This is a genomic window from Alkalimonas sp., from assembly GCF_020831925.1.
Lineage (GTDB): Bacteria > Pseudomonadota > Gammaproteobacteria > Enterobacterales > Alteromonadaceae > Alkalimonas.
In genome coordinates this window covers 1-57,628 of sequence record NZ_JAFIFQ010000021.1, presented here as the reverse complement: position 1 = coordinate 57,628, position 57,628 = coordinate 1, and the positions used below count along the sequence as shown (strand labels likewise).

Sequence of the window (57,628 nt, the reverse complement as noted above, 5' to 3'; positions counted from 1 at the left end):
TACGAACATTCATGGTGGCTTGGTCTCAGTGATGTTTGGCGATTGATCTGATCACCGAACGCCATGAATGTTCCTTATCATGTCATCTTTTTGTTTTAGCTAACAATTTCGTGGGGATACCTCAGGGTCAGAACAAAATTTCCAGCACGATGACCTATCGCCATCGTTTGCTGAATCCATGTAGCCTGCTTAAACCTTCGGGCCGAAACAATTTAGACTGGTTCCCTTAACCGCTGTACCATTTCACCAATGGCCAGCGTACAGATTTGTCTAAGCATTCTTAATTCACCGGCCATACCACGATGCCATGGCAGACTTTGCACTTGATGCAGTAATTTTTCCGCTTGTACAGGTACCTTGGCCAGTAACTGCTGCAGTTCACGTTTGGCCAGATTGCCGGGGATATTTAATGCATTCGCAAAAGCCATAACATCGGCTTGGGTTAGCTCGCCAAAGGTGGTGGCATTCCCCATAGGCTGCGATAGCTTTTCATGCATATGGTTGCCAACCTGGGCGTAGATCATTGTTGACAAAAAATCATAGTGCGGCGTAAGCACCACATCACCGGACGTTATAAAGAACGACAGGTTCTTCAAATGCGCATCCCCATTGCCCACCAGCGCATTAAATACCGCCCACTTGAATAGAGTAAGCCGTGTAACGCCTACCATTCGGGTACTCTCTGCCAATGTTTGAAGGGATGTAGCATTGCTGTTGCTGTATTTCATGCTGTGGGCTAAGTTCAGCAACTGGCAGCCATCGAGTACGTGCAAACGCTGCTGGTTGGGGTACTGGCCTTTGCGATCGAAACGCTCAACCAGATACACCGGTTCAGGCAGGTACTGAATATCCACCTGCGGCACCTTAAGGCCGCAGGCAGCAGCTAACTTCATCACAAACCACTCATTTCTTGGCGTGTGAAAGTAGAGCTCTGGCGATGTATGCTCCGGTTTCAGAATGTGTGTTGATGGAAAAAAGCCTGAGGGCTCATACAATTGCTGATTATGATAAATAACCAGCATTTTATGCTGAGCTCCAGCCAGTGACATCCTTTTGTGCTCGGATCGATTGAGTGGCGTCTTTGGCAATGCCCGAATACGGGCACTTACTTCTTCTGTAGTCAGTGACTCAACACTACCTGCGGCTGGTGCCTGCCCTTGCGGCAATAAGGTTATGGCACCCGCAGACTAAGCACCCGCAGCTTCAAGTAAGCCAAATGCATCACTCACCGGCAACCTGGTATCTTTGGCTAGCAAGGTCCTGGCCGCTTCCTCTGGCAACAGGTTGTCAAAAAACCACTGTACTGGCCGGATAGAAGCACCATCGATCAGCCTGGAAGTAGATAACGGTATAGCCGGAGATAACGCATAACTTTCTTCGCTGGCAAGCCAGTCCGCATGATACTGAAAAGCCCAGATGTTATTTTCTTCTGTTAGCTGACCAACCAGAATCGTATCAACAAAAACATCAAGCTTTCTACTCATGCACCAGCGTCCTGAAGCAGGGTAGCCAGTTGCTGCTGCTGTGTTTTCGTTAAGTGAACACGCTCGATCGGCAAATCGATGTGAATGCGAATACCAAGCATGTCCAGCACCCGCAATACCCGCCCCAGTTCAACAGTGGCCTTTCCATTCTCAAAATCACTCAGAAAAGTTGTGCCATTGGCTGACAAGGAAGCAGCGGCAACCTGATCCAACCTCTGAGCCTTTCTGACCAAGCGGACCAGTTGCCCTAGCTGCTTACTATCTTTAACGGCTACTTGCATAACCACCTCAAATAAATGCTATCGCGGTTATATTATAGATGCAGCCGAAGAATTCAATGAAATTGATGCGAACGCAGTTATTTACGCTAAAGTCAGCAACTAGAACGCTCATTGCATGCTTTCACGGTTAAATGAACCTTCATAATATCGGGGATTAATATCCGTAACCTTCAGGGTCAGATCCCTAATATCGGGGGGTCAGAACAAAATGTCTTGCAGCTCCGTTAGACGACAAAACGGGCTGACAAGCTGCGCTTGAAACGCAACACGATATTGTGTACATTTACTACACAACATGATGTGAGGATATCGTTATGGTATGCACCCCCCTTGTAGCAAGCAACAAAAAGCGCACCAATCTCTCCATCGACAGTCAACTATTACAAGATGCAAAACAGTTAGGCATTAATGTGTCGCAATCTGCCGAAGCTGGGCTTGCAAAAGCCGTTAAACTGAAAAAACAGCAGCTCTGGCTGCAAGATAATAGTCAGGCGATTGACAGCTCAAATTATTTTGTTGCCAAGCATGGCTTACCGCTTGCAAAATACCGGCTGTTCTGATGGCCCGTTTCGATGTCTATCGCTCAAGCGACTCTGGCTTTTTACTTGATGTGCAAACCGATTTATTGGCAGGTCTGAATACCCGCGTGGTGGTGCCATTACTTCCTATTGACACTGCCCCCAAGGCAGCCAAACGGTTAAACCCTATTTTTGACATTGACAATCAATCGTATCTGATGGCAACACAGTTTATGGCAGCCATACCGGAAGCCGAGTTAAAGCAGAAAGTATCCTGTTTGATTGCACAGCAACAAGAAGTATCTGAAGCGCTGGATATGCTGTTTGTTGGTTTCTAAACCTTTGGTCCAGATCCCTAACACTCGATAGGCAAATTTCGCAACCTTTGGGGTGAGATCCCAAACCTTCCCATTCTTTTGCTATCACCCTGATTAAAAAAGCCAGTCGCTGCTGCTCATCAAAGGTCGGCATTATAAAATGATTCCATTGGCTGCAATTCTATGAATAGGGAATGGCTGCAGGTTTGGAGCACTCAACAATACATCCACTTTCTGCAGGCCAATTCGTTGCATAATCTTGACTTCCAGCCTGGCAGCTACGAGTGCTGGTTGCGCAATGGCGTGGGTGCATGAGACCAACAAATCGATATCACCTCCACGGCCAGCATCCTGCTGCCTGGAGCCGAACAAGGTTACAGTGGCCTGATCCCCAAACTCATCAGATACAACTGTTTTAATATGCTCAATTTGTTTTGTCGTCAATCGCATAACTACCTCTGGTTACTTAACCCAAATATAGTGTTCCATAGCAAGGGTTACCAGCTTTTGCCTTCGGGGCCGACTCGCTCACATACCAAATCACAGTAGACATCCAGACATATAGATTGACACCTTTGACGCGACATGCTTTGATAAAGTATCCCTAATTTTGGAGGACACTTCGAATGAAACGCGAAACCATAGCCCTGCACCATGGCTATCAGCCGGATAACCAACACTCAGTAGCTGTGCCTATTCACCAAACCAGCTCTTTTAGTTTTGACAGTGCCCAGCATGCCGCCGATTTATTTGATTTAAAAGTCACCGGCAATATTTACTCGCGTATTATGAATCCCACCTGCGCCGTACTAGAGCAGCGCATTGCCGCGCTGGAAGGCGGTATCGGCGCTTTGGCAGTCGCCTCTGGCATGGCAGCCATAACCTATGCCATTCAAACCATTGCCGAAACCGGCGACAATATTATTTCCATCAGTGAGCTCTACGGCGGCACCTACAATCTGTTTGCTCATACCCTGCCACGCCAGGGTATTGAAGTGCGCTTTGCCGAAAAAGACGATTACGCCAGCATAGAGCGGCTGATTGATGATCGTACCAAGGCCGTGTACTGCGAAAGCATTGGCAATCCGTCCGGCAGCATCGTCGATATTGAAAAGCTGGCCGCACTGGCGCATCGCCATGGCCTACCACTGATTGTGGACAATACCGTCGCCACACCCTTTTTATGGCGGCCGATTGAACAGGGTGCCGATATCGTGGTGCATTCTGCCACCAAGTACATTGGTGGCCACGGTACCACCATTGGTGGCCTGATTGTCGACTCTGGCAAATTCCCCTGGGCCAAGCACGCCAAGCGCTTTCCGCTTTTGAACGAGCCGGATATCTCCTATCACGGTGTCAGCTATACCCGGGATGTGGGTGAAGCCGCCTTTATTGCCCGGGCCCGGGTAGTGCCGCTGCGCAATATGGGTGCTGCTTTAAGTGCCCAGGCTGCCTGGAACCTGCTGCAAGGTCTGGAAACGCTGGCGCTGCGGATAGAGCGCATTAATCAAAATACCCAGGCGGTGGCAAACTGGTTGATGCAGCAACCGCAAGTCAGTTGGGTGAAATACGCGGGCTTGCCAGAGCACAAAGATCACGCTTTGGCGCAAAAGTACATGCAAGGCCAGGCTTCGGGCATTCTGAGCTTTGGCATCAAGGGTGGCCGTGAAGCTGGCGCCCGCTTCTACGATGCACTGCAATTGATCCTGCGACTGGTCAATATTGGCGATGCCAAAAGCTGTTCCGCCATACCAGCGGCTACCACCCACCGACAGCTGAATGATGCCGAATTAGCCACTGCCGGCGTCTCAGCCGATATGGTGCGATTATCCATTGGTATTGAGCACATTGATGATTTACTTGCGGATTTACAGCAGGCGTTAGCGGCAGCAGCACGCTAACCTGAAAAATAAGCCAGCCGCTGCCCGCTAATAGGATGCGGCTGCTTAGTTAAAACGATGAATCCCAGTAAAAACTTGAATAACCAAACAATATTGGCATAATCAAAAGACCAATGGTTTCTTGCTTGCTGGTTTTCTAATTTATGGCAGTTTCGGCAAACTCATCGCTTTTTAAGCGCCTGGCCCAGCAAGGGCTGTTCAATGCCACAGCAGCGACCGAACTGCTGGGGCGTAGAGGTGGGCAGTACAAAAACCTGCCAGAATTTTTGCTGCAGGAAAAACTGGTCTCTGCGCGCGACCTGGCCGAGCAAGCCGCCAGCCTGACCCATCATGCCCGCTTTGATTTAAGCTTCTTCGATGCGGATACCATTCCGAAAGAACTGCGCAATGAAAAACTGGTTCGTAAGCACCAGATTATGCCATTGGCGCGAGCAGGCCGTAGCTTGCAGCTGGCAGTCGCCGATCCAACCAATATGGCACCGATTGAAGACTTCGAGTTTAACACCGGCCTGCATGCCGAGCTGGTGGTGGTCGAGTACGATCAACTGCAGAAGTTGATTGATAAAATCTTTGACAACAGCTTTGACTCAGGTAGCAGCAGCGACTGGGATCTCAGCGCCCTGAGCACCGAAGAAGAAGACGACGAAAACGACAGCATGGCGGTGCAGCCTGATAAAGACGATCAACCCATCATCGCCTTTATCAATAAAATGCTGCTGGATGCCATTCGTAAAGGCGCCTCAGACTTGCACTTTGAGCCTTACGAAAAAATGTACCGTATCCGCTTTCGCATCGATGGTATTTTGCACGAAGTCGCCTCACCCCCTATCGCCTTGGCCAATCGTTTATCAGCCCGGCTGAAAGTGATGTCCCGGCTGGATATCGCTGAAAAGCGCGTACCGCAGGATGGCCGTATTAAGCTGAAAATATCCGGCAAAAAGTCCATCGATTTTCGGGTCAGTACCCTGCCCACCATTTGGGGCGAGAAAGTGGTAATGCGGATCCTGGATTCCGACAGCGCCATGCTCGGCATTGATATCCTTGGCTACGAAGCCCACCAGAAAAAACTCTACATGGACGCTTTGGCTCAGCCACAGGGCATGATTCTGGTGACAGGCCCGACCGGTAGCGGTAAGACGGTGTCACTGTATACCGGCCTGAATATCCTCAATACCGAAGGCTGCAATATCTCTACTGCCGAAGATCCGGTCGAGATCAACCTGCCCGGCATCAACCAGGTGCAGGTCAACCCCAGGGCCGGCCTGACGTTTCCTTCCGCATTAAAAGCCTTTTTGCGCCAGGATCCGGATGTCATTATGGTGGGGGAAATCCGCGATCTGGAAACCGCCGAAATTGCCATCAAAGCCGCCCAAACCGGTCACCTGGTGATGTCCACTCTGCACACCAACTCAGCCCCGGAAACCCTAACCCGCTTGCTGAATATGGGCGTGCCGGCTTACAACGTTGCCAGCTCGGTCAGCCTGATTATTGCTCAGCGGCTGGCCCGGCGCTTGTGCGGCCATTGCAAAACGGAAGAAAAACTCCCCGAAGCAGAGCTGTTGCAACAAGGCTTTACCCCGGAGCAATTGCCCGGTTTAAAATTATTTAAGCCGGTCGGCTGCGATCACTGTACCAATGGCTACAAAGGCCGGGTCGGTGTGTATGAAGTGATGCCAGTTAGCCCGAAAATGGCAGAAATTATTATGGATGGCGGTACCTCGCTGGATATTGTGCAGCAGGCCCAGCAAGAGGGCATTCACAACCTGCGGCAATCCGGCCTGATCAAGGCAGCCGCTGGTTTAACCAGCCTGGCTGAAATCAACCGGGTGACCAAAGGGTAGTTTAGCGTTGAATGTTGAATGTTGAATGTTGAAAAAATAACAGCAGACACAGGTTGCATGCATAGCACCCATGCTGGGTAACTAACACAGGATAGACACCATGGCTCAGGCCCAGAAATACAAAATCAAAGAGCTTGAAACCTACAGCTGGAAAGGTTTAAACCGCCGCGGCAAAAAAACCACCGGCGAAATTAAAGGTGGCTCCAGCCAGGAAGTCAAAGCTTTGCTGCGCCAGCAAGGCATTACGCCCTCGCTGGTAAAACGTAAACCCAAACCACTGTTTAATACCGAAAAGAAAGTCACCGCCGCTGATATTGCGGTGGTAACCAGGCAAATAGCCACCATGCTGGGCGCTGGCGTCCCTCTGGTACAAACCATCGACCTGATTGCCAGTGGCGCTGATAAGGCCAGCCTGCGCACCCTGATGCAAAAGGTTTCAGTAAAAGTGCAGGCGGGTTTGCCCTTATCCGAAGTACTGCGCGAGCACCCAAAACACTTTGATGAACTCTACTGCGACCTGGTGAAATCCGGCGAACAATCCGGCTCGTTGGATGCCATTTTTGACCGCATCGCTATATACAAAGAAAAAGCCGAAGCGCTGAAATCCAAAATCAAAAAAGCCATGTTCTACCCAACCGCGGTATTGGTCATCGCAGCTGTTGTGACTTCGATTTTGCTGATTTTTGTAGTGCCACAATTTGCCGAGATTTTTGCTGGCTTTGGTGCCGAGCTGCCGGCCTTTACCCTCTTTGTGCTGGGCATTTCCGAGCTGATGCAGGCGTATTGGTGGGTAGTACTTGGTGTCATTGTTTTAGCTGGCTATATCACCAAGCAAGCCTACAACAAAAACCTGAAAGCCCGCACCGCCATGGATGCGATGCTACTGAAAGCCCCGGTGTTTGGTGGTATCCTGAACAAGGCCGCTGTAGCGCGCTTTGCCCGCACCTTATCCACCACCTTTGCTGCCGGTGTGCCGTTAATTGATGCGTTGGAATCGGCCGCTGGTGCTTCCGGCAATGAAATCTATCGCAATGCCATTTTGGAAATCCGCGATGAAGTCACCGCCGGTAATCAGATGCAGTTTGCCATGAAAAACACCAAGCAATTTCCCGAGATGGTGGTGCAAATGGTGGCCATTGGTGAAGAGTCCGGTGCACTGGATGGCATGCTGAGCAAAGTCGCCAATATCTACGAGCAGGAAGTGGACGATGCGGTCGATGGCCTGACCGCCTTGTTAGAGCCCATGATTATGGCGGTGCTGGGTGTGGTAATTGGTGGTCTGATTATTGCCATGTACCTGCCAATCTTCCAATTAGGGCAAATTGTCGGATGATGGCTGACTTTATCGCAGTACTGCAACAAACGCCGTGGTTGTTTTATGGCCTGGTGTTGGTGCTGGCCTTATTGGTAGGCAGCTTTCTCAATGTGGTGATCTACCGTTTACCCAAGATGATGGAGCTAGGCTGGCAGCAGGATTACCAGGCTTATTTCCAACCGGATAGCACTCAAAAGGCCAACCAGCGTTTTAACCTGGCCGTGCCACGCTCGGCCTGCCCCAGTTGCCAGGCGCCTATTGCCGCCTGGGATAATATTCCCGTCCTTAGTTGGCTTTGGCTTAGGGGCCGCTGCCGCCACTGTGGCACGGCTATTTCTGCGCGCTACCCTTTGGTGGAGGGCTTAACGGGCCTGCTCTCGCTGCTGATTGCCTGGCAGTTCGGCCCAACATTGACCACCCTGGTCTATTTGCTGGTGCTCTGGTCGCTGATTGCACTGAGTTTTATTGACCTGGACAAAATGCTGCTGCCGGATCAGATCACTCTACCGCTGCTTTGGCTGGCCTTGCTATTTAGCCTAACCAGCTATGGCCCCACATCAGCCGATGCCATTATTGGTGCGGCAGCGGGCTATCTGAGCCTCTGGTCGGTGTACTGGGGATTTAAGCTTTTAACCGGCAAGGAAGGCATGGGCTATGGCGACTTTAAACTGTTGGCCGTGTTTGGTGCCTTATTAGGCTGGCAGCAATTGCCTTTGATTATCTTATTGTCCTCGGCTGTCGGGGCTGTGTTAGGCTCCTTGCTGCTCTTGCTGCAAGGCAAGGACAAGAGCACCCCTATCCCCTTTGGCCCCTACATCGCCATCGCGGGCTTTGTCGCCATGCTGTTTGGACAACAGCTTACTGACTGGTATCTGCAGGTACTTGGGCTTTGAATCAGCCAGCCACACCCAAGCCGCTGGTGATTGGACTTACGGGCGGCATCGGCTCTGGCAAAACCACAGTGGCCAATGGTTTTGCCGCCCTTGGCATTGAACTGGTAGATGCGGATCAGGTCGCCCGCGAGCTGGTAGAGCCCGGTAGCGCAGCCTTGCAGCAAATCGTTGCCCACTTCGGTGAGGAACTGCTGCAGTCAGATGGCCAGCTCGACAGAGCCGCTTTACGGGCGCGGGTATTTAGCCAGCCAGCGGAAAAAAACTGGCTGAATCAGCTACTACACCCATTGATCCGGCAGGAAATGCAACGTCAACTGGCAGGAGCCCATTCACCCTATGTGCTTTTTGTTGCTCCTCTGTTGCTGGAGAACAAGCTGCAGGATAGGATTGACCGCTTGCTGGTCGTCGATATTCCGCAGCAACTGCAAATGCAGCGAACTTTACAGCGGGATGGCGGGTCTGAACAACAGATAGCCGCCATTATGGCTGCGCAAGTCAGTCGTGCAGAGCGACTGGCTGCAGCCGATGATGTCATTGACAACAGCGCGGAGCCGGAGCAACTGACCAGCCGGATAGCCCAACTGCATCAGTACTACATGCAGTTGGCCAACCAAAAAGCCAACGGAAAATCATGAGCAGCATGACTGACGTACTGTACGAACACCCCCTAAATGAAAAGGTCCGCACTTACCTTCGCATTGAGCACCTGTACCGTCAGGTGCAGTCCCATGCCAGCATGCAGCAATCCTCGCAACAACAAGCTTTCTTCACCAGCTTTTTTGCCTTGCTCGATGTGATGGAGCGCAATGATGTCCGGCCAGATTTAATGAAAGACATTGAACGCTGCGAACAGGCCCTGGTGAACTGGTCGAAGCACCCATCGGTATCCAATGATGCCTTGCAGCAAATGCTGCAAAAAGCGGTGCGGCTGCAGAGCGAGCTGAATCGAAGTGGCAAGTTATGCAGTCAGTTTAAAGAGGACTCTTTTTTAACCCCCTTACGACAGCGTTATGCCATGCCGGGGGGTGCCTGCTCATTCGACGTCCCTCAACTGCATTACTGGTGCCATTTGCCGGTTGAACAGCGCCAACCCACTCTGGATAAGTGGCTGGAGCAACTGGACCTGGCGATACAAAGCATTGATTTTGTTTTAACTTTTCTGCGCGAGCGGGGCCAGTTTCAGAGCATGGAAGCCGACAATGGTTTCTACCAAAGCACCACCGATCAATTTGAGTTGCTACGGCTGAAGTACGACAGCAAACTGGGCGTGTACCCCACCATTAGCGGCAACAAATACCGCTTTGCCATTCGCTTTATGCAACTAAGCGATGCCAGTGGCCGTTTTGCCAGCGAGAAAACCATCCCCTTTACGCTGGCTTGCTGTTAAGATCAGCGCATCTGTTTCCATGGAGTTGCTGCGAATGAACAAACCTATTGTGGACTGTCCCGTTTGTCAGACCAAGGTGGTGTATGAACCCGCCTCTCACTACAGGCCATTTTGCAGCGAGCGCTGCAAGCTGATCGATTTAGGCGACTGGGCCGCTGAAAACCATCGCATTGCCGATAAGTCACCCATCAACCCAGAACTCGGTGAAGCCTACCTGGCCGAGCTGGAAGCCGAGCTGATGGACCAGGACAATGCGTTTTTTAAATAAAGAGTGACTGCAAACGTTGCACAATCGGCTGGTTGGCATCCGGAAAAACCAGCTTATCAAGATCCTCGATAGCAAACCACTGCACCTGCTGCCCTTCCATGCCCACAGGTTCGCCAGAGAACGATTTGACCAGCCAGATATCCAGCAGCACTTCCCGCTCCGGGTACTGATGCCGGACCTGCATGAAAGGCTCGGTACTTTCGATACGAATAGCCAGCTCCTCAGCCAACTCTCGGCTCAGAGCACTTTGTACCGGTTCTCCTGCCTCCAGTTTACCGCCGGGAAATTCCCATTTGTTGCCCTGATGCTGATGACCAGCGCGATGGCTCAGTAACACCTGGCCCTGCTGCACAATCACCCCGACTGCGACATGTAGAAAAGGGGCGCTTGGCCCCTTTTCTGCGCAACTGCCAGGCTTAACTGAGCTTGCCATGGCACTGCTTGTATTTTTTGCCTGAGCCGCACGGACACGGGTCGTTGCGTCCTACTTTAACGCCATCCCGCACGATAGGGCCTGCAGGCTGTGCTGGGGCTTCACCACCTACCTGCTCGGCCTCTGCATGCTGATACTCATGCGGCACTGCATCGGCTTTGCGACGCTGCTCATCGACTGCAGCTACATCTTCAGCAGCCCGCACCTGCACCCGACTGAGCACGCTCACGACATCCAGTTTCAGGTTATCCAGCATTTGCGAGAACAGTTCAAACGACTCGCGCTTGTACTCCTGCTTCGGATTTTTCTGGGCATAGCCACGCAGGTTAATGGCCTGGCGTAAATGATCCATCGCTGCCAAATGCTCTTTCCAGTGCGTATCCAGGCTTTGCAACATGATGGCTTTTTCAAACTGACGCAGTACTTGCGGGCCAACCATCTGCTCTTTAGCCTGATAGGCCGTTTCGACTTCTTGCTGAATGCGTTCACGCAGCTTCTCTTCGTACAGCTTGTTGTCCTCGGCCAACCATTTGGCGATTGGCAGCTCCAGCGAGAAATCCGCTTTTAATCGTTGCTCCAGCGCAGGCACATCCCACAGCTCATCCAACGATTGTGGGGGTATGTATTGGCTGATGACCGAATCAATCACATCGGTACGGATCACCTGAATGGTTTCCCCGATATCGTCAGTATCCATCAGCTCGTTGCGTTGCTCATACACCACTTTGCGTTGATCGTTCGCAACATCGTCGAACTCCAGCAATTGTTTACGGATATCAAAGTTGCGGGCTTCCACTTTGCGCTGCGCATTTTCAATGGCACGGCTCACCCAGGGGTGTTCAATGGCTTCCCCTTCTTTCATACCCAGCTTGCGCATCATGCCGGCCATCCGATCGGAGGCAAAAATCCGCATCAGAGGATCTTCCAGCGACAAATAAAAGCGCGACGAACCCGGATCACCCTGACGACCAGAGCGACCACGTAACTGGTTATCGATACGACGGGACTCATGCCGCTCAGTGGCGATAATATGCAAACCACCAGAGGCAATCACCGCATCATGGCGCTGTTGCCATTCGGCGGTCAGTTTGGCAATTTGCTCCTCGCTTGGGCTTTCCAACGCAGCAATCTCCGCCTGCAAGTTACCACCGAGCACAATATCGGTACCACGGCCGGCCATATTGGTGGCAATGGTCACTGTGCCCGGCTGGCCAGCCTGAGCAATGATCTGAGCCTCGTTGGCATGGAACTTGGCGTTCAGTACCTGGTGCTTGATCTTGGCTTTATTCAGCAAGCCGGATAAGTACTCCGAGCTTTCAATCGAGGCAGTACCGACCAACACAGGTCGACCAGCATCGCGGCTTTGCTTGATATCTTCAATAATAGCCTGATACTTATCTTCGGCGGTTAAATACACCAAATCCGGCATATCCTGACGGACCATTGGCTTATTGGTTGGAATCACGATGGTTTCCAGGCCATAAATCTGCTGGAACTCAAAGGCTTCGGTATCAGCGGTACCGGTCATACCGGCCAGCTTGTCGTACAGACGGAAGTAATTCTGGAAGGTAATGGAAGCCAGCGTCTGGTTCTCATTCTGGATCTTCACGCCTTCTTTGGCTTCGACCGCCTGATGTAAGCCTTCCGACCAGCGCCGGCCTTCCATGGTACGGCCGGTGTGTTCGTCAACAATCACGATTTCACCATTTTTCACGACATAGTCCACATCCTTTTTAAACAGGTTGTGGGCGCGCAGCGCTGCATAAACATGGTGTAATAAGGTAATATTGGCGGCAGAGAACAGATGATCATCCGGCTGGATCAGGCCATGCTCTTTCAGCATGTCTTCCACCCGAATTTGACCCAATTCAGTCAGATAAACCTGACGGGCTTTTTCATCGATGGTGAAATGGCCATCGCCTTCCACCCCTTCTTCATCTTCTTTTTCCTGCTTTTTAAGTTGAGGTACCAGCAGGTTGATCTGTTTGTACAGCTCGGAACTGTCTTCCGCGGGCCCGGAGATAATCAGTGGCGTACGGGCTTCGTCAATCAGGATGGAATCCACTTCATCGATAATGGCGAATGCCAGCTTGCGCTGCACCCGCTCTTTGGCTGAGAACGCCATGTTATCCCGCAGGTAGTCAAAACCAAACTCGTTGTTGGTACCATAGGTGATATCGGCAGCATAGGCTTCTTGTTTTTCCTGCGGGTGCATGCCGGGTACGTTGACACCAACACTCAGACCAAGAAACTCAAACAAAGGGCCATTGGTTGCGGCATCTCGGCGCGCCAGGTAGTCGTTTACGGTAATCACATGCACCGCGTTACCACTCAGTGCATTCAAATAAGCTGGCAGTGTCGCTGTCAGGGTTTTACCTTCACCGGTACGCATTTCCGCGATACGGCCCTGATGCAACACCATGCCACCGATTAGCTGAACATCGAAGTGGCGCATTTTAAACACCCGCTTACTGGCTTCGCGCACCGTGGCAAAAGCAGGAGCCAACACATCATCCAGGGTGGCACCGGCAGTAACCTGCTGCTTTAATTCGGCGGTTTTGGCTTTTAAATCGGCATCGGATAAGGCTTCGTATTGGGCTTCCAGCGCATTAATTTCGTCGACTTTTTTCTGCAGCTTTTTCAGGAAACGGTCATTGCGACTGCCAATTAACTTGGTGAACAATTTTCCAAACATGTTGTGGTTACCATTAAATTCGATTTTATTATTACATCAGCGGGTGACATTACCCATCTATGCACCGGATGTCCAATCAACTTTTCTTTGCCGCCAGGCGCCACGGCATTAAGCCAAAGTGAAGCATGCAGCAGATATGGAGCTTGTGGTTGCCAGTTTCAAGCGTAGGCAGTAAAAAGACAACCGTGCTACACTGCACACTGGTTGTCTGACAGTACGCATCATGGCCCGTTATTCACAAAAACCAGCACCCCTGAATCAGCTGTTCGATAAATTGCCATTGTTGCAGCAACAACAAAGCCTTAGCCAGCTGCAGCAATTCAATCAGTTGCTCAACCAATTGTTGCAAGAGCAAGCGCACGGCTGTCAGGTCGCCCGCATCCATCAAGGACGAGCCGTGATTTTATGCCAGTCCGCAGCTTGGGCTACCCGGGTTAAAATGCAACGCGACGCCATTTTAGCCAACTTTCGACAAAAAATCTTGCCTGAATTAGGCGGACTCGATATCGAGATCACCCCTAAAGCCAGGATCAGTCTTCCCCAAGAGGCAAATGTGGTCACCACCCCTCATGCCGATGGTGATGCCTGTAGACGTCTACAGCAGCTGGCAGATGCCAGCTCGGGGCCTTTAAAGGAAAGAATCGAGCAACTGATCCGCCGACGAAATGACAAGTAACTCCAACTGCGGTTTACCGTATACAAAAAAACCAGCCGTAGCTGGTTTTTTGTTGGTGCTGGTATCAGGCCAGCTGTGGTGCCAAATAAGAGATGGGCATCTCGGCTTCATCTTCAAAGGTGACAAATTCCCAGCTTGCTTGATCCGCTAGCATGGCGCACAACAGTTTGTTGTTCAGGGCATGGCCGGTTTTATAAGCACTGAATTCACCCAGAATGCTGTAACCTGCCATGTACAAATCACCAATAGCATCCAGCACCTTGTGCTTGATGAATTCGTCATCGTAACGCAAGCCATCCTGGTTTAGCACCCGGAACTCATCCAGTACCACAGCATTATCAAAACTACCGCCTAAAGCCAGGTTGTTGGCGCGCAGATACTCGATGTCCTGCATAAAGCCAAAAGTACGAGCCCGGCTGATGTCCTTGATAAAGCTGGCGGCAGAAAACTCCATCTGCAAACGCTGCTGGGTACCGGCAATCACCGGGTGATCAAAATCAATAGCTACATCCAGCTTGAAGCCATTGTAAGGCTTGAACTCGGCCCATTTATCGCCATCTTCGATCCGGATCGGTCGCTTGATGCGAATAAATTTTTTCGCCTGTTTCTGTTCACTGATCCCAGCTTCCAGCAGCAGGTAAATAAAAGGGTTGGCACTGCCATCCATGATCGGAACTTCGGCAGCATCCACTTCGACGATCAGATTGTCGATACCAAGGCCAGCCACCGCAGCCATTAAATGCTCGGTGGTAGACAGACGTACCCCATCTTCATTGATCAGACAGGTACACAGCACGGTATCCCCAACCATTTCAGGATTGAGTTTAAAGTCGACAATCGGATCCAGGTCAACCCGCCGGAAGATAATTCCGGTGTGATCAGGTGCAGGCCGGAGAGTGAGCGTGACCTTTTCACCCTTGTGCAGGCCAACCCCGACCGACTGGACAGTTTGTGCGATGGTACGTTGTCTGATCATAGTCGTTTCCAGTTCAAAAAATGAACAACCCAAAGCGGGCACGAAGTCTAGCATATGTTAACAATTATGCCAACCAAAACTGAACCTGCGATGAACTCAATCGCATAACTCAGTGAGCACCCAGCGCTTCAACCAATTTTTCTAATCAGCTTGCTTGCGTAAAAACGCCGGAATATCAAAGATATCCTGAGCAGGCTTATGATCAACCCGTTGTTCTGCCTGAGCTTTAGGCTGGGCAATAACTTCGGTCTGCATCTGCTGTGCGGTATTGCCACCGGCAGTACGGTACACTGGCGCCGTCACTTCTGAGCGCTGATTGGCGACCAGGCTGATATCCGGCCGACGTGCTGCCCCTATTCCTGTAGCAACCACAGTGACACGCAGTTCATCCGACATTTCAGGATCGATCACCGCACCAACCACCACAGTGGCATTTTCGGAAGCAAAAGCTTTGACTGCATTACCGACCGTTTCAAATTCTTCAATGCTGATATCCAGGCCTGCGGTGATATTGACCAGAATACCTTTGGCACCTGACAAGTCGATGTCTTCCAGCAAGGGACTTGAAATTGCTTGCTCGGCTGCTTCTTCGGCCCGATCCGAACCAGATGCGGTCCCGGTTCCCATCATGGCGGTGCCCATTTCCGACATCACTGTTCGCACATCGGCGAAGTCGACGTTGATAAGGCCCGGACGAGTAATCAGTTCAGCAATACCCTGCACCGCACCCAACAACACATTGTTGGCCGCTTTGAAGGCATCCAGCAAACTGGTACCTTTACCAAGCACTTTGAGCAGCTTATCGTTTGGAATGGTGATTAAAGAGTCCACATGCTTGCTCAACTCCAAAATACCATCATCGGCGTAAGCTGTGCGCTTTTTACCTTCAAACGGAAATGGCTTGGTAACCACAGCTACCGTCAGAATGCCCAGCTCTCTGGCCACTTCGGCTACCACAGGGGCTGCTCCAGTACCGGTACCTCCGCCCATACCCGCAGCGATAAATACCATGTCCGCGCCCTGAATGGTCTTTTTGATGGTTTCCCGATCTTCTTCCGCCGAACGACGACCGATATCCGGATTGGCTCCGGCACCCAGGCCCTTGGTTACGGCTGCGCCCAGTTGCAAAGTGACGTGTGCCGATGAGTTACGCAGCGCCTGCGCATCGGTATTGGCGGCAATAAACTCCACCCCTTCGATGTTACTGGCAACCATATACTCCACGGCGTTACCACCGCCACCACCAACACCAACGACTTTGATTACAGCTTCTTCGCTGTGACTATCCATTAATTCAAACATTGCTCTCTCTCCGTTTTTTGCTTTTTCGTTCAGCCGCTGTTCTGAGTCAGGAACAACGACCGGCGGATCCATCATTCGCTTCATTGCTGAAGCCGTTGACAGCTTGCGCTGTCGTTAAAATTCACCTTTAAACCAACTGGCCAGTTTCTTCACCAGTCCACTTACTGTATCTTTCGGGCTAGCAGGCGCTTTGCTTTGCTCCTGGCTTTCCAGCCCATACAACAGTAGCCCCACCACGCTGGCGTAAGCCGGGTCCTGCACATAGTCTTTTAAGCCGGTCACCTGCATCGGATGGCCCAGCCGCACCGGCATCTGGAACACATCTTCAGCAAATTCGACGGCCCCTTCGATCTTGGCAGCACCACCGGTCAAGACCACACCAGCGGCAATTTGCTCTTCCAGGCCACTGCTGTGAATCTCTTCCATCACCAGCTCAAACAATTCCTGATAACGTGGCTCAATCACCTCAGCCAGCGTATGTCTGGACATGCTGCGTGCCGGCCGGCCACCCACGCTGGGCACTTCGATACTTTCCTCTTTGCCGACCATGCTGCGCAGGGCGCACCCGTATTGCACCTTTATATCTTCTGCGTGACTGATCGGCGTGCGAAAAATCTTGGCGATGTCGCTGGTGACCTGATTACCCGCCACCGGGACCACGGCAGTATGACGCACAGCTCCATTGGTGTAGATGGAAATATCAATGGTGCCCCCGCCCATATCTACCACACAGACACCCAGTTCTTTTTCATCGTCTGTCAGCACGGCATAGCTGGATGCCAAGGCTGAGAAAATCAGCTGGTCGACTTTCAAACCACAGCGTTCAGCACACTTTTCGATATTTTTGGCCATGTCGTTGGCACAGGTAATAATGTGTGCCCGGGCTTCCATCCTTACACCCGACATGCCGACCGGGCTTTTTATACCCTCTTGCATATCCACCGAGAACTCCTGTGGCAGTACATGCAACATGCGTCGCTCAGCAGAAATCGGCACCGATTTGGCTGCATGGATGACACTGGCCACATCATCCGCAGTGACTTCGGTATCGCCAATCGGCACCATGCCACTTTCGTTCTGACAACGAATGTGTTTGCCACTAATCCCCAGGTACACCGAAGACACCTGGCAGTCCGCCATCAACTCAGCTTCATTGATGGCTCTTTGTACGGATTGCATCACCAGATTCAGATCGTTCACACCGCCTCTGTCCATGCCACGGGTAGTATGAGTGCCCACCCCGACAATGCTTAGCTTGTTCTCTGGCGTCACTTCACCGACAACGGCCTTGCATTGCGCCGTGCCAATATCCAGTGCCACTATCATTTCCCGATCGACCGACTTCGTCATGCTTCTCTCTTCTGTTCTGTTGTGCTGTAGCGCACGGCAACTCCGGTATCGTACCGTAAGTCAACCTCTGCAATCGTTGCGTCGCTGTGCTCACGCAATACCGGATACAACTCCAAAAAACGCTGCACCCTGGGTACTGTGTGTTGACGCCCCAGCTTCAGCCGGATGTCATTGCTTAACTGAATTTGCCAGGCAAAGCGTTCAGTCAGCTCCAGCCGCTCGGCGCTGAGTTGATGCAGACTCAGCAACTGCTCTATGTAACGGAACATGGACAGGGCATCCTGCTCGCTGCCAGTGGGGCCTGTTAGCACCGGTAAAACGGCAATCAATTGGTCCAGTGGTGCTTTGAACAACTCACCATGCTGGTTCATTAATTGTTGGTCATTCCAGATTGCCACCGGTTGTTGTTCTGTGACCACCACCACCAGGGTATCCGGCCATTGTTTGCGCACGGCGACCTGATACACCCAAGGCTGCTGCAACAGGAACTGCTGCACCTCTGCCACGTCCACCCGAAAAATATTACCGACATACTGATCATGCAGCCGTTGCTGCAGCCGGGTGGGTTCAATATGTCGAAAATCGCCAAACAATCGGACCTGAGCAATGGGCGTGGTCTGTTGATGCTCAACGTATTGCTTCAATTGCCAGCCACCCCACCCCAGCGCTAACAAAGCCAGCACGAAAAACACCAATCCGGCAATGAATGCCCGGCGGTTTTGCTGGTTGCTAGCGCTCTTGCTCATAAGCCATCCTGCCCGGTTTGCGCCAGTACCTGTAGTACCAGCTCGCTAAAACTTAAACCAGCAGCTTTAGCGGCCATAGGTACCAGCGACTTTTCAGTCATACCAGGCACCGTATTTACCTCCAGCACATAGGGCTCACCTTGCTGATCCAACATAAAGTCGACCCGCCCCCAGCCGGTAGCACCCACCGCAGTAAAGGCCTGCCAGGCCAATTGCTGCACCCGCTCGGTCAGGGCCGCATCTATCGGCGCCGGGCACAAATACTCGGTGGTATCTGCCTGGTACTTCGCCTGGTAATCATAAAAAGTATGCGGCGTTCGCATCTCAATAATGGGCAGTACCTGTTCCCCCAAAACTGCAACGGTGAGCTCACGGCCCTGAATCCATCGCTCCACCAGCACATCCTGATCAAAACGCAGCGCTTCAGCGACAGCGGCTTGCAAGGCAGCCACGTTATCGGCCATGCTCATACCAATGCTGGAACCTTCGCTAGCAGGCTTCACCATCACTTTGCCACCGAGTTCTGCCAATAAGGCTGTGGTAGCCTCTGGCACCGAGCGCAGTACACGAAAATCAGCCGTGGCAATGCCCTGTGCCTGAAACAACCATTTGCAACGTATTTTATCCATCGCCAGCGCAGAGCCCAGCACCTTGCTGCCGGTATAAGGCAGGCCTAACAGCTGCAAAGCCCCCTGCATACTGCCGTCTTCGCCACCGCGACCATGCAACACGATAAAGACCCGGTCCGGTTTGCTGGCTGCCAGCTCGGCCAGAGGTTGCGACTTGGGATCAAAGGCATAGGCATCCACCCCACTTTGCTGCAAAGCATTCAGTACCGCGGTTCCCGAGCGCAGTGAAACTTCACGCTCGGCTGAGGTACCACCAAACAGCACAGCGACGCGACCAAAACGGCTCATGCAGCACCTCCCGTCTGTTTTAACAGCGCACAGTTCAGCTGTTTCTCTGCCAACTCACGCGCTAAAGCTCCGATATTGCCAGCACCTTGCGTTAACAGCACATCACCATCTTTCAGCACATCTGCCAGCACAGCGCCAAGCTCCTGCGGTGGTGCGACATAAATGGGATCAACCTGACCACGGGCTCGAATCGATCGACACAGACTTTTGCTGTCGGCGCCAGGGATGGGTTGCTCCCCAGCCGAATACACATCCAACAACAACAATTGATCCACACCAGACAACACCTGGGTAAAGTCCTCATACAAATCACGGGTACGGCTAAAGCGGTGTGGCTGATAAGCCATCACCAAACGCCGATCCGGCCAGGCGCTGCGGGCAGCAGCGATGGTAGCAGCTACCTCGGTCGGATGGTGACCATAATCATCGATCATCAGCACCTTGCCCTGACCAGTCTCAAATTCACCGTATTGCTGAAAACGCCGTCCGATACCGGCAAACTTGTGCAACGCTGCCAGAATCGCTTGTTCGTCAATGCCTTCATCTTGGGCCAGGGCAAAAGCTGCGGTTGCATTGAGTGCATTGTGCTGGCCTGGCAGGTTCAGCTCAATCTGCCAGCTCTGCTGAGCCGGATCAGTAATGACAAACTGGCTGCGGGCACCGGTTTGGCTGAATTGGCTAATGCGATAATCCGCATCCTCACTAAAACCGTAAGTCAGTACAGGTCGGCCGATGGCGGGCAGCAACTCACGAATAACCGTATCATCCAGGCAGGCCACCACCACGCCATAAAATGGCTGGTTATGGCAGAACTCGACGTAGGTGGCTTTTAGCTTTTCAAAATCGCCGCCATAGGTGTCCATGTGATCCGGCTCAATGTTGGTGATCACAGCCGCCATTGGCTGCAAATGCAGGAAGGAAGCATCACTTTCATCGGCTTCGGCGATCAGATAAGGACCAGTACCCAGCCTGGCATTGCTGCCGGCAGAGTTCAGCAAACCGCCAATCACAAAGGTCGGGTCCGTGCCCGCTTCCGCAAAAATCGATGCCAACAAACTGGTGGTGGTGGTTTTGCCATGGGTACCGGCAATGGCAATACCATGACGAAACCGCATCAGTTCAGCCAGCATCTCAGCCCGGCGTATCACCGGGATCCGCTGCGCCATGGCAGCAGCCACTTCGGCATTGTCTTTGGCGATGGCACTGGAGACGACCACCACACTCACCCCCTGAATATGGTCGGCACTGTGACCAAAGCGCACATCGGCCCCAAGCGAAATCAAACGCTCTACCACTGTGTTGGGGGCAATATCCGAACCACTGACACTGTAACCTTCGTTCAGCAACACTTCGGCAATGCCTCCCATGCCGGCACCGCCAATCCCCACAAAATGAATGCGACCTATGCGACGCATGGCGTGACTGTGCTTTGGTAATACCGCTTTATTCATACCCGAGCTCCCAGTTGCTGTTCGCAGGCGTCAGCCAATTGCTGCGCTGCATTATCGAGTGCACACAGGCGCGCTCTTGCCGCCAGTTGCTGTAATTGCGCTTTGTCGCCAAGTAGCGGGCGCAGCAGTGTTATGAGCCCGCCCTGCTGCAACTGCTGTTGAGGCAGTAATAAGGCCGCCTGCTGCCCAACCAGCCAGTTGGCATTGGCGGTCTGATGATCGTCAATCGCCTGTGGCAAAGGCACAAAGACCGCAGCCACACCAGCACAGGCCACTTCACTGACGGTCAGAGCACCGGCCCGACAAATCACCAGATCGGCCCATTGATAGGCCGAGGCCATATCGTCAATAAAAGCCTGCGCCTCACCGACAAAAGATGTCTTTTGCAATTGCTGATAGCGCTGATGCACTTCGGCTTGCATGGCACTGCCAGTCTGATGCTTTACCTGAAGTGGCGTCATCTCGCTCAAAGTCGCCAGCTGTCCAGGCAGCTCATCGTTCAATGCTTTAGCTCCCAAGCTGCCGCCAATCACCAGAACATGCAGATCTGTTTGCTCGCTCTTGCTTCCTGGCTCTTTGGCTGCGATCAAAGCTTTACGCACCGGATTTCCAACCAACTGTTGCTTGGCATGCCCGGCAAAAGCCTGTGGAAAAGCTACCAGCACCTTGGCAGCGAGTCTTGCCAACAAACGGTTGGTAGTGCCTGCTACAGCATTTTGTTCGTGGATCAGCAAAGGAATGCGCTGTAGCCAGGCAGCTACGCCTCCCGGACCACTGGCGTAACCACCAAAGCCAACCACCAAATCGGGTTGCAACTGCTTTAGCAACTGCCGGGCTTGCCGGATGGCGTTCAGCAGCATCCAGGGAGCGCTCAGCAATTGGCGACTACTTTTACCTCTCAGGCCTCGTACCACTATGCTATGAAATTTCCAGCCCAGCTTAGGCACTAAATCGGCTTCCATCCGATCGGCAGTACCCAGCCAGTGAATGTGCCAGCCACGGCTGGCCAGCTCTTCGGCTAATGCCTGTGCCGGGAAAATATGGCCACCAGTGCCTCCGGCCATCAACAATACTGTGGGCGTTTGTGCTGTCATCCGCTGCGCCCTCCCCGGTTGATGGCTTGCTTGCCTTCCATCCGCACTTCAAAATCAATCCGCAACACCAAAGCTGCTGCCATCAGCATAATAATCAGACTGCTACCGCCTGAACTGACAAAGGGTAGTGTCAACCCCTTGGTTGGCAGCACACCACTGGCGACCCCGATATTGACCGCCGTTTGAAAACCGAACCAGATCGCCATCGCCAGCGCCAGAAAACCGTGGAAATGCAGTTGCTTTAACATGGCCTGCCGACCAATCCATAGGGTTCTGGCTACCAGCAAAAACAGCAGCGCCAACACGCCAAACACCCCGATAAAGCCAATTTCTTCCGCAATAATGGCGAAAATAAAATCATTGTGCGCTTCCGGCAGGTACTCCAACTTCTGAATGCTGTTGCCCAGGCCCTGACCACTGAAACCGCCGCGACCAAAGGCCATCAGTGATTGCGTCAACTGGTAACCACTGCCAAAAGGATCGGCCCAGGGATCCAAAAAGGCGGTTACCCGACGCCAGCGGTACTCGCTGTACACAATCAAAAACAACACGGCGCTGACTCCGGTCAGCGACAACACGATAAACTGCCAAAGCTTGGCGCCGGCCAAGAACAGCAACACCAGCGCTGTGGCAAACATCACGATCACCGTTCCCATGTCTGGTTGCAACAGCAGCAACACCGACAGCAACAGCAACACCACCATCGGCTTGATAAAGCCTTTGAAATTCTCGCGTACCTCTTCGTGCCTCCGCACCAGGTAGCTGGCTAGATAGACAAAAAAGAATAGCTTTGCAGGCTCAGCGGCCTGAATACTAATGGGTCCGAGTGCCAGCCAGCGGGTCGCACCATTGACTGTGCGGCCAAACAACAACACTGCCACCAGGCCAACCACAGCCAGTGCCAGTAACAACAAATTCCCCTGATGCCAGCGGTGCACCGGAATATTCAGCACCACAATGGCCATGGCGGTACCAAGGCCAAGGTAAACCAGATGACGGAAAGTAAAATGCAGCGGGTTGCCGAACAACCGCTCTGCTACCGGTACCGAGGCACTGTTCACCATCACCAGACCTATCGCCAGCAAAATCAGCAACAGCATCAGCAATAAGCTGTCGTAATCGCTCTGCTCTTCTCGGCTACCGAGCAACAACTGGAGTTTTGACCATAGTGGCAGCGTCAGCGCTTTCATCTGGCCACCTCTTTAGCGGCTTTGGCAAACCGCTCGCCACGCTGCTGGTAGTTACTGAACATATCCAGGCTGGCGCAAGCGGGTGACAACAACACCAAATCGCCCGGCTGTGCCAGTTCTGCCGCCTTGATGACCGCTTCGGTTAAATCCTTGACCTGATAACTGCCCGCTTTTAATGCAGCAATCGCCGGGCCATCTTGCCCAAAGGTTATCAGTTGATCCACCTGCTGTTGCAGACTCGGACTCAGCTCGGTCATGTCCTGACCTTTGCCATCACCGCCAGCCAACAGGATCAGTTGTCCAGCAATCACCGGCCGTAGCCCATCCAGTGCAGCCAGGGTGGCACCAATATTGGTGGCTTTTGAATCATTTACCCAGCGTATCTCGTTGTGCTGGTGTACTAACTGACAACGGTGTTCCAGTCCCTGGAACTGGCTTAGAACATGGCGGATACTGGCAAAATCGGCACCAGCTGCCAGACTTAGAGCGGCGGCGGTCAGCGCATTGTATTGGTTGTGACGCCCGAGCAAGGACAACTGACTTGCCGGCATCAACTCGCTACCCGCAAGCACCAGATAATCGCTACCCGCACGCTCTGCGATGCCATATCCGTCCACATCCTCGGGGGCATCCAAACCTAAGCTATGCTGCTCGCTTACCTTACTTTGTGGCAGGGTATGGCTATCGGCTCTGTTGTAAAACGCAATGCGGCTCCCTTGATAGACCCCTTGCTTTGACTGACAATAGGCCTGCATCGATGGGTAGCGATCCAAGTGATCAGCAGAAATATTCAAGATGGTGCTGGCTACCGATTGCAGGCTCTTGGTGGTATCGAGCTGAAAGCTTGATAACTCCAGTACAAAGATCTCGGTATCCGCGCTTTGGATAGCATCCAGCGCGGGCAGGCCGATGTTGCCGGCAGCCACCGCTTTGATGCCGCTGTGCTGCAAAATAGCTTCCACCATCCGGGTCACGGTAGACTTGCCATTGGAGCCGGTAATGGCGATCACCGGCTTTGAATTACAACGAGCAAACAACTCAATGTCACCCATCACTTCCACGCCCTGCGCCATGGCAAAGCGAATGGCCGGGTGGCGCAAGTCGAGCCCTGGGCTAACCACCAATACATCCATCTGTGCCAAGCGGTTGGCATCCAACTCGCCTAAGTACAGGCCATCGGTTTTATCCAATGGCAGACTGTCCATACCTGACACTTTGCGGCGGCTATCCATCAGCACCGGCCGGATGCCATGCTGCAGCAAAAAACGCACAGTGGCTTGACCGGAAAGGCCAAGTCCTACCACCGCAATGCGTTTTTGTTGCCAGGCAGTTAGCATCGTCAAATTACCTTAGTTTCAGGGTTGCAAGCCCTATCAAAACAAACATCACCGACAAGATCCAAAAGCGCACGATCACCCGCGGCTCAGGCCAGCCCTTTAACTCGTAATGATGGTGAATGGGGGCCATCCGAAAGATGCGTTGACCACGCAATTTGTAAGAGCCCACCTGCAGGATCACCGACAATGTCTCCATTACAAAAACACCACCCATAATGAACAGAATCAGTTCCTGCCGCACCAAAATGGCAATAACACCAAGCACCGCGCCGAGTGCCAGCGAGCCAACATCGCCCATAAAGACCTGTGCCGGGTAGGTGTTGAACCAAAGGAAACCAAGACCAGCGCCGATCAACGCCGAACACAGGACCACCAGCTCACTGGTGTGTGGTAAATGCGGGATATTCAGATAGCTGGAAAACACCACATTGCCACTGGCGTAAGCGATCACGGCAAAGGCAGCCGCCACCATAATCACGGGCACTATGGCCAGGCCATCCAGGCCATCGGTTAGATTGACCGCATTGCTGGTGCCAACAATGACAAAATAACTGAGCAGTAAAAACATCAGCCCGAGCTGAGGCATCACATCTTTAAAGAATGGCACCAACAAGGCAGTTTCCGCAGGTTGCTCGGCAGTGATAAATAGGAACAAAGCTGTGATGATGGCAAACACCGATTGCCAGAAGTACTTCCAGCGCGCAATCAGCCCTTGTGGATCTTTGCGGATCACTTTGCGGTAATCGTCGATAAAGCCTATGGTGCCAAAGCTCACCAACACAAAGAGCACCACCCAAACGTATTTATTGCTTAAGTTGGCCCATAGCAGGGTACTGACCAGCACCGATCCCAGGATGAGCAAGCCACCCATGGTAGGCGTGCCTTGCTTTGAGAAATGGCTTTCCGGGCCGTCATTGCGCACCATCTGGCCAATTTGCATGCTTTGCAAGCGGGCAATCAACTTGGGCCCGAAATACACACTGAGCAATAATGCGGTAAGAATGCCCAAAATTGAGCGAAACGTCAGATAACTGAAGACGTTAAAAAAGGTCATGTACTGCGTGAGGTACTCGGCGAGCCACACTAACATGGGGTTTTCTCCTGCTGACAACGTTCTAGCAAGTCCTGCACTACCAGCTCCATTTTGGCGCTGCGTGATCCCTTCACCAAAATCGTGGTGGCTTGCTGGGCTAAGAAAGGCATCAGTCGCTCGACCAGACTCTGGCGGGCACTGAAATGATGCCCATGACCGTTAAAACAGTCACTGGCGCTCTGTGATAGCACGCCCAGCGTGAACAATAGATTAACCCCTTGCTCCTTTGCGTATTTTCCAACCTGTTCGTGGTATAAACGGGCGTCAGTGCCCAATTCTGCCATATCGCCAAGCACCAGAATGCGCTGGCCGGTGTAGCTTGCCAGAAGATCTATCGCCGCTTTCACAGCACCGACACTGGCGTTGTAGCTGTCATCGATAATACGCAGGCCATCCCGTACTTCAATCACCTGGGTTCGCCCCTGCACTGCCGCCATCTGAGCCAACCCCAGCTGCACATCATGCAAACTGGCACCAAGCGCCATGGCTCCGGCTGCTGCAGCCAGTGCATTGGCGACATGATGGATCCCGGGTAGGTTCAGCTGCATAAAACGGCGGCCAGCCGGGCAAATCAGTTCAAAACCTGCATTGCCGTGGCTGTCCAGCAGTACATTTTCGGCGCGATAATCTGCATCACTGCTCAGGCTAAAGGTGACGACCTGCTGTTTGCCCAGTCGGCTCTGCCAGTAAGGTGTAAACTCGCTGTCCGATGGAATAATGGCAATCTGTCCGGGCTTAAGTGCCGAAAAGATTTCACCCTTAGCGCGAGCCACGCCCTGTAAGTCACCAAAACCTTCCAAATGCGCTTCGGCCACATTGGTGATCATGGCAACATCTGGCTGCACCAAAGCGCTGGTGTAGGCGATTTCACCCTGATGATTGGCGCCCAGCTCAAACACACCGAAGTTATGGCTGCTGTCCAAACGCAGCAAGGTGAGCGGTACGCCTATGGCATTGTTGAAGTTACCGGCCGTTGCCAACACCTTGCCTCGACGTGACAAAATCGCCGCCAGCATCTCTTTAACGGTGGTTTTCCCTGCACTGCCAGTTACTGCTACGGAAGGGACTTGCAGTTGCTGCTTCACCCATGCACCGAGCTGCCCTAAAGCTATGGTAGTATCTGCCACGACTATTTGCGGTAAGTCGACCGTTTGCGGGCTGTGCACCAGAGCAGCTATTGCTCCTTTGTCGGCCACTTCGGCCACAAAAGCCTGACCATCAAAGCTGGCACCTTTTAACGCGACAAAAAGATCACCCGGCTCAATGCGCCGGCTGTCGGTGCTGACGGCCTTGATAGCAACATTGTTACCCAGTAAAACACCACCGGTGATGTTGGCCAAAGTTTGCGTATCCAGCGCGATCATAAGCTCATCTCCCGCTGTAGCTGACGAATAAACGCCCGCTCATCGTACTCGCGGTAGTTATCGCCAATTTGTTGGTAGGTTTCGTGGCCTTTCCCGGCCAGTAAAATCATGTCGTGCGCCTGAGCCTCTGCCAGCACCAACTTAATAGCAAGCTCACGATCCGGTTCAATCTGGTAACACGCCTCATCCGACATGCCAGCGGCAATCTGCTGGCAGATTTGCTCCATCGGCTCGTGCCTGGGGTTGTCTGAGGTAATCACTACCCGATCCGCGCATTGCTGTGCTACTTTTCCCATTAATGGACGCTTGCCCTGATCACGATCGCCGCCACAGCCAAAAACGCACCATAAGTGGCCCTGACAGTGCGGACGCAGCGCTTGCAGCGCCAGTTGCAGTGCATCCGGTGTATGAGCAAAGTCCACCACCAGCGTCAAGGGGTGCGGAAAATCAAACTGTTCCATGCGCCCGGGGATAGCATTTAATACAGCTGCAGCCTGACATAACTCTGCTAAGTCCGAACCTTGCAACCAAAGTGCCGCGATGGCTGCTACCGCATTGTCGATATTGAAGTCGCCTATCAGCGGCAGTTGCAGGATAAATTGCTGCTCATCGCTTTGCAGCTTACAGCGAAAACCACCGGGGACGGCTTCTACCTGATGGTAGCCAAGGTAACGGCTATGCTGCTTGCAGTCGTCCAGTTTTCCAACAGCGCAATAAGTCACATCCAGTTTTTTCACCAGCTCTGCACCATAGGCATCGGATACATTGACTACCGCCTGACGGCAGTATTCAGGGGTAAGTAAACGTGCTTTGGCAGCACCATAGGCTTCCATGGTGCCGTGATAATCCAGATGGTCCCGACTTAGGTTGGTAAAAATGGCTACATCAAATTGAAGACCTGCAACCCGGCCCTGCACCATGGCATGGGATGACACCTCCATCGCCACCAAAGAGCAGTTGTCCTGCTTGAGCTCGGCCAGGATCTTTTGCAGCTCTACCTGATGCGGCGTGGTATTGGGCAAAGGCGTCAGTTTATCGGGGCGGCCGTACCCCAAAGTTCCAATCACCGCAGAGCGCTGTAGCAACTGTTGCGCCAGCTGCTGAACAAAGCAAGCAGTGCTGGATTTACCATTGGTGCCAGTCACCGCAATAAGCTGCAAGTGAGCCGCTGGGTCCTGATAAAAACGACTGGCCAACTCTGGTAACTGAATCATTAAATCAGGTACCAGCAACACCCTCGCATGCTCAGCAAAGCCGGCCGGTATCTCGTCGCTCAAAATCAAAGCGGCACCCTGCTGCAGAGCTTGGTCAATGTAGGTGTTGCCATGTTGCTTATGACCAGGCAAAGCCAGGAATACATCGTTCTGACGCACGTTGCGGCTGTCGATTTGCAAGTGCTTCAGTGGCTCTTGCGGCAGGTGAGCGGCCATTTCGCCCAGCCAACTGGCGGCTGTTTTAACCAGCATCCCGGCCTCCTTTGCGCTTGGAAATCCGTACACCGTCAGCATCGGGTGTAATGTTTTTCAGCCGCAGCACCGAGTTCATAATGTTGGCAAAAACCGGGGCAGCAATTTCACCGCCGTGGTAATAGTCGCTGGCCGGTTCGTTTAGCACCACCACAGTGGCAAAACGTGGGTTGGAAATAGGCGCCACGCCGGCAAAGGATGCCACATAATCATCGCCATAACCGCCAGCCACCGCTTTACGGGTGGTACCAGTTTTGCCACCAACCCGGTAGCCATCGACCCGACCACGGGTGGCGGTGCCGCCTGGCTCAATCACTGCTTCCATCATATCCAGCATAGCCTGGGCATATTCTGGCGACAGCACCCGCTCACCGGGCAAGCCTTGCTCTGATTTGATGATGGTCAGTGGCCGCAGGATGCCACCATTGCCGATGGCTGCATACATCCGGGCCAGCTGCACCGCCGTCACCGACAGGTTGTAACCAAAAGACAAGCTGGCCAGCTCATGGTCAGACCACCGATTCCGATGACTGAGCATGCCGGAACTTTCGCCGGTCAGGTTCAGGCCTGTGTCGCTGCCAAGTCCCATCGAAAAGTACAAATCCAACAAGTGCTGATGTGGCATGGATAAAGCCAGCTTGGTCACACCGATGTTGCTGGATTTCTGCATAATGCCGGTCAGATCGAGCTTGCCGTTATTGCTACCAACATCCCGCACCCAACTACCACCAACCCGCAGCATGCCCGGGGCCGTGTCAATCACTGTGTTTAAGTCGGCACTACCGAACTCCAGTGCAGCCAAAATGGGTAAGGGTTTGATGGTGGAGCCAGGCTCAAACATATCGGTGACGGCGCGATTACGGAAATGGTGTACCGGGGTATTGCGCCTGTTATTCGGATTAAACGATGGGCTGTTGGCCATCGCCAGTACTTCGCCGCTGTGCACATCAACAATTACTACGGAGCCAGAGGTAGCACCATAAGTCAGCACAGCTTTTTTCAGTTCACGATAGGCCACACTCTGGATACGCTGGTCGATGCTAAGTTGCAAATTACGAGGTTGCTGCGCATCTTCACGCTCCAGTACTTCAATATCTCGCCCTTTCGCATCACGCCGCACTAAGGTACGACCGGCCGTACCGGTCAGCAGCGCATTGTATCGACGCTCGATACCTTCAACACCCACATCATCAATATCGGTAAAACCAATCAAATGGGCAGTCACTTCTCCGGCCGGATAAAAGCGGCGCGACTCTTGACGAAAATAAACGCCGGGTACATTTAAACGCCGGATATAGTCGACTGCTGCCGGGCTAACCTGGCGCTGCAGGTAGACAAAGCGCCGACGGCTGTCGCTGCCAATGCGGTTATTAAGCTGTTCAGCCGTCATATTCAGCCCTTCCGCCAAAGCTTCCCAGCGACGGAGGTCTTGTTGAGAGCCGCGCTCCAGCACAACTTTTGGGTCAGCCCAGATCGCCTGCACCGGTACACTGACCGCTAACTCTTCACCGTGACGATCTAAAATCATGCCGCGCAATACGGTGTTGGAAGTAACACGCAAGCTACGTAAATCGCCCTGGGTCACCAACATTTCTGGTTCCAGTACCTGCAGGTAGGCCGCCCGCGCCACCAGCACCACAAACACCGACGCTAAAGCAAGCATCACAAACACAAAACGCCAGCCCACCATGCCAGGTGTCTGGTTGCGTTTGGCATGTTGTTTTTGCGCTGCTCTGCTCATGGTAAGGTCACCACCACTTCACGGGCACCACTGGGGCGCTGCATCTGTAAACGGGAGCTGGCAATGTCTTCCACCCGGCTGTGCTCGGACAAAGCCCGCTGCTCCAGCAGCAGGTTTCGCCACTCTACATCCAGCGCATCACGCTGTTGATACAATTGATTATGTGCATTCACCAGCAAACGGTTGTTGTGTGATAGCTGAACTACAGCTAACGCCGACAGCACGCAGAGCAACAGCAACAATACTGGCCAACGAAAACGCTTCCAGTCGGCCATAATCACTTGCGTTAAGCGGATCTGGCTCATGCGACCTCCTCCGCGTTTTTCTCGGCAATGCGCAATACGGCACTGCGGGCTCTGGGATTGGCCGCCAATTCTTGTTCGGAGGCCATGATGGCCTTACCCACCAGTTTCAGCGGCAGATGCTGCTTCAACTGAGCATCGGTTAGCGGCAGACCACGCGGTATTGGTGCGGCCTTGCTGTGCTGACGCATAAATTGTTTTACCAGCCGGTCTTCCAGTGAGTGAAAGCTAATCACCACTAAACGGCCACCAGGCTTTAATACCGTCAGTGCAGCGTCCAGCGCTTGCTTGACTTGCTCCAGCTCACTGTTGATGTAAATCCGAATGCCCTGGAAACTGCGCGTGGCCGGGTGCTTCTTTTCTTTCGGACTTTTTGGCACTACCCCGGCAATCAGCTCAGCCAGTTGTCGGGTGCGCGTTAGGGGCGCTTCAGCCCGGGCGGCAACAATAGCATTGGCAATTTTCCAGCCAAACTTTTCTTCACCATAGGCTTTGAGCACAAAACTGATGTCTTCCACATCAGCGCTGGCGAGCCACTCGGCTGCCGACAGGCCAGCATCCGGGTCCATCCGCATATCCAGCGGGCCATCACGCATAAAACTAAAACCACGTTCAGCATCATCCAGTTGTGGGGAGGAGACACCTAAATCCAGCAAAATACCATCGACTGTACCGTGAATTTGCTGTTGCTGGCAGATCAGATCCAGCGCCGCAAAGGGACTGCGGCTGATATGAAAGCGAGGATCGGCCAGCAGTGGGGCTGCGGCTTCAATGGCGGCGGGATCGCGATCGATCGCGTACAAACGGCCCTCGGCAGAGAGCCTGGCAAGAATTTGACGACTATGTCCGCCCCGGCCAAAAGTCCCGTCCAGGTAAATCCCGGCCGGTTGAATGGCGAGTCCGTCAATTGCTTCCTGCAATAATACGGATGTATGAGGGCTGGCAGTCATTTACAGTGCAAAATCCTGTAATCGTTCAGAAAGTTCAGTTTCAGCCGGCATGTCCCGCTCCAGCGCCATGTCCTGTTCGACACGGTCTAACCAGGCGGCTTCATCCCAGATCTCGAATTTATTCAATTGGCCTACCAGTCGAATGTTTTTCTCCAGACTGGCGTGGCTGCGCAGCGGTGCCGGCAGCAAAATACGGCCATTTTTATCCATATCGCATTCGGAGGCATGGCCAAGCAGCAACCGCTTTAAACGCAATTCCTGCGCGTTAAAGCTGGACAAACGCTTGAGCTTTTCTTCGATGTCTTCCCACTCGGCTAGGGGGTACAACATCAGGCAGGGATCTTTGTGATCGATGGTACAAATCAGCTGGCCGGAACACTCAGACAACAAGAAGTCGCGGTAGCGCGCTGGCAGCGCGATCCGGCCTTTGGTGTCCATTGTTAGTGTAAACGAGCCACGAAGCATAGCTGTGTCCTGAGATCGACGACTGATCCATCGCGATCCACAATTATCCACAAATCCCCACAATGCTACAGTTTAGGGCCGGGATCTGACCATTGTCAAGGTAAAAGCGGTGCATATTTGACAGGAAAGATCCAGCAAAAATGCAGGCTGCAGCAAAACCACTGATTCCGTGGGGGAAAGTGGGAGTAATCAGCAGCAGGAATGTTCACGAAGTGTTTTTTGGCAACATAAAAGGGAAAAGTGGAGAAAGAAGTGAGTTGGCCAATAAGCCGGGTTCTGTGCCTTGTTTCCAAGGTGGCAACCATTCCTCTAGGATGCATGTCACCATGCACCTCAAGCAACCTACCCGCCCCCAACGCGGGCCACGCCATAGGGGGCCTATTTGGTCTTGCTCCGAGTGGAGTTTACCGTGCCACGAACTGTTGCCAGTCGCGCGGTGCGCTCTTACCGCACCCTTTCACCCTTACCTGATCCCGCAAGCGGGCCATCGGCGGTTTGCTCTCTGTTGCACTGGTCGTCGGCTCACGCCGCCCAGGCGTTACCTGGCACTCTGCCCTGTGGAGCCCGGACTTTCCTCCCCTTGCAAATGCAAGCAGCGATTGCCCTGGCCAACTCGGGGCGCAGTATACGTTAAATGCAGTGAAAGCGCAGGTGTTATTTTTGGGAGGGGTTTCGCGAATGAGAAGCTGCGGGTTGATAGGCCTCAGGAAATGGGAAAACTCAGGACTGCAGTTACTGATCCAGCAACCTTGCAGAGGCATCCATATCCTGGTGCAGCACACGGACAACGACGATCTCAGCCTGCAACGCTTGATAAAAAACAGCGTGCTGTTCGAGCTGCAATCTGCGATAACCAGGAAGGACATGATCATAGCTCGAGCCAAGTAACGGATGATGAATCAGCTGATTCATTCCTGTTTCCATCCGATCCAGGTAGTTATCAGCCTGATCAGCCCCCCATTTTTCGCAGCTATACACCCAGATGCCGATGAGGTCCGATTCCGCCTTCGGTGTGATGTTCAACTTGATCACGAACTTTCCGTTTGCATTCGCTGACGGCCAGCGGCTTTGATGGCAGCAAGGTCAAGTGGTTTGGGTTTGCCGCTGGACTCACCCTCAGCAAGGGCCTGCCTCAGCATCGAAAGACGCTCTTTAGCCTGTTGATCCCTTCGGATAAGATCGCGGATATACTCACTATCATTGCCAAAGTGACCGCTTTCAATTTGGCTTTTCACCCAGTCGTCTTGCTGTTCAGTCAACGTGATGGTTTTCCGGTGCATGCTCATAGCCGGTGCTCCTAACACAACGAAAGTATGATATTATCATACTACATTCCCACTAGAATGCTAACACGCTCACGATTGCGCCATGAACGAACAATTCCCTATTTCTGCTGCAAACTCAGGCCATGCTGGTACAACGCATTTTTCTTCAGGCCGTGGATCTCAGCCGTCAGGGCGGCGGCTTTTTTCAACGGTAATTCTGCCATCAGCAGCTGCAGGGTATGCAGGGCGGTATCGCTGATATCGCTTTCGGTTTTAGCCACCGGCGCTATCATCAGCACCATTTCACCCTGGCAACGCTTGGGATCGTCCTGCAGCCACTGCAGGATCTCGCTGGCCGTACCGCGGGCAAAGTGCTCGAAGGTTTTGGTCAGCTCCTTGGCCAGCACCAGTTCACGTTCTGCACCAAAGACTTGCTGTACATCCTGCAAAGTATCCTGTATCCGCCGCGCCGTTTCATAACACACCAGAGTCCCCACCCCGGCAGGAATAGCCTGCAGCTGATTCAACCGTTGTTGCTGTTTGGCAGCCAAAAAACCAATGAATAAGAATTGGTCGGTCGGCAGGCCTGCAGCCGATAAAGCAGCAATCAATGCGCATGCACCCGGCACGGGCACCACCTGCACACCTTCCTGTTGGCAGTAACGCACCAGGCTATAACCTGGATCGCTGATCAATGGGGTACCGGCATCGGAAATCAGTGCGATACTTTGCCCTTGCTTTAACTTTTCCAGTAAAGAAGCTGCTCGCTGTTTTTCGTTGTGATCGTGCAGCGCCAGCATTTTGCTTTGAATACCATAATGCTGCAGCAACCGGGAGGAGTGGCGGGTATCTTCGGCTGCAATCCAGTCGACTGTTGAAAGTATATCCAGTGCCCGTTGGCTGATGTCCGCCAGATTGCCGATTGGGGTGGCGACGATATAAAGTTGTCCGCTTTGCGTAGTCATGGGTTCGCTTTTGTTTGAGCTTCTGAGTGGGACTCAGTAAGATAGTGCCAATTATGGACTATGGTACTGGGCATTGCGATGAGCAGCAAACAAAAACCATGGCTATTGGCAGTGCTTCTGACAGGCCTGCTGATAGGGTGTGCGCAACAACCGAGCACCGTGATCTCCCAACCGGAGCGGGAGCCTGAGGTTCGTGAGGAAGTCGTAAGCGAGCAGCCGGCTTATACAGCTGAACAGTTGTTGCAGCGGGCATCCCGCCAGCAAGGTCGTCAACAGCAAGAACTATTCGTTGCTGCGGCTAATGCCGCTTTAACTGAAGCCAATCCACGACTGGCTTTAGCCATCGTACAAGAACTCAGCAGCTTGCAAGAACCCTGGTTACAGGCTCGCTTGCCGGCTATTGAACTGGAAGCTCGTCGACAACTGCAGCAATACCCTTTGGCTTTGCAAAAAATTGAGCAAAGTCGACCAACTGAACTGGCAGCCAGCGCACGACTGGCCTTTAGCCTGAGTGCTGCCCGTTTATTTCAACAACTGCAGCAACCAGCGAAAGCTGCCTATTGGTGGTTGCAGTGGGACGAACTAACGGCCTTGCAACGAGCCGAAGATGACAGCTGGCAACAGCTATGGCAGCAGCTGATCCAACTGGATAACACTGAGCTGGAACAATTACGGCACAATGCCGGTGCCCGTACCCTGGCCTGGTTACAGCTAAACAACACCATACGTCAGCAGTTAGGGCGGCCCGAAGCAATGCAAAGTGCTTTGCAACAATGGCAGCGCAATTATCCACAGATGCCGCTGCTGGACGAGTTACCAGCCACGATCATGGCGCTGGCAGAGCTCACGCCATTTCAACCCAAACGCATTGCGGTGCTGTTACCGATCCATGGTCAGCTTCGGCCTCATGCTCAGGCCATTCAAAATGGCATCTTAGCTGCAGCAGTGAACCAGCCAGATACGGAACTGTTTTTTATCGACAGCCTGCAGCAACCAGAGGTGATTCAACAAGAATTGCAGGCGCTGAACATTGAGTTTGTGATTGGGCCTTTGCAGCGCAGCCAGGTCGATGCAATCCGCCAGCATGGTGACTGGCCCTGGCCCACCCTGTTTTTAAATCAGAGCGGCCTACCGGCGGAGCCAGACCGTGACCAGTATTTCTTTAGCCTGAGTTTAGAAGATGAAGCCAGTCAGTTAGCCGCCTTATTTCAGCGCCGGGACTATCGCCGGCCTGTGGTGATCCATGCTCAGAATACCAGCAGCGAACGGCTGGCCCAGCATTTTAGTCGTGAGTGGCGCGCTTATGGTCACCAGGCTCCTGAACTCTATGGATTTGCGGGCCGTGATGAGCTGGAGCCAATGATTGCCCGCCTGCTGGAGCTGGAAGCCAGCCGGCAACGGGTTCGCCAAATCAGTCAGTTGATCCCGGGTGAAGTCGAGTCAGAGCCTCATAGCCGGCGTGACATTGATGCCGTGTACCTGATAGCTGATCCAACTCAGACACGGTTGTTAAAACCCTTTCTTGATGTTTCTGTCAGCTCCACCGCCCCCAGCCTGCCGGTCTATGCCAGCTCACGTAGTCACAGCATCCAGGCCGACCGCACCGATCATCGCGATCTGGCAGGACTCACCTTCACCGAAATGCCCTGGATGTTAACCGTGCAACAAAGCCAGCAGTTGCGAGCCGAGTTTGATCAACTCTTCCCGGAGCAGGATGAAAGCCTGCAACGCTTGTTTGCTATGGGCTACGATGCGCTGCAACTTATTCCCAAGCTACGGCAGCAACAACAGCTGCCGGCCTTACGGCATCAAGGGCTCACCGGTGAGTTAAGCTTAACCCCCGAGCGCAACATCCGCCGTCAACTGGATTGGGCCCGCTACAGTCAAACGGCTCTGCAACGTATCCGGGAGCCCTGAGATGGCCAATACGCTTGGCATCGTTTACGAGCAGCTGGCAGAGCAGTACCTGCAGCAACAGGGGCTGAAAACTGTAGCACGCAATTTTACTACCAAGCTGGGCGAACTGGATCTGGTAATGCGCCTACAGGATAAATTGATATTTGTCGAAGTGAAGTACCGTTCCTCTGAGGCTTATGGTGGTGCTAGTGCCGCTATAAGCTTCCGTCAACAGCAGAAATTGCTGCGTACAGCCCAGCTGTATTTGCAGCGCAGCCGGCATCAGGGTCCTTGCCGCTTTGATGTACTCACCATCAGTGGCTCTGAGCCTTACCAGTTTAACTGGATCCAAAACGCTATCGTGGCGAGTTAGGCCAATACAGGAATTAGCATGCAAGATAAAATTCGCCAGCTTTTTAGCGAAAACATTCAGACCATGATTGCCACCAGTGAAGCCCTGGCCGGGCCGATTGAACAGGCGGCTTTTCGCATTGTCAGCAGCTTAATTGAAGGCGGCAAGGTGATGTGCTGTGGTGATGGTGCCAGCGCAAGTCTGGCACAGCATTTTGCTCAGTTGTTGCTGGATCAATACGAAACCGAGCGGCCTTGCCTGCCAGCTATGGCATTGCATCAGGATCATGCTGCCCTGCACACCAGCCAGGCCAGAAACAACGACTACTACGCCCGTCAAGTGAAAGCGCTCGGCCAAAAAGGTGATATCTTGTTGGTTATTTCTTTAGGTGGCAACGAACAAAGCCTGATCAAAGCGGTCGAAGCAGCACTGACCTGTGATATGAGCGTGGTCGCCTTGACCGTCGAAGGTGCCGATGAACTGTCCGGCCTGTTGAATGCACAGGATACCGAGCTGAGAGTTCCGGCGCATCGCCATGCCAGAGTATTTGAGTGCTATGCCTTTTTACTGCACTGTGTTTGCGAACTGATTGAACTAAACCTTTTCCCACAACAGGGGGAGTTATGAGCCAAAACCGTGTCTGGGTGTTGTTATTGACGTTAGGTCTGTTGCAAGGCTGTGCGGCAGCCGTGGTGGCTGGCGGTGGTGCGGCCGTTGTGGCAGCGCAGGACAGACGTACCCTGGGCAGCCAGATTGACGATACCGGTATCGCCATGCGGGCCCGTCAGCTGTTTGCCGATGAAGATTTAAACAAGCAAGGCCGCATCAATGTCGTTAGTTACAATGGTGTGGTGCTGCTAACTGGCCAGGTGGAAACCGAGCAGGTTCGGCAACGGGCCGGCCAAATCGCCCGGGATTTGCAGAGTGTGCGTGATGTGCACAATCAAATCCGGGTCGGCAACACCATTTCTTTATCTACCCGCAGCCGTGACAGCTGGATCAGTACCCGGGTCAAAACCCTGTTTTTATCCGACAGCGATATCAGCGGCCTGAATATCAAGGTGGTCACCGAAGACGGCGAAGTGTTTCTGATGGGGTTGGTCACGCCGGATGAAGCCGACAAGGCTGTCGAAATAGCCCGCCATGTTGATGGTGTCAATCGAGTGGTACGGGCGTTTGAGTTGCAATAAAACACGTCTTTGCTGAAACGGCTTTGATGCCGTTTCAGCATACCACTTAACAATCCCGCAAGGCATGCAGCACTTTGGAGTGAAACTCCCGTTGCTTCATAATCAACATCACCACCACAGTGGCCATCATAAAGAATACCGGATCGATAAACCAAGCCAGCGCTGCCAATGAAAAATACATGGCACGCAGTCCATAGTTAAAAGAGTGACCGGCCTGATCAATTACTTTGGCGGTGCGAAGTGCATAGGCTTTGCGATCATCCTCTTCCATGCTGCGACCATCCGGCGCCGCTCCTATCAAAACGCCACCAAAACCGTATTGACGCAACGACCAGGTAAACTGAAAAAAAGCGAATACATACATCAGCGCTATACACAACAGCTTAAGCTGCAACGACACTTCAGCTTGTGAGCTCCATGGCAGTATATTGCGCAGCACCAGGCTGATTTTATCGGCTGAGGCCAGTGCCGTTAACAAGCCAGCCAGCACCAGCAAGGTGCTGGAAGCAAAAAAGCTAACATTGCGTTCCAGGGTAGAGATAAGCCCGACATCCGCCATTTTATTATCGCGGCTCAGCATCTGCTGCATCCAGTCGTTGCGCTTGCGCCTTAGTTCAAAGGATAAACAACTGACGCTTTTCGCCCGCCGCTTGGCGTACAGGGTGTAACCAACCCAGATGGCGATAAACCAAAGAATTGCGATGAGATCCAACCAGCCTGCCATACCTGCTCCTATCTTTGCAGCCTGAGGCTGTTATACCACAGGCTGCAACCCGGCAGAAAGATCAGAAACGCAGCTGCAGTCCAACCGTCAGATTACGGCCAGCCAAAGGTGCATCCTCTTTGATAAAGGAGCTGTGCACAAAGGCCAGCTGATTGCTCAGGTTTTGCGCTTTGGCAAAAGCCATCAGCTCCCATTGCTGCCAGCTGAAATGGTAATTCAGCGCGGCTTCTACCAAGGTGTAACTATCGGTCGCTGTTTCATTATCAGCCACCTTGTTTTGGCGGCCATGATGCATCACGCCAAGCTGAGCCGTCCACTGATCCGCGGTGAACTGGTACTCGGCGCCTAGCCTAAAGGGTGGGATCCGCGGCAGATTGCCACCATCCTTTAACCGGGCCCGCACCAGATCGCCCATCAGGCTCAGTTGGTGATCCGGTGCCAGTTGCCAGCGCACACTGGCCTCGGCGCCATGCAAACGGGCATCGTCCTGACGGTATTGATAAGCATCAAAGCCGGCAATTTCAAAACCCAAATTGCTTAGATAGGCAAAATCATCAATCTGATTGTAAAACAGATTCAGTTGATAGCTGACCTGCTCCAACTGACCACGCAGTCCAAGATCCACATTGTTGGCCCGCTCTGCTTTGGACAGACTAGCATCACTGAGGATTTCGGTCTGGCCGTCGCTGTGACTGACCTGATAAGCAGTGCCGATTTCGTAAGAACGTGTCCCGACATGAATGCCATTGGCATAGAGCTCGTTAGCGCCGGGGGCCCGCTGCGCCTGACTAAAGGCGGCGGTCACCTGATGGTGCCCGGTCAATTGATACACAGCACCCACCGACCAGCTGAACAGGTTAAAAGGATCGCGGATATCGCGCACTCCAATAGCATCTTCTACGGCGGTGGCTTTTTGGGTCAGACGCTCATAGCGGCTGCCAAACTCAAACTTGAGATCGCCGAAGCTTTTTTCCTGCAACAGGAATAATGCATGGCTGTCGGTATCGGTATTGGGGGTAAAGGCCTCTTCACCAAGGGCTTCATAATCCCGCTTAGTACCGTGATAACCGACAATGCCGCGCCAACCATCACCCAGCAAGTAGGTACCGGTCAACCGCAGCTCCCACTGCTTGCTGGTAAACTCGGTTTCGGCTTCGCCTTCATCGTATTCCGCATGATCGTAGTCGGTGAAGGCCACATCGACCGTTACCAGCTCCCAGCTGGCATGCTGAGGCTGGTACTCTGCCGCCAAAGCCAGTCGTTGCTGGTTCAGTTTAATCAACTCGCCTTCATCGTCATCCAGTGGATCCTGCGGCCCTTCCGGCAGACCATACTCACTGCTGATGTAGCCATAGCTGATGCCAACAAAGCCCCAATCCGCTACTTTGCTGCTGCCAAGATTTAGCACCTGATGATCCGACCAGGAGTTATCCAGCCGCTTGCTACGAAAGCCATCCTCGCTCTGGTACTCTGGCACCCGATAATCATTGCCTTTGCGGTAATAACCATCGGCATGAAAAGCCAGCGTCTCTGCTGCGCTGTCATGGGCAAAGGCCAGTGAGCGCTCGGCCGCCGCGCTATTCAACCGGCCCTGCAGCACCGTTTCTGCCTGCGGCTGCGCAGTACGCGGAATACGGTTGTCCACCACATTGATCACCCCACCGATAGCACCACTGCCATACAATAAGGTGGCTGGGCCACGCAATACTTCGATTTGCTGCGCGGTGATGGCATCAGCAGTGATGGTATGATCCGGCCCCTCACGCGACACATCACCGGTGCTCATGCCATTGTGGATCACCTGCACCCTGGGGCCATCCAGGCCGCGGATCACAGGGCTGGAAGCAACAGGGCCAAAATAATTGCCATGCACACCCGGCTCAAATTTGAGGGTTTCGCCGATGCTGGCTTCGGTACGGCGTACCAGATCATCGCCGCTTAGCACCGACACCGGCCCGGCCATCTCCACCACATCACGCCGCAAACCAGAGGCACGCACTTCGATGCGTTCCAGCCGGGCATCATCGTCCAGCACCAGCTCACCAGCCCAAAGTCCTTGCGGTAATGCCAGCAGCACAGCTGTGGTCAATATGCTTGGTTTTAGCATTACATTGCTCCGTATTCGACGGTTTAAAAAGTGCCCGCATGCTAAAGCAAGCCAGGCTGCATCGCAAGGAAACTGCGATAAAGCCGCCTGCAGCGGCGATAAAATGTGATAGTATCACATTTTATCGCCGACTCAATTCTTGTAGGAGACCGCCATGCCCCAGGCCGAACTGCCTGATATCACCACCCAAGCCTTGCAAAACCCGGGCTGCGCCCTCGACGAAGTGGGTATGCAGCATATTGATCTGTTACTGCAACTGTCGGATGCCGGCGATGCCATCCTGCAGCCTGCTAAGGCCAGCCTTGGCATCAATTTGCCACAGTCAGATGCCCGCGGTATTCATATGTCGCGGCTGTATCGCTTGTTGCACGATTACGCCGGGCAACAGCTCTGTAGCCCGGCCAGCCTCAAGCTGCTGCTGGAGCAGCTGTTGCACAGCCATCAGGATTGCCAGAGCAATCAGGTGAGACTGGCGCTATCCTTCGAGCGCTTATGCAAGCGCCCGGCACTGCTCAGCCCCGGCCTTGCCGGTTGGCGCAGCTACCCGGTAACCCTGACCGCCAGCCTTAAACCGACAGGGTTTAGCCTGAACCTGGGCATTGAAGTACAGTACTCCTCGACTTGCCCCTGCTCCGCGGCGCTCAGCCGCCAGTTGCTGCAACAAAAGTTTCTGGCCGATTTTGCTGGCGAGCAGCTGCCAAAATCCGATGTCGCCGCCTGGCTGCTGCAACACGGTAGTTATGCCACACCGCATAGCCAACGCAGTCTTGCAAAGATTGAAGTGAAGTTGGCAGACCTTGCAACCAGCTTTGCCATCAGCCCCTTGATCAATATGGCAGAGGCCAGCCTGGCCACCCCGGTACAAACCGCTGTTAAACGGGCCGACGAACAGGAGTTTGCCCGCTTAAACGGTGCCAATCTGATGTTTGTAGAAGACGCCGCCCGGCGGCTGGAAGCCAGCCTTAGACCCCATTACCAACAGTTCAACATCGAAGTCTGTCATCTGGAAAGTTTGCATCCGCACGATGCCATGGCCCGGGTTCGCTACCCAAAGGAGAGCGCAGCATGACTCCCAATGAATTTTTGCAACGCACAGCATTACAACAAGCCGATTTACTGATCAAAGACGCCACCCTGCTCACCCCAGCTGGCGAGCAACAAGCCGATGTGGCAGTGATTGCCGGTCGTATCGCCGCACTCGGAGCTGCCAACTGGCAGGCCGACAAAGTGCTTGATGCCAAAGGCCTACATCTGCTGCCTGGTGTGATTGATACTCAGGTGCACTTTCGTGAACCCGGCCTAACCCACAAGGAAGACATCGCCCATGGCAGCAAAGGGGCGGTACTGGGCGGTGTGACTGGCTTTTTTGAAATGCCCAACACCAACCCACTGACCTTATCGGCCAGTTGTTTGCAGGAAAAGCTAACCATCGCGGCTAAACACAGTTACTGCCATTACGCTTTTTACATCGGCGGCAGTGCTGCCAACCTTGGGCAGCTGGCAACCCTGGAGCAATTGCCCGGCTGCGCCGGCATCAAAGTCTTTATGGGCAGCTCTTTTGGTGACTTGTTGGCAGAACAGGATGAATTGCTGCTGAAGATTTTGCAAGATGGCCGGCGCCGGGTGGCGATTCATGCCGAAGATGAGGCCAGATTACGGCAACGCAAAACGCTGACAGGAGGCGACGTTGCTAATCACCCGCTATGGCGCGATGCAAAAAGTGCCTTGCTGGCCACCAGGCGCATAATCGCCTTAGCGGAGCAAACTGACAGGCCGCTGCATATTCTGCATGTCTCCACCGCCGAGGAAATGGCTTACCTCGCTGCCTTTAAACACAGAGTCACGGTAGAAACCACACCGCACCATCTCACTTTGGTAGCACCGGATTGTTACCAGCGCCTGGGCAGCCTGGCGCAGATGAATCCACCGGTACGCGATGCACTGCATCAGCAAGGCTTATGGCAGGGCATTGCCGATGGCACGGTCGATATCCTTGGCAGCGATCATGCTCCCCATACACTGGCAGAAAAAAACCAGGCCTACCCGGACTCGCCAAGCGGCATGACCGGCGTACAAACCCTGCTGCCGGTGATGCTGAACCATGTCGCCAAAGGGCGACTCAGCCTGCAGCGACTGGTAGATCTGACCAGCAGCAGTCCGGCACGCATTTTTGGCCTGACCGGTAAAGGCCGGCTGGCCGTGGGTTACGATGCCGATTTCACCCTGGTCGATCTAAAGGCACAGCGGCAAATCGACAACAGCTGGATTGCCAGCAAAGCCGGCTGGACGCCTTATCATGGCGAACAAGTCACTGGCTGGCCTATCGCTACCGTAATAGGTGGCCAAGTGGCGATGCAGCACGATGAGATCCTGACCGGCCCTATTGGCAAGCCATTTTTATTTGCCGATGGACTGGTGAACACTTAGCCTCCATGGCTCTGACTTGCCTGCAGCCTGCTTTTCTTTTAGGCTGCGGTCATTTTTAATCAAATTATTCCAACACGAGGCTCCTGTGACAAACTCGGTATCAGATACACAAACCGGCTTTATTGCCTTTGTCGAGCGGGTGGGGAGACGCATCCCCGATCCGGTTATCATTTTCATTTACTTCCTGGCAGGTGCATTGGTACTGACCGCCCTAATTGGCGGCCTTACCTTTGAAACCCATGGTGCGGGCGGCGTGCCTGTGGTGCATGAAATCAACAACATGCTGGCCAGGGAAAATGTGATCTGGTTGTTTGACAATGCCTTGCTGACCAACTGGCTGGGCTTTGGTGGTGGCGTTCTTGGGGTGATTTTGATTGTCATGCTGGGGGTTGGTATTGCCGAGCATTCCGGCCTCTTTGCTGCTGTGCTGAAAAAAGTCAGCCGGGGCCTGCCAGTCAAACTGCTGCCGCTGTTTCTGGTTTTTATCGGAATTATGAGCTCCATCGCCACCGATGCCGGCTATCTGATCCTGATCCCGCTGGCTGGCTTGCTGTATGCCGGGCTGGGCAAAAACCCACTGATCGGCATGGCAGCGGCCTTTGCCGGTGTATCCGCCGGTTTTAGTGCCAACCTGATCCCAGCCACTCCGATCGATGTCATTATCGGCGTCAATGCCCAGGTATTTGCCGAAGCCCAGGGCGTCCCCTTCGTCAACGCAGCCGGCGAAGCGTTAACACCAGCCACCATGCACTACTACTTCATTCTGGTGTCCACTTTTGTACTGGCTGCAGTGGGCGCCTGGGTCACCCTGAAGTTTGTCGGTCCACGGCTGGAGCAAAAGGCCTTTACCGTGCCCGAAGAGCTGAAAATCTCAGACTTTGATGTTACCCCACAAGAGCAGCGTGGTTTACGTGCTTCCGGTATTGCTCTGTTGCTGGCGTTACTGGCCGTGTTTGGGCTGGCGATTGGCCCGCTGGCGCCTTATACCAATGACGCTGGCCAGCAAATCACACCTTACCTGAACAATGTGATTTTACTGATTACCTTTGTGTTTGCGGCCGTAGGTATTGCCTTTGGTGTCGCCAGCGGTAAGTTTGGCAGCATGATGGATGTGGTGAAAGCCATGGTCAAACAAATGGATACCATGGGTTATATTCTGGTGCTGACCTTCTTTTGCTACAACTTTTTAGGCGTGCTTAGTTACAGTGGCCTGGGAGCTTACATCACCTATTTAGGTGCCAATGCCCTGATTGCGCTTGGGCTGCAAAGTTATCCGGTGCTGCTGTTGATTGGCTTTGTGCTGGTTACCGCCATCATTAATCTTTTTGTCGGTGGCCTCACCTCGAAATGGATGCTGCTGGGTCCGATTTTTATTCCGATGCTCTATGTGGTGAACCCCGCCATGACGCCGGATTTAGTGGCCGCCGCCTTTCGGGTTGCGGATTCAGCCACCAATATCATTACCCCGATGATGAGCTATGCCGGCATCATTCTGGCCTTTATGCGCAAGTACAATCCGGAACTTAGCTTTGGTGAAATGATTGCCATGATGCTGCCCTACTCCATCGCCTTTATGCTGGTCTGGATAGCGCTGTTGGTTGGCTTTTTCAGTTTTGGCATTCCGCTCGGTTTCTAAGTATTTGGATACAGCAGCACAGCGGCTAGTGACATCCGCTGTGCTGCGCTAGCCATGTACTTGCTGGCTTCGCATGTTCACACTGGACTCCACAGACCAGCATGCTACCATAGTAATGTTATACCATCACATTTCTCGAGGTAGCTATGGCCCCAATCCCGGCATCAACGCCGTTACCAGTTACGGTACTATCAGGTTTTCTGGGCGCCGGTAAAACCACCCTGCTCAATCATATTCTGCATAACCGGGATGGTTTGCGCATTGCGGTGATCGTCAACGATATGAGTGATATCAATATCGATGCTGCCCAGATCAATAAAGAAGTCAGCCTGAACCGGGCGGAAGAAAAACTGGTCGAAATGAGTAATGGCTGCATTTGCTGTACGCTGCGGGAAGATTTGCTGCTGGAAATTGGCAAATTGGCGCAGGAAGGCCGCTTTGAGTACCTGGTGATCGAGTCCACCGGTATTTCCGAGCCACTGCCCATTGCCGAAACTTTTACCTTTGAACACGAAGATGGCAGCCGCCTGGGCGATATTGCCCGGCTGGATACCATGGTGACGGTGGTGGATGCGGTAAATTTTATGCAGGATTATCAGCAAGCCAAGGATCTCCACAGTACCGGGGAGAGCCTGGGCGAAGAGGACGAGCGCAGTGTCGCCGACTTACTGATTGAACAAGTCGAGTTTTGCGATGTGCTGGTGATTAGCAAAACCGATTTGGTCAGTGCTGAGCAGTTGGCCAGCCTGCAAGCCATCTTAAAGAGCCTGAACCCCAGAGCACAGCAGGTGCTGGCCGAACATGGCAAGGTTCCGCTTGCACGCATTATCAATACCGCTTTGTTTGATTTTGAACAAGCCGCCCAGGCACCGGGCTGGCTGCAAGAATTGCGGGGCGAGCATCAGCCAGAGACCGAAGAGTATGGCATCAGTAGTTTCAGTTATACGGCCCGCCGTCCTTTTCACCCGGCACGTTTTCATGCTTTTTTGCATCAGGACTGGCCCACCGGGCGCTTATTACGCTCCAAAGGGTATTTCTGGCTGGCAGCCTCACCGGATTATGCCTGGCAATGGCATCAGGCGGGCGGTATCGCCCGTTATGGGATGGCCGGCTTATTCTGGCAAGCCGTGCCGCAAGACCAGTGGCCTGATGATGACGAGACCAGAGCAGCAATTCTGGCCCAGTTTGAGCAGCCGTTTGGCGACTGCCGCCAGGAGCTGGTTTTTATCGGCCAGCAACTGGATAAAACCAGCATGCTGGCCCAGCTTGATGCCGCCCTGCTGACCGATGCAGAACTGGCATTGGGTGAAGCAGGCTGGCTGCTGCTGGACAATCCGTTTCAGCCAACTGACCTGGAAGCAATGGCATGACCCCTTTAACCGCCTTTCGGCCTGAGCAGACTCAACCAGAAACGCTTCGCTTTGCCCGGCAATGCTTAAGCCCGGAGCCAGAGGGGTTGACCGGGATTTTTCAGCCGGATGTGAACCTGGCGGTCTGGCAGCGCACTTTGTCAGCACCGCTGACAGACTATGCTCACTTCTTACTCCACAATCTGCCATTACCGCTGCAGCAGATGCTACCGGTCAGCGCTATTGCAGCAGATACCGGTAAGCAGCTGCCTGATGGGCCAGGCAAAGCCGCGTTTATTGCCGATCTGGTGCAAATAGCCGAGATGTTTGCCTGCCTGATGGATTGCCCGCAGCTTGGCCTACGCCTGCGGGTACTGGATCAGCCCATGTGCCCCAGGTTTCATACCGATCATCTGGTCTGTCGTTTGGTGTGTACCTACACAGGCCCGGCGACTGAGTGGCATGCCGGTCCGGTCACAGCTGCCGAGCCAGCCCGGCAACTGCAAAGCGGCGATGTTGCGCTGCTTAAAGGCAGCGGTTGGGAGGACAGCGCCTGTTACGCCATCAGCCACCGCTCACCGGCCAGTCCTGAAAGCAGGCTGTTGCTGACGCTGGATCCGGTGTTCTAAAACAGAGCTAACGATAACGTTGGACAATCTGCTCCAGCACCCCGTTGGCTTTGAGGTGCTTTAGACTGTCATTGAGATTTTGAATCACTGTTTTATCTGTGTCTGGATGACAGGCCATCCAAAGCTCAAAGGCTTGCTCGCTGGTTGCTATCGGATAGAGCTGCATCGCATTTTGTGCGGCAATATAAGGGCCGCCGATGGAGCCTGCCAACCAAAGATCAATCCTGCCAATTTGTAGCATGGACAAATTAACGGGGATCTCGGTCACTCGTTCAATACGCAACCCCAGATTGACGGCATAATCGGTATAAGCATCCTCGGCCTGCCCCCCTATTCTAAATGGTCTGGCCGAAGGAAAATCCGCAAGTTTCGGCAGCTCGGGATCCAACGAAAACAGTTGTACATACTCAGTGCTAAGCGGGCCGACCCACTGATACATATCTTCACGTTCGGCCGTTCGCACCGCAGAAAAAAAGCAGGTATTTGGCTGAACTTGGGTAAAGCGTTGTGCCCGTCCCCATGGCATCACTTCAAAGTGCCCTGCATACCCCAAATCATCCAACACCAACTGGAGTAATTCGGTGTTGATACCCCTCACTTTGCCTTCTGAGCTGTAATTCCAGGGCGCGTATTCTTCGGTGTAAAGGTTTAGCGTCCATGGTATCGAAGCTGAAGAGCTTGCCGAAAGCAGAGTCAAACCAGCGAGCAGCCCAAACACGCCCCACCCCATATGTTCGCCTTTTACTGAATTGAACTTTTATTGCTTAAGTATAGCGGCTTTACTGCAACAGCCTGGCTAAAATTAACCCGATATTCATGATCCAAAGCCTGAAAGCTCATATACTGCCTGAGAATGTTTTGCATGGGCCATACCGATGTATCTTCGCAAACTGATCGTCTCGCTGTGTATTCTGGTAGGCATTAGCCTGCTGCTCTCTGGTATTGGTTTTTGGGCCCATCAAAATTCCGAGTTTCATACCAAGCGCAACCGCATTGCCAATCAGATGCTGTCGGAGTTTATTTCACTACGAGCCGATAAACAGCGCCTAAAAGTCTGGCTGGCGGAATACTTACTGACCGACGACGCCAATACCGGCTTTCGTGATACCTTGTTTGGCCGGATGCAGCAACAATTGCACAGCCTGGATCAGCTGGCCATTCGCGATCAGCTCTACAGCACCAGCGAACAGGACTTACAGCTGATCATGCAGCAAGTCAAAGTGATCTCTTTACTGCAATCCAATCTGCACACCCTGGAACAAGCGCTGAAAACCCGTGAAATTGCCGCCTACCAGGATGATCTTCAGCGCTGGCGCACCCTGATTAGCCTGTTTGATAAGTTTCAGGACACCGATCTGTCCGAGCTGCTGCAGCAGGCCATCGCCGAACAAAAGCAACGTGCCAGCAGCACCGAAGCCGATGCGCTCTCTGCAGTACAGCAGGTGCAGCACACCATGCTGCTAATTAGCCTGCTTGGCCTGCTGTTTGCTATTTTTATCGGCTGGCATTTATCAAGAGCCTTAAGCCAGCCACTGCAGCGGCTGCTGGATGGCACCAAGCAGTTGCAGCAAGGCAACTTTGCCCATCGCATTCAGGAGCAGGGGCCAACAGAGTTTGCCGAGCTGGCCCGTCAGTTCAACCTGATGTCGGGCTACATCGAAGATTTTGCCCGTCAGGAAAAGCAAAGCCAGTTGGCCACTGAACAACGGGTGCAGGCCCGCACCGCCGAGCTGCAGCACGCGCTGGCACAACTGCATGAGGCCGAACACCGGCAAAAACAATTGTTGGCGGATATCAGCCACGAGCTGCGCACACCCGCCACCAGCATTCAGGGTGAAGCTGAAATCAGTCTGCGCGGTAAAGACAAAGACAGCGCAGAATACAAAGAGGCTTTTGGCCGTATTTTAGCCGCCAGCCAACAATTAAGCCGGCGGATTGAAGATTTGCTGTTGTTGGCCAGAGGCGAAGAGCGTTTGCTGCAGGTCAATTTACAACCTATCAGCCTGTCCACCTTTCACGCGCTGGTAACAACAACCATGCAGCAGCAACTGAGTAGCCGCTTCCAGTTAAAGCTGAGCACGCCGCCGGAGTTACCAGCCGAAGCTTGGCTGCTGCTTGATACCGACAAGTTTGCCAGTGTGCTGCGTATTATCACCGATAATGCACAGCAGTATGCCACCAGCAACCCTCAGCTGCAGCTGACCATGGCATTGAGTGACAATGAGCTGCTGCTGGAGCTGTGTGATCAGGGCATTGGCCTAAACCCAGAAGAGCAAGATCGGTTGTTTCAGCGTCATTTTCGCGGTGCCGCAGCCCGCAGCGCCCGCCCCGATGGCCTGGGTATAGGCCTTTGCATTGCCAAAGCCATTATGGAAGCGCAGGATGGCACCATAGAACTGCACGCCAATCAGCCTCAGGGCACTAAGGTACGCCTTAGCCTGCCCCTTTTTAGCGGAACCCAGCATGAAAATACTGATTATTGAAGACGACGAGAAAGTCGGCAGCTTTTTATCGCGTGGTTTAAAAGCCGAGGGCTATCTGACCTTGCTGCTGCAGGATGGCTTACATGCATTGGAGATGGTGCGGCAGTTTGAACCGGATGTGATTGTGCTGGATCGCATGCTGCCCCAACTGGATGGCCTGACGTTGTGCCAGCAAATCCGCAGCCAGAATATTCCAGCCCGCATACTGATTTTATCTGCCCTCTCCGAAGTGGATGAGCGGGTTCGGGGCCTTCGGGCCGGCGCCGATGACTACCTGGGCAAGCCTTTCCACTTTGAAGAATTACTGGCCCGGATTGAAGCCCTGGCAAAGCGCGATATCAGCAGCCAGCATCAACGTCAGTTACAGGTAGCCGATCTGGTGCTGGATTTAGACAGCATGCAAGTACAACGCGCAGGAAAAACGCTGCCATTAACTGCCAAGGAGCTCGGCATTCTGGAATTACTGATGAGCAATAGCGGCAAAGTCTATAGCCGTGAACGCATTCTAACCAATGTCTGGGGACTGAATGAGGATCCGTTAACCAACATCGTCGATGTCTATGTGGCAAGGCTTAGAAAAAAAATCGACGACCCGCACCCGGTCAAATTACTGCATACCCGGCGTGGTCTTGGTTATTGCTTACAACCAGAATAAAAAAAGCTGGCCGCAGAGGAGGGATGGCCAGCTAAAAAGGTTGGGATGAACAACTTTTCCAAAATAAACAAATGTATCAGGTTACTCAGTAAACAATGTGTATGGTGCACTGGCGTCCATGCCATTGCGCCCAATTAGTTCGCACTAAAAGGCAGTGAAGAATGATGCAACACAATGCGCAAAGCGCCCTGCTCATCCTTTTTAAAGCCCCAGGTTTTATCTACGGTGGTTACTGCACCAGTGGCATCGGTCAGCATCACATGCCCCATGGTCAGTGCTAAGTCACCATTAATGTAGACACCGGCATTGCTAAATTCATACCCTTGCCAGCCTTTTAGGGCAAACCCACTGTCGTCTGGGAAAGCCGGGTTGCCACCTACAAAATAAGCCAGAGCGCCATCGTACTCAGTCCGGAACGTTTGCTCACCACTGGCCAGCGTCGGTTTAAACAAGACAGCACCCTGGCCATAGCCATAGGCGGCATCCAGTACCTGGCGGGCTTTTTGTTCCGCCTGCTCACGACCACCACTGCTGTATGCTGAGCTGATGGCGATCAGCGCTTTGCCCCAGGCCTGCTGGGCTTGCTCGACCTCGGCCTCGGTGATGTTGTTATTGACCACAGCAGCCAGTACCTGGCTGCTTGCCATGCTCAATACTGCAATTGAAACCAGTGAAGCGACTCGAATAGACATAAGCGTTCCTTTTTCAGTTTGCTCGGGTAGCAACTCAGTGTTGCTGCACACCCACTAACTATAGCGGCAAAGCATGAATGGCAATTGCTGATAAAGATGAACAACAGGCATCGACCGGATTAAAACAAGATGAACAAGCCCGCAGCAGTGGACGGCTTCACTAAGGACGGCGTTTTTGTAACTTACGCTGCAAGGTGCGTCGATGCATCCCCAGACTGCGGGCGGTTTGCGAGATATTGCCATGGTGCTCGGCCAGCACCCGCTGGATATGCTCCCATTCCAATTGCTCAGTGCTTAGCAAACTATCGCCCGGCTTACCTGCCGGGGCTTCACAGCTTTTACCGCACAGCACCTGCTGCAGTTGCTGAAAATCCAGCGGTTTGGTTAAGTAGTCATCAGCTCCCAGCTTCACAGCCTGCACCGCATTGGCGATGCTGCCATAGCCGGTTAACAGCACGATACGACAAGCAGGCAAAGCATTGCGTAACGGCTCGATAAACTGCAGCCCGGACTGACTGGCAAAACGTAAATCCAGCAAATAGGCATCGGCCTGCTCGGCAATCAGCTGCTCGGCCAGGCAGGGTTTAGCAAAGGTAACTACCTGAAAACCGGTCTGCTCAAAGCGCCGAGCCAGGGTACGTAGTAACACCTCGTCATCATCGACCAACACCAGTTTCATCGCGGGCCTCGCGGGATAAAAATACGGGTTAAAGTGCCCTGCTGCTGATTGCTGCGCTCTACCTGGCCACCCAGGCGCTCAATGCTGGCGTTGGCCAGAAACTGGCCAATACCCAGCCCTTGTTCACTGAGCTGTGGTAATTTACCCAGCTCCTGCAGCCGCTGCTCGGATAAGCCTTCGCCATAATCCCGGATCTGAATGGTGCAACCTTCATGGCTGAGTTGCCAGTCGATATCAAGATGCGGCTGCTGGTTGGCAAGACTGGCATCGGCGGCATTATCCAAAATATTTAATAGCGCTGCCGTTAGGATTTGCGGCTCTGGCACCGAGAAATCAGTGGCCGCCAAGGCCTTGCTGCAATGGGCTTCAATATCTGGCCGGCTGGCCAGCCAGCGCTGCACCGCTTGTTCGGTCGCTGCCTGCACCGGCTCAGCCAGCTGTGGCTGGCGCAAACTGCTGGCATCCTGACGTAGCTGCTGTACAAGTTGCTGACAGCGCAGCAGCTGGCTTTGTAAATCGGTGAGCTGGGGCTGTTGGTCGGCTGGTACCTGAAGCTCTTCCACAATCAGCGCCATGGTCTGGATAGGCGTAGCCAAATCATGGGCGGTATTAGCTGCAAAGGTCGCCAGTGCCAGCATTTGCTCCTGTTGCAGCTGCTGTTGCTGCAACTGGCTGAGCACCCTGGCTTGTTGGCGAATGAGCCCGGCCTGAGCACTGATAAACCAGCTGATTAAGCCGGCCGATAGGGCAAACGCCCACCACATCTGCAGCAGGTGCTGATCAAAGCTACCATGGCTGGGACTGACGTGTGGATGCTGTTCGAAGGCAGACTGACCAGCTTGCTCTTGTTGCAGCTCGAGCCAGAGCGCACTGTGTCCGGAGCCATGCAGGCTGCCGGGGTCCCCCAAAGCCAGCAACAAACTGTAGGCCAGCAAGGCAATCAGAGCAACCAAATAGCACAGACGGCCGGGCAACAATACCGCAGCTACCGCCACGGGCAACAGCAATAAGGCAACCAAACCATTGCCAACTCCACCGCTTAGCAGCAGCATGCAACTGAGCAGCAAAATATCGCCCAGCGCATAGAGCGCATAAAGACGAATGCTGTATTGGCCAACCTTGGGTAACAAATGAAGCAGCAAATTAGAAGCAGCCTGCAAGCCCAGTAGCAGCAACAGCAAAGGCCAGGAGCTGATCGCGTAGTCCAACAACCAGGCAGTCAACATGGCCAGCGCAATAAAGGCAATCAAGCCCCAGCGAAAACGGGCCAGCTGACGCACTTGATGTTCAGGTTGCAAAGCCGATAAGGCAATCATAGCGCGGCAAGTCCAAAAAAGACGGCTGCCAGGCAGCCGTTGCAAAATGTCTTTACAGACTATCGCACAGCAGTGGAAAAGTCTGCAACAAGGATAACCGGAGCATCCGGGCTGCACCATGCGACATAGTGTCGCAGCTAAGCGTCTCTTAACGACGTGTGAGTCGCATCGCAAAGCCCATGCCGGCCATCAGCAATACCAGCAGCATCATGGCCACCACCACCTGATCGCGCCCTTCCCGCCCCAACAATGGCTGCAACAGTCCCCATTTGTGAATATAAGAAAAGCTGTAGCGCTCCCAGCGACTATTGCGGCTTTGTTGCTCGACCAAATGGCCGCTGATCGCATCAACAAAAATCCGGCCATCGGCATAATCAAGCTGCCAGACAGGTAAACGCTTGTTACGAAAATCATAATCCGGGCCAAAGCGCTGCACCAGCTGTTGCTCGGATATCGCTGCGGGCTTCAGTCCAATAAAACGCTCAGCTAACAACAAGGCATAAGAGGCATCGTCCAGCGCCGGTGCATCTGGCAGCACAGAGATATAAATCGCGCCACGCTCGGATGCCTGGCCGTCAAACCTGCTGTGCCGATCGGCTTGCTGCGCCGGATTGGATAGCGACAAACGCCAGTACCAGTGCGATGCTGGCCCCTGCACCAAACTGGCACTATTAAGCACAGCATCCGCAGGCAGTGCATTCGCTGGTAGTTGCCAGTTGTCCGGCAAAGGCTGAGCGCTGCTGGCGGTTAAGCCTAGCGTATCCGGCTTTACGTACTTGTAGGCAAAATGGTAAATGCCAGTCAGCAGGTACAGCGTCACCGGTAACACCAACAACCAGGACAGCAGATAGTGCCAGCGGCGCAGCCCGCGACGCTTTGCCTGAAACGGCAGTCGCAGCAACAGCCAGCCTCCGGTCAGGACCAGCAACAAGGCACTGCCAAGCAGCAGCGTCATTACCAGCGCTTTGAGCAGCGGCACCCTATCCAGCCACTGCCAGCTGTGCAACTGCCGGAACAGCGCTTGCAAAGTAGTTTTGTATGGATTGGTGATACCTGCCAGGCTGAGGGTTTCGGTATGAAGGTACAGGCTCAGGCCATTGTCAAAATCAACCTGCCACACGGGTAGTAAGCGATTCACCGAGGGGTAGGCGCTGTTAAATTCGGTCAGGATCCGGCTGCTTTGCACCTGTTGCTCCGGCAAGCCCGCGTAATAACTGGCCAGCCAGATCGCCATTTGCTGATCGCTGATGGCGCTGGCTTCATCGTTCAGGCTCAGGTACTGCCGTGGGTTCTGCAGATCCGAGGTCAGCTGCAACAGCACCTGCTGGCGGTACGGTACCAATTTCACCAACGACTGCGCCGTCAGCTGGCTTTGTTGCAACCTTTGCATTGCCTGGCTAAGCTCAGCTTGCGTCAGGCTGAGCGTCGGCGGTCGCATAGTGATTGCTTGTGGGCCGGTCCAGCTCATAATGGGGTGCGTGACACCTGTCAGCGCAAAGATCAGTAAGGTGATACCACCCAGCCAGAGCAGCAAACGATGCCAGCGCACCAACTGACTGGTGCGTATTGCTTTGGGTGTTTTCATGCACGCATCCTCATGCCATCTGTCTTAAAATTGCCAGCTAGCTGACACAAATACACTGCGCGGCATGCCGGGCCTATAGTCAATATCAGTAGAGCCAACCTGATTGCTGGTCAGGCTGGAATAGTTTTTGTCGGTCAGGTTCATCAGCCGCAGCGCCAGCTGCCAGTGCTCCCCCAGCTGATAGCGCGCCCGCAGGTTGAACAGATCGTGCCCTGGGTAGGTATTGGTGTTGGTCTCATCGGTGTAGTAACGGCCAACTTGCTGCCATTCCAGCTCCAGCCAAAGCCCCTCAATGCTTTGCGGCTGGTAACTCAGACTGCTTTGCCAAAGCTGGCGTGGTGCCCGGCCCACATCAAAGCCTTCAAAGTTTCGGGTTTCACTGATGGGCGGCACACAAACCGGTGGAAAGCAGCTGAACAGATACTGAAAATCACGGTATTTTTGCCGGGTAAAGGTACCACTCAGGTTCCACTGCCAGGCCTCGCCAATTTGCCAGCTGGCCATCAGCTCCAAGCCGCGGTGCGAGGTTTGCCCCGCATTGGTCACCTTGCGGGTGCTACCATCGATGTAGGTCACCACATCGTCATTAATCTGCAAATCGTAGACGCTAGCATCGAGCCGAAGTGCATGCAGCTGCGCCCGCCAGCCCAGTTCATGGTTGATGGCGGTGACCGGTTTCAGCTCAGTGGTATCTTCACTGCTGCCGGGGCGAAACACTTGCCCCACCGAAGGCACCCGAAAGGCATGACGACGATTGGCATACAGCTGCTGGTTAGCAGCCAGCTTCCAGACAATGCCCGCTTTGGGACTAAGCTGATGATAGCGAATCCGTTGTGACTCGGGGCGCAGCCAGACAGTGCGACCCACCTGCTGTGGCACTGACGGATCAAGCTGATCGACATAATCGACTTCAAACCAATCATAGCGGGCACCCAGGCTCAGTATCCATTGCTCTGAAGCAAACCATTGCAACTGAGCATAAGGTGAGATGCTGGTTTGATCGGCATCGAAGTGGTAATTGGTTCGGCCTGTCTGCTGATAGTCGACAAAAATGTCTCCCTGCATTAGCACGCTGATCTGCTGCTCACGGAAGGTCGCAGGCGTTACATCCATATCCAGCCCGGCCGTCCAGTTCAAGTCCGGTGAAATCTGTTGCGAGAATTGCGTCAGCAGCCCATAAGAGGAAAAACGGGTCGATTGCAGCACCGGATCGTAAGTTAGCATCCAGCTGGGCATCAAATCCGATCGGTTATTGCGATAAAACGGTGTCAGCATCCATTCGCTGCTTTCGGACAGCTGATAGCGCAGCTCGCCAGATAACCGAAATGCCTGCACATCACGGGTCCCCATATCGCCATGAAACAGGTTTTTGCGCGGATGGTTGGTAAAATTGGCCTGGTTTAGGCCCGAGGTGCCGCTTTGGTCAATGCGGCCAAAACTGGTCAGAGTTTTGAGTTGCAGCTGCGACGTGAGGTCGCTGTCTAAGCGCAAGCTGCTGGAAAAACGCTGATAATCGGCTTCTTCCCGAAAGCCATCGCTTTGGGTACGATTCAGTTGCAGCCGGGCCCGGTGCTGCGCGTTCAAGGCACCACTCACGGCCACCAGGCCACGTTGCCAGCCATCGCTGCCAAGCTCGGCTTGCAACCGGCCACTGAGTTCATCGGTCGGCTCAGAGGTCAGGATATTCAAAATACCGCCAATGGCATCGCTGCCATAAAGCGCTGAGCCCGGGCCCTTGGTCACTTCTACCCGGCCCGAGTTCGGCATATCAATTTCGTACAAACCATTGTGGTTAAAAAAGCCGGTCGGACGGGTCGGTAAGCCATCTTCTAAAAACAAATAGACGCCGCCGGTGCTGATGGGCTGTCGAATGGCCGTCATATGCCCTTCGCCGCCCAGATCATTGACATGCACCCCAGAGACCCGGTTTAACAGCTCGGCCGGATGACCCGGACTGACGTTGTGGATGATTTCTTCGCTGAGCACGGCCACGGACTCGGCCAAATTGACCAATGCCTGCGCCTGCCGACTGCTGGTGACTACCAAAACCTCAAACGAGGGCTCATGCCGCGGCATAACGTCCTGACCTACTGCAAGGCTTAGCGGGAGTAAACTCAAAGTCAGAACATTAGCAACCATGAATAAACCGATGATTTTATTTTATTTAATCTAACAAAGCTTCCAGCCGGAAGGGATGCGACATAATGTCGCAGCTTGCTGTGTGAAAGATGCGTACGCTGCTAAACTTGCATCATACGATTTGACCTGACAGCAGTTCCATTTACAACGGAGATGTACAGATGCGCTTTGCCCTGAAAAAACTAAGTTGCCTGCTGGCAGCTGGCACCCTCACTTTAATCACCACCACAGAGCTGGCCGAGGCCTGCACCCGGGTGATGTACAAAGGCCCGGAACAAACCATTCTGACCGGCCGCAACATGGATTTTTCCATGCCGATCCCGGCCAACCTTTGGGTGTTTCCACGGGGTATGCAGCGTCAGGGCGAAGTCGGCGAGAACAGCCTGGCATGGACTGCGAAGTACGGCAGTCTGGCAGTCAGCTCCTGGGACATTGCCACCTCGGATGGCATGAATGAGCAAGGCCTGGTCGCCAATATGCTGTGGCTGGTCGAATCCGAGTACCCGGCCTTTAGTCCACAAGGGGATAAACCGGGCCTGGCCATTTCGCTGTGGGCGCAGTATGTGCTGGATAACTTTGCCAGCGTAGCAGAAACGGTCGAAGCTTTGAGCAGAGAAGACTTTGTGGTGGTCACCGATGTGATCCCTGGCACTGACAAAATGACCACAGTGCATCTGTCGGTATCCGATGCCAGCGGTGACAGTGCCATTTTTGAGTACATCAACGGCAAGCTGGTGGTGCATCATGACCCATCCTATGTGGTGATGACCAATGATCCACCCTATGAACAGCAGCTGGCCATTCAAAAATACTGGGACAGCATTCCTGGCAACCAGTTTTTACCGGGTACGGTCAAAGCAGCCGATCGTTTTGTCCGGGCACATTATTACATCAACAGCATTCCACAAACCAGCGATCCGACCATAGCCACCGCCGGTGTTTTCAGTGTGATCCGCAATACCTCGGTGCCTTATGGCTACCAGATTGAAGGTTACCCGAATCTTTCGACCACCCAGTGGCGGGTGGTGGCCGATCAGAAGCATCTGCGTTATTTCTTTGAAACGGCATTAACACCCAATACCTTCTGGGTCGATTTAACCAAACTGGATTTCAGCGAGCAGGCCGAGGTCAAAGTGCTGCGGGCTGATCAGCGCCAGGTCTATGCCGGCGAGACCTCAGCCAAATTCAGTGCCGCCGAGCCCTTCCGGTTTCATGGTTTGACCTTCTAACTGGTCCGAAGCCGGCGGTACAAGGCTCAGCCGGCTTTAGTGTCCTTCCAGCAGCACAAAGCCGAGCATCAGGCCAAGGCCGGTAAACAAGGCCAGGTGCTGCGACAACATGCGTTGTTGCCACAAACCTTTGAGTAGCGGATAGAGGTCGATCAGGGCAATGTATAAGAAACCACCGGCGGTAATGGCCAAGAGCGCAGCCAATGGCAACACCAGCCACTGACCAGCCAGATAGAGCAGCAAAGCACCGGCAAACACCGGCAAACTGCACAGTGCATTTAACGCAATGGCACGCTTAAAGCTGGCACCGCCATGCAGCAAAATGGCCACATCCGACAGTTCTTTCGGCAGCTCATGCCAAAGTACCGCAAGGGTCGTAGCCCACCCCAGCGCCGGGTCGACCATGAAACTGGCACCGATCAAGATGCCGTCCACTGCATTGTGCAGGCCATCCCCGATTAGATTCATCTTGGCGTAGGCTGGCAGCTTTTCCCCCTGCGCAGGCAGCTCATGGCGATGCCAGTGCAGCCCCTGCTCCAGACCATGAAACAGCAAAA

The 57,628-nt window shown here is 53.4% G+C and carries 56 protein-coding genes and 1 other RNA gene; 22 read left to right on the top strand and 35 right to left on the bottom strand.

The window, feature by feature from the left end:
- Positions 1–212 precede the first annotated feature (212 nt).
- The 3 genes from JJU14_RS08600 to JJU14_RS08590 form a co-directional block, all read right to left on the bottom strand.
- Positions 213–1,049 (bottom strand): HipA domain-containing protein, encoded by an 837-nt coding sequence (locus tag JJU14_RS08600; RefSeq protein WP_228612578.1) that lies wholly within the window; start codon positions 1,047–1,049, stop codon positions 213–215.
- Between the two features lie 138 nt (positions 1,050–1,187).
- Positions 1,188–1,484, bottom strand: a complete 297-nt coding sequence (locus JJU14_RS08595; RefSeq protein ID WP_228612576.1) for a HipA N-terminal domain-containing protein — start codon at positions 1,482–1,484, stop codon at positions 1,188–1,190.
- Complete coding sequence (locus JJU14_RS08590; protein WP_228612574.1) at positions 1,481–1,765, bottom strand: transcriptional regulator; 285 nt, start codon at positions 1,763–1,765, stop codon at positions 1,481–1,483. The genes JJU14_RS08595 and JJU14_RS08590 overlap by 4 nt, the downstream gene beginning before the upstream one ends.
- 314 nt (positions 1,766–2,079) lie before the next feature.
- Here JJU14_RS08590 and JJU14_RS08585 point away from each other — a divergent pair, with 314 nt between their 5' ends.
- Together JJU14_RS08585 and JJU14_RS08580 are read left to right on the top strand one after the other, a co-directional pair.
- Positions 2,080–2,325, top strand: a complete 246-nt coding sequence (locus tag JJU14_RS08585) for a type II toxin-antitoxin system CcdA family antitoxin (protein WP_228612572.1) — start codon at positions 2,080–2,082, stop codon at positions 2,323–2,325.
- Entirely contained in the window at positions 2,325–2,621 is a 297-nt protein-coding gene (locus tag JJU14_RS08580) for a CcdB family protein (RefSeq protein WP_228612570.1), read from the top strand. The genes JJU14_RS08585 and JJU14_RS08580 overlap by 1 nt, the downstream gene beginning before the upstream one ends.
- Positions 2,622–2,753: 132 nt before the next feature.
- Here JJU14_RS08580 and JJU14_RS08575 read toward each other — a convergent pair whose 3' ends face one another.
- A complete protein-coding gene (locus tag JJU14_RS08575) occupies positions 2,754–3,050 on the bottom strand; it encodes a nucleotidyltransferase domain-containing protein (protein WP_228612568.1) in 297 nt (98 codons plus the stop codon).
- Positions 3,051–3,226: 176 nt separating this feature from the next.
- Between JJU14_RS08575 and JJU14_RS08570 the strand changes: the two genes are divergently transcribed.
- The 7 genes from JJU14_RS08570 to JJU14_RS08540 all read left to right on the top strand — a co-directional run bounded on the left by JJU14_RS08570 (position 3,227) and on the right by JJU14_RS08540 (position 10,205).
- Positions 3,227–4,501 (top strand): aminotransferase class I/II-fold pyridoxal phosphate-dependent enzyme, encoded by a 1,275-nt coding sequence (locus JJU14_RS08570; RefSeq protein ID WP_228612566.1) that lies wholly within the window; start codon positions 3,227–3,229, stop codon positions 4,499–4,501.
- A 143-nt stretch (positions 4,502–4,644) separates the two neighbouring features.
- Positions 4,645–6,342 carry a type IV-A pilus assembly ATPase PilB gene (pilB, locus tag JJU14_RS08565; protein WP_228612564.1) on the top strand — a complete coding sequence of 566 codons (1,698 nt, stop codon included), beginning with the start codon at positions 4,645–4,647 and terminating at the stop codon, positions 6,340–6,342.
- 100 nt (positions 6,343–6,442) lie between these two features.
- A complete protein-coding gene (locus tag JJU14_RS08560) occupies positions 6,443–7,675 on the top strand; it encodes a type II secretion system F family protein (RefSeq protein WP_228612562.1) in 1,233 nt (410 codons plus the stop codon).
- Complete coding sequence (locus tag JJU14_RS08555) at positions 7,675–8,550, top strand: A24 family peptidase (RefSeq protein WP_228612560.1); 876 nt, start codon at positions 7,675–7,677, stop codon at positions 8,548–8,550. Before JJU14_RS08560 ends, JJU14_RS08555 begins: the two co-directional genes overlap by 1 nt.
- Positions 8,547–9,185 (top strand): dephospho-CoA kinase, encoded by a 639-nt coding sequence (gene coaE, locus JJU14_RS08550; RefSeq protein WP_228612558.1) that lies wholly within the window; start codon positions 8,547–8,549, stop codon positions 9,183–9,185. Before JJU14_RS08555 ends, coaE begins: the two co-directional genes overlap by 4 nt.
- Positions 9,182–9,937 (top strand): cell division protein ZapD, encoded by a 756-nt coding sequence (gene zapD / locus JJU14_RS08545; protein ID WP_228612556.1) that lies wholly within the window; start codon positions 9,182–9,184, stop codon positions 9,935–9,937. The genes coaE and zapD overlap by 4 nt, the downstream gene beginning before the upstream one ends.
- A 34-nt stretch (positions 9,938–9,971) precedes the next feature.
- Positions 9,972–10,205, top strand: a complete 234-nt coding sequence (locus JJU14_RS08540; RefSeq protein ID WP_228612554.1) for a DNA gyrase inhibitor YacG — start codon at positions 9,972–9,974, stop codon at positions 10,203–10,205.
- On the opposite strand, the gene mutT is transcribed toward JJU14_RS08540, so the two are convergent.
- Entirely contained in the window at positions 10,198–10,638 is a 441-nt protein-coding gene (mutT, locus tag JJU14_RS08535) for an 8-oxo-dGTP diphosphatase MutT (RefSeq protein WP_228612552.1), read from the bottom strand. The two genes, JJU14_RS08540 and mutT, sit on opposite strands and share 8 nt — an antisense overlap.
- Entirely contained in the window at positions 10,622–13,333 is a 2,712-nt protein-coding gene (secA, locus tag JJU14_RS08530; RefSeq protein ID WP_228612550.1) for a preprotein translocase subunit SecA, read from the bottom strand. The genes mutT and secA overlap by 17 nt, the downstream gene beginning before the upstream one ends.
- Positions 13,334–13,556: 223 nt before the next feature.
- On the opposite strand from secA, the gene JJU14_RS08525 reads away from it, so the two are divergent.
- On the top strand, positions 13,557–14,009 hold the full coding sequence (locus JJU14_RS08525) for a DciA family protein (RefSeq protein WP_228612548.1): 453 nt from the start codon (positions 13,557–13,559) through the stop codon (positions 14,007–14,009).
- A gap of 64 nt (positions 14,010–14,073) precedes the next feature.
- Here JJU14_RS08525 and lpxC read toward each other — a convergent pair whose 3' ends face one another.
- The 20 genes from lpxC to rsmI form a co-directional block, all read right to left on the bottom strand.
- Positions 14,074–14,985 carry a UDP-3-O-acyl-N-acetylglucosamine deacetylase gene (gene lpxC, locus JJU14_RS08520; protein ID WP_228612546.1) on the bottom strand — a complete coding sequence of 304 codons (912 nt, stop codon included), beginning with the start codon at positions 14,983–14,985 and terminating at the stop codon, positions 14,074–14,076.
- A 141-nt stretch (positions 14,986–15,126) separates the two neighbouring features.
- Entirely contained in the window at positions 15,127–16,287 is a 1,161-nt protein-coding gene (gene ftsZ, locus JJU14_RS08515; RefSeq protein WP_228612544.1) for a cell division protein FtsZ, read from the bottom strand.
- 114 nt (positions 16,288–16,401) lie between these two features.
- A complete protein-coding gene (ftsA, locus tag JJU14_RS08510; RefSeq protein ID WP_228612542.1) occupies positions 16,402–17,637 on the bottom strand; it encodes a cell division protein FtsA in 1,236 nt (411 codons plus the stop codon).
- Positions 17,634–18,383 carry a cell division protein FtsQ/DivIB gene (locus JJU14_RS08505; RefSeq protein ID WP_228612540.1) on the bottom strand — a complete coding sequence of 250 codons (750 nt, stop codon included), beginning with the start codon at positions 18,381–18,383 and terminating at the stop codon, positions 17,634–17,636. The genes ftsA and JJU14_RS08505 overlap by 4 nt, the downstream gene beginning before the upstream one ends.
- The gene (locus JJU14_RS08500; protein WP_228612538.1) at positions 18,380–19,300 is read right to left on the bottom strand and encodes a D-alanine--D-alanine ligase; all 921 of its coding nucleotides are present in this window, start codon (positions 19,298–19,300) and stop codon (positions 18,380–18,382) included. The genes JJU14_RS08505 and JJU14_RS08500 overlap by 4 nt, the downstream gene beginning before the upstream one ends.
- Positions 19,297–20,751, bottom strand: coding sequence for a UDP-N-acetylmuramate--L-alanine ligase (gene murC, locus JJU14_RS08495; protein ID WP_228612536.1), 1,455 nt, complete (start codon positions 20,749–20,751; stop codon positions 19,297–19,299). Before murC ends, JJU14_RS08500 begins: the two co-directional genes overlap by 4 nt.
- Positions 20,748–21,845, bottom strand: a complete 1,098-nt coding sequence (gene murG, locus JJU14_RS08490; protein WP_228612534.1) for an undecaprenyldiphospho-muramoylpentapeptide beta-N-acetylglucosaminyltransferase — start codon at positions 21,843–21,845, stop codon at positions 20,748–20,750. Before murG ends, murC begins: the two co-directional genes overlap by 4 nt.
- Entirely contained in the window at positions 21,842–23,035 is a 1,194-nt protein-coding gene (gene ftsW, locus JJU14_RS08485) for a cell division protein FtsW (RefSeq protein ID WP_228612532.1), read from the bottom strand. Before ftsW ends, murG begins: the two co-directional genes overlap by 4 nt.
- A complete protein-coding gene (murD, locus tag JJU14_RS08480; protein ID WP_228612530.1) occupies positions 23,032–24,372 on the bottom strand; it encodes a UDP-N-acetylmuramoyl-L-alanine--D-glutamate ligase in 1,341 nt (446 codons plus the stop codon). Before murD ends, ftsW begins: the two co-directional genes overlap by 4 nt.
- A 7-nt stretch (positions 24,373–24,379) precedes the next feature.
- Positions 24,380–25,462: a phospho-N-acetylmuramoyl-pentapeptide-transferase gene (mraY, locus tag JJU14_RS08475; protein ID WP_228612529.1), complete on the bottom strand. Its 1,083-nt coding sequence runs from the start codon at positions 25,460–25,462 to the stop codon at positions 24,380–24,382.
- Positions 25,456–26,829, bottom strand: coding sequence for a UDP-N-acetylmuramoyl-tripeptide--D-alanyl-D-alanine ligase (gene murF / locus JJU14_RS08470; RefSeq protein ID WP_228612528.1), 1,374 nt, complete (start codon positions 26,827–26,829; stop codon positions 25,456–25,458). Before murF ends, mraY begins: the two co-directional genes overlap by 7 nt.
- Positions 26,826–28,295, bottom strand: a complete 1,470-nt coding sequence (locus JJU14_RS08465; protein WP_228612526.1) for a UDP-N-acetylmuramoyl-L-alanyl-D-glutamate--2,6-diaminopimelate ligase — start codon at positions 28,293–28,295, stop codon at positions 26,826–26,828. Before JJU14_RS08465 ends, murF begins: the two co-directional genes overlap by 4 nt.
- Positions 28,285–30,036, bottom strand: a complete 1,752-nt coding sequence (locus tag JJU14_RS08460) for a penicillin-binding transpeptidase domain-containing protein (RefSeq protein ID WP_228612524.1) — start codon at positions 30,034–30,036, stop codon at positions 28,285–28,287. Before JJU14_RS08460 ends, JJU14_RS08465 begins: the two co-directional genes overlap by 11 nt.
- Entirely contained in the window at positions 30,033–30,341 is a 309-nt protein-coding gene (gene ftsL / locus JJU14_RS08455; RefSeq protein ID WP_228612522.1) for a cell division protein FtsL, read from the bottom strand. The genes JJU14_RS08460 and ftsL overlap by 4 nt, the downstream gene beginning before the upstream one ends.
- Positions 30,338–31,288 (bottom strand): 16S rRNA (cytosine(1402)-N(4))-methyltransferase RsmH, encoded by a 951-nt coding sequence (rsmH, locus tag JJU14_RS08450; protein WP_228612520.1) that lies wholly within the window; start codon positions 31,286–31,288, stop codon positions 30,338–30,340. Before rsmH ends, ftsL begins: the two co-directional genes overlap by 4 nt.
- Positions 31,289–31,753 (bottom strand): division/cell wall cluster transcriptional repressor MraZ, encoded by a 465-nt coding sequence (gene mraZ, locus JJU14_RS08445; RefSeq protein ID WP_091343630.1) that lies wholly within the window; start codon positions 31,751–31,753, stop codon positions 31,289–31,291.
- Positions 31,754–32,002: 249 nt separating this feature from the next.
- Positions 32,003–32,369, bottom strand: an RNA gene (rnpB, locus tag JJU14_RS08440) — RNase P RNA component class A.
- 116 nt (positions 32,370–32,485) lie between these two features.
- Positions 32,486–32,785 (bottom strand): type II toxin-antitoxin system RelE/ParE family toxin, encoded by a 300-nt coding sequence (locus JJU14_RS08435; RefSeq protein ID WP_228612518.1) that lies wholly within the window; start codon positions 32,783–32,785, stop codon positions 32,486–32,488.
- Positions 32,782–33,039, bottom strand: a complete 258-nt coding sequence (locus JJU14_RS08430) for a type II toxin-antitoxin system ParD family antitoxin (RefSeq protein WP_228612516.1) — start codon at positions 33,037–33,039, stop codon at positions 32,782–32,784. The genes JJU14_RS08435 and JJU14_RS08430 overlap by 4 nt, the downstream gene beginning before the upstream one ends.
- Before the next feature lie 98 nt (positions 33,040–33,137).
- On the bottom strand, positions 33,138–33,983 hold the full coding sequence (gene rsmI, locus JJU14_RS08425) for a 16S rRNA (cytidine(1402)-2'-O)-methyltransferase (RefSeq protein ID WP_228612514.1): 846 nt from the start codon (positions 33,981–33,983) through the stop codon (positions 33,138–33,140).
- Between the two features lie 78 nt (positions 33,984–34,061).
- Here rsmI and JJU14_RS08420 point away from each other — a divergent pair, with 78 nt between their 5' ends.
- The 4 genes from JJU14_RS08420 to dolP are packed head-to-tail and all read left to right on the top strand — an operon-like array spanning position 34,062 to position 37,421.
- Entirely contained in the window at positions 34,062–35,900 is a 1,839-nt protein-coding gene (locus tag JJU14_RS08420) for a penicillin-binding protein activator (RefSeq protein WP_228612512.1), read from the top strand.
- A 1-nt stretch (position 35,901) separates the two neighbouring features.
- Entirely contained in the window at positions 35,902–36,252 is a 351-nt protein-coding gene (locus JJU14_RS08415; protein ID WP_228612510.1) for a YraN family protein, read from the top strand.
- 18 nt (positions 36,253–36,270) lie between these two features.
- The gene (locus JJU14_RS08410) at positions 36,271–36,858 is read left to right on the top strand and encodes an SIS domain-containing protein (RefSeq protein ID WP_228612508.1); all 588 of its coding nucleotides are present in this window, start codon (positions 36,271–36,273) and stop codon (positions 36,856–36,858) included.
- Positions 36,855–37,421, top strand: coding sequence for a division/outer membrane stress-associated lipid-binding lipoprotein (dolP, locus tag JJU14_RS08405; protein ID WP_228612506.1), 567 nt, complete (start codon positions 36,855–36,857; stop codon positions 37,419–37,421). Before JJU14_RS08410 ends, dolP begins: the two co-directional genes overlap by 4 nt.
- Before the next feature lie 46 nt (positions 37,422–37,467).
- Here dolP and JJU14_RS08400 read toward each other — a convergent pair whose 3' ends face one another.
- On the bottom strand, positions 37,468–38,145 hold the full coding sequence (locus JJU14_RS08400) for a DUF599 family protein (RefSeq protein WP_228612504.1): 678 nt from the start codon (positions 38,143–38,145) through the stop codon (positions 37,468–37,470).
- Between the two features lie 61 nt (positions 38,146–38,206).
- The gene (locus tag JJU14_RS08395) at positions 38,207–40,252 is read right to left on the bottom strand and encodes a TonB-dependent receptor (protein WP_228612502.1); all 2,046 of its coding nucleotides are present in this window, start codon (positions 40,250–40,252) and stop codon (positions 38,207–38,209) included.
- Positions 40,253–40,406: 154 nt separating this feature from the next.
- Between JJU14_RS08395 and folE2 the strand changes: the two genes are divergently transcribed.
- From folE2 to JJU14_RS08370, 5 genes are all read left to right on the top strand, one after another.
- A complete protein-coding gene (folE2, locus tag JJU14_RS08390; RefSeq protein WP_228612501.1) occupies positions 40,407–41,321 on the top strand; it encodes a GTP cyclohydrolase FolE2 in 915 nt (304 codons plus the stop codon).
- Entirely contained in the window at positions 41,318–42,679 is a 1,362-nt protein-coding gene (locus JJU14_RS08385) for a dihydroorotase (RefSeq protein WP_228612499.1), read from the top strand. Before folE2 ends, JJU14_RS08385 begins: the two co-directional genes overlap by 4 nt.
- Before the next feature lie 85 nt (positions 42,680–42,764).
- Positions 42,765–44,315: an AbgT family transporter gene (locus JJU14_RS08380; protein WP_228612497.1), complete on the top strand. Its 1,551-nt coding sequence runs from the start codon at positions 42,765–42,767 to the stop codon at positions 44,313–44,315.
- Positions 44,316–44,461: 146 nt separating this feature from the next.
- Entirely contained in the window at positions 44,462–45,685 is a 1,224-nt protein-coding gene (zigA, locus tag JJU14_RS08375; protein WP_228612495.1) for a zinc metallochaperone GTPase ZigA, read from the top strand.
- Positions 45,682–46,293 (top strand): DUF1826 domain-containing protein, encoded by a 612-nt coding sequence (locus tag JJU14_RS08370; protein WP_228612493.1) that lies wholly within the window; start codon positions 45,682–45,684, stop codon positions 46,291–46,293. Before zigA ends, JJU14_RS08370 begins: the two co-directional genes overlap by 4 nt.
- A gap of 7 nt (positions 46,294–46,300) precedes the next feature.
- Here JJU14_RS08370 and JJU14_RS08365 read toward each other — a convergent pair whose 3' ends face one another.
- Positions 46,301–47,011 (bottom strand): transporter substrate-binding domain-containing protein, encoded by a 711-nt coding sequence (locus JJU14_RS08365; RefSeq protein ID WP_228612491.1) that lies wholly within the window; start codon positions 47,009–47,011, stop codon positions 46,301–46,303.
- 157 nt (positions 47,012–47,168) lie between these two features.
- Between JJU14_RS08365 and JJU14_RS08360 the strand changes: the two genes are divergently transcribed.
- Positions 47,169–48,776: a HAMP domain-containing sensor histidine kinase gene (locus tag JJU14_RS08360; protein WP_228612489.1), complete on the top strand. Its 1,608-nt coding sequence runs from the start codon at positions 47,169–47,171 to the stop codon at positions 48,774–48,776.
- Complete coding sequence (locus JJU14_RS08355) at positions 48,757–49,431, top strand: response regulator transcription factor (RefSeq protein ID WP_228612487.1); 675 nt, start codon at positions 48,757–48,759, stop codon at positions 49,429–49,431. The genes JJU14_RS08360 and JJU14_RS08355 overlap by 20 nt, the downstream gene beginning before the upstream one ends.
- A 134-nt stretch (positions 49,432–49,565) precedes the next feature.
- Here the strand turns inward: JJU14_RS08355 and JJU14_RS08350 are convergent, their stop codons facing one another.
- The 5 genes from JJU14_RS08350 to JJU14_RS08330 all read right to left on the bottom strand — a co-directional run bounded on the left by JJU14_RS08350 (position 49,566) and on the right by JJU14_RS08330 (position 55,779).
- Positions 49,566–50,123, bottom strand: a complete 558-nt coding sequence (locus JJU14_RS08350) for a phosphoribosyl-AMP cyclohydrolase (protein ID WP_228612485.1) — start codon at positions 50,121–50,123, stop codon at positions 49,566–49,568.
- Between the two features lie 160 nt (positions 50,124–50,283).
- Positions 50,284–50,802, bottom strand: coding sequence for a response regulator (locus JJU14_RS08345; RefSeq protein ID WP_228612483.1), 519 nt, complete (start codon positions 50,800–50,802; stop codon positions 50,284–50,286).
- Complete coding sequence (locus tag JJU14_RS08340) at positions 50,799–52,118, bottom strand: HAMP domain-containing sensor histidine kinase (protein ID WP_228612481.1); 1,320 nt, start codon at positions 52,116–52,118, stop codon at positions 50,799–50,801. Before JJU14_RS08340 ends, JJU14_RS08345 begins: the two co-directional genes overlap by 4 nt.
- 148 nt (positions 52,119–52,266) lie before the next feature.
- On the bottom strand, positions 52,267–53,703 hold the full coding sequence (locus JJU14_RS08335) for a PepSY domain-containing protein (protein WP_228612479.1): 1,437 nt from the start codon (positions 53,701–53,703) through the stop codon (positions 52,267–52,269).
- 24 nt (positions 53,704–53,727) lie between these two features.
- Complete coding sequence (locus tag JJU14_RS08330) at positions 53,728–55,779, bottom strand: TonB-dependent receptor (RefSeq protein ID WP_228612477.1); 2,052 nt, start codon at positions 55,777–55,779, stop codon at positions 53,728–53,730.
- A 224-nt stretch (positions 55,780–56,003) separates the two neighbouring features.
- Between JJU14_RS08330 and JJU14_RS08325 the strand changes: the two genes are divergently transcribed.
- Positions 56,004–57,071, top strand: a complete 1,068-nt coding sequence (locus JJU14_RS08325; RefSeq protein WP_228612475.1) for a linear amide C-N hydrolase — start codon at positions 56,004–56,006, stop codon at positions 57,069–57,071.
- Positions 57,072–57,107: 36 nt separating this feature from the next.
- Here the strand turns inward: JJU14_RS08325 and JJU14_RS08320 are convergent.
- A partial coding sequence (locus tag JJU14_RS08320) for a ZIP family metal transporter (protein WP_228612473.1) occupies positions 57,108–57,628 on the bottom strand: 521 nt, incomplete at its 5' end.

Coding starts and splice junctions, on each gene's coding strand:
- JJU14_RS08580 (WP_228612570.1), top strand. CDS start 2,325: ATGGCCCGTTTCGATGTCTATCGCTCAAGCGACTCTGGCTTTTTACTT.
- mraY (WP_228612529.1), bottom strand. CDS start 25,462: ATGTTAGTGTGGCTCGCCGAGTACCTCACGCAGTACATGACCTTTTTT.
- JJU14_RS08345 (WP_228612483.1), bottom strand. CDS start 50,802: ATGAAACTGGTGTTGGTCGATGATGACGAGGTGTTACTACGTACCCTG.
- JJU14_RS08590 (WP_228612574.1), bottom strand. CDS start 1,765: ATGCAAGTAGCCGTTAAAGATAGTAAGCAGCTAGGGCAACTGGTCCGC.
- folE2 (WP_228612501.1), top strand. CDS start 40,407: ATGCCCCAGGCCGAACTGCCTGATATCACCACCCAAGCCTTGCAAAAC.
- JJU14_RS08415 (WP_228612510.1), top strand. CDS start 35,902: ATGGCCAATACGCTTGGCATCGTTTACGAGCAGCTGGCAGAGCAGTAC.
- JJU14_RS08595 (WP_228612576.1), bottom strand. CDS start 1,484: ATGAGTAGAAAGCTTGATGTTTTTGTTGATACGATTCTGGTTGGTCAG.
- JJU14_RS08585 (WP_228612572.1), top strand. CDS start 2,080: ATGGTATGCACCCCCCTTGTAGCAAGCAACAAAAAGCGCACCAATCTC.
- JJU14_RS08350 (WP_228612485.1), bottom strand. CDS start 50,123: ATGTCTATTCGAGTCGCTTCACTGGTTTCAATTGCAGTATTGAGCATG.
- JJU14_RS08335 (WP_228612479.1), bottom strand. CDS start 53,703: ATGAAAACACCCAAAGCAATACGCACCAGTCAGTTGGTGCGCTGGCAT.
- mutT (WP_228612552.1), bottom strand. CDS start 10,638: ATGGCAAGCTCAGTTAAGCCTGGCAGTTGCGCAGAAAAGGGGCCAAGC.
- JJU14_RS08600 (WP_228612578.1), bottom strand. CDS start 1,049: ATGTCACTGGCTGGAGCTCAGCATAAAATGCTGGTTATTTATCATAAT.
- JJU14_RS08500 (WP_228612538.1), bottom strand. CDS start 19,300: ATGAGCCGTTTTGGTCGCGTCGCTGTGCTGTTTGGTGGTACCTCAGCC.
- JJU14_RS08330 (WP_228612477.1), bottom strand. CDS start 55,779: ATGCCGCGGCATGAGCCCTCGTTTGAGGTTTTGGTAGTCACCAGCAGT.
- JJU14_RS08340 (WP_228612481.1), bottom strand. CDS start 52,118: ATGATTGCCTTATCGGCTTTGCAACCTGAACATCAAGTGCGTCAGCTG.
- JJU14_RS08400 (WP_228612504.1), bottom strand. CDS start 38,145: ATGGCAGGCTGGTTGGATCTCATCGCAATTCTTTGGTTTATCGCCATC.
- JJU14_RS08505 (WP_228612540.1), bottom strand. CDS start 18,383: ATGAGCAAGAGCGCTAGCAACCAGCAAAACCGCCGGGCATTCATTGCC.
- JJU14_RS08420 (WP_228612512.1), top strand. CDS start 34,062: ATGAGCAGCAAACAAAAACCATGGCTATTGGCAGTGCTTCTGACAGGC.
- JJU14_RS08570 (WP_228612566.1), top strand. CDS start 3,227: ATGAAACGCGAAACCATAGCCCTGCACCATGGCTATCAGCCGGATAAC.
- dolP (WP_228612506.1), top strand. CDS start 36,855: ATGAGCCAAAACCGTGTCTGGGTGTTGTTATTGACGTTAGGTCTGTTG.
- JJU14_RS08355 (WP_228612487.1), top strand. CDS start 48,757: ATGAAAATACTGATTATTGAAGACGACGAGAAAGTCGGCAGCTTTTTA.
- JJU14_RS08560 (WP_228612562.1), top strand. CDS start 6,443: ATGGCTCAGGCCCAGAAATACAAAATCAAAGAGCTTGAAACCTACAGC.
- ftsZ (WP_228612544.1), bottom strand. CDS start 16,287: ATGTTTGAATTAATGGATAGTCACAGCGAAGAAGCTGTAATCAAAGTC.
- murG (WP_228612534.1), bottom strand. CDS start 21,845: ATGACAGCACAAACGCCCACAGTATTGTTGATGGCCGGAGGCACTGGT.
- zigA (WP_228612495.1), top strand. CDS start 44,462: ATGGCCCCAATCCCGGCATCAACGCCGTTACCAGTTACGGTACTATCA.
- ftsL (WP_228612522.1), bottom strand. CDS start 30,341: ATGAGCCAGATCCGCTTAACGCAAGTGATTATGGCCGACTGGAAGCGT.
- JJU14_RS08460 (WP_228612524.1), bottom strand. CDS start 30,036: ATGAGCAGAGCAGCGCAAAAACAACATGCCAAACGCAACCAGACACCT.
- rsmH (WP_228612520.1), bottom strand. CDS start 31,288: ATGACTGCCAGCCCTCATACATCCGTATTATTGCAGGAAGCAATTGAC.
- ftsA (WP_228612542.1), bottom strand. CDS start 17,637: ATGACGAAGTCGGTCGATCGGGAAATGATAGTGGCACTGGATATTGGC.
- JJU14_RS08360 (WP_228612489.1), top strand. CDS start 47,169: ATGTATCTTCGCAAACTGATCGTCTCGCTGTGTATTCTGGTAGGCATT.
- JJU14_RS08525 (WP_228612548.1), top strand. CDS start 13,557: ATGGCCCGTTATTCACAAAAACCAGCACCCCTGAATCAGCTGTTCGAT.
- murF (WP_228612528.1), bottom strand. CDS start 26,829: ATGATCGCGCTGGATACGCAAACTTTGGCCAACATCACCGGTGGTGTT.
- JJU14_RS08575 (WP_228612568.1), bottom strand. CDS start 3,050: ATGCGATTGACGACAAAACAAATTGAGCATATTAAAACAGTTGTATCT.
- pilB (WP_228612564.1), top strand. CDS start 4,645: ATGGCAGTTTCGGCAAACTCATCGCTTTTTAAGCGCCTGGCCCAGCAA.
- murC (WP_228612536.1), bottom strand. CDS start 20,751: ATGAATAAAGCGGTATTACCAAAGCACAGTCACGCCATGCGTCGCATA.
- JJU14_RS08555 (WP_228612560.1), top strand. CDS start 7,675: ATGGCTGACTTTATCGCAGTACTGCAACAAACGCCGTGGTTGTTTTAT.
- secA (WP_228612550.1), bottom strand. CDS start 13,333: ATGTTTGGAAAATTGTTCACCAAGTTAATTGGCAGTCGCAATGACCGT.
- lpxC (WP_228612546.1), bottom strand. CDS start 14,985: ATGATCAGACAACGTACCATCGCACAAACTGTCCAGTCGGTCGGGGTT.
- JJU14_RS08385 (WP_228612499.1), top strand. CDS start 41,318: ATGACTCCCAATGAATTTTTGCAACGCACAGCATTACAACAAGCCGAT.
- JJU14_RS08370 (WP_228612493.1), top strand. CDS start 45,682: ATGACCCCTTTAACCGCCTTTCGGCCTGAGCAGACTCAACCAGAAACG.
- JJU14_RS08430 (WP_228612516.1), bottom strand. CDS start 33,039: ATGAGCATGCACCGGAAAACCATCACGTTGACTGAACAGCAAGACGAC.
- ftsW (WP_228612532.1), bottom strand. CDS start 23,035: ATGAAAGCGCTGACGCTGCCACTATGGTCAAAACTCCAGTTGTTGCTC.
- zapD (WP_228612556.1), top strand. CDS start 9,182: ATGAGCAGCATGACTGACGTACTGTACGAACACCCCCTAAATGAAAAG.
- JJU14_RS08465 (WP_228612526.1), bottom strand. CDS start 28,295: ATGCTGGTTAAAACAGCCGCCAGTTGGCTGGGCGAAATGGCCGCTCAC.
- JJU14_RS08325 (WP_228612475.1), top strand. CDS start 56,004: ATGCGCTTTGCCCTGAAAAAACTAAGTTGCCTGCTGGCAGCTGGCACC.
- murD (WP_228612530.1), bottom strand. CDS start 24,372: ATGCTAACTGCCTGGCAACAAAAACGCATTGCGGTGGTAGGACTTGGC.
- JJU14_RS08410 (WP_228612508.1), top strand. CDS start 36,271: ATGCAAGATAAAATTCGCCAGCTTTTTAGCGAAAACATTCAGACCATG.
- JJU14_RS08540 (WP_228612554.1), top strand. CDS start 9,972: ATGAACAAACCTATTGTGGACTGTCCCGTTTGTCAGACCAAGGTGGTG.
- JJU14_RS08395 (WP_228612502.1), bottom strand. CDS start 40,252: ATGCTAAAACCAAGCATATTGACCACAGCTGTGCTGCTGGCATTACCG.
- rsmI (WP_228612514.1), bottom strand. CDS start 33,983: ATGACTACGCAAAGCGGACAACTTTATATCGTCGCCACCCCAATCGGC.
- mraZ (WP_091343630.1), bottom strand. CDS start 31,753: ATGCTTCGTGGCTCGTTTACACTAACAATGGACACCAAAGGCCGGATC.